The sequence below is a fragment of the Bradyrhizobium sp. CIR18 genome, from assembly GCF_014198295.1.
GTDB lineage: Bacteria > Pseudomonadota > Alphaproteobacteria > Rhizobiales > Xanthobacteraceae > Bradyrhizobium.
Map to the genome: position 1 here is coordinate 209,311 of NZ_JACIHF010000004.1, position 57,671 is coordinate 266,981.

Below are 57,671 nucleotides of genomic sequence, written 5' to 3' on the forward strand. Positions count from 1 at the left end.
GCGCCGGTCGGCGCCGGCGTCTTCGACTATACCGAGGGCGTCTTCCCGACCAACGTCTATCAGAATGCAAACTACTTCCGCGACGTCGTGTTCGCCCCGTCCAACATCATCGCGCTCCTCAACACGTCGACGATCTATGCCAGTGAAGCGGCCGGCACGGCCACCGTCACCGTCACACGCTCCGGCGACCTCTCGTCGCAAAACACCGTCGAGTACACGACGAACGAAATCGGCACCGGCGGAAGCGCGACGGCAGGATCGGACTTCATCCAGCCCACCTTCAACGGTCGGGCGAACACCGGCCAGATCGTCTTCGCACCGGGCGAGAGCACGAAGAGCTTCACCATCCCGATCGTCAACGATCAACTGATCGAAGGCAACGAAACGTTCGCCATCGGCCTTCAAAATCCCGGCTCCGGCTCCCTCGGGGCTCCACGCACTGTGCTCGTAACCATCGTCGACGACGACTCACCCGCCTCGATCGCTATGGCGGACGTCGTGGTGAGTGTCGCGGAGAGCAGCCCGACGGCGACGATCACGCTGCTCCGCAGCGGCAACGTCAGTCAGGCAGCCACGGCCGGCTTCACGACGAGCAGCGGCAGCGCACTTGCAGGATCCGACTACACGACCACATCCGGCACGGTGACCTTTGCTGCCGGCCAGGTGAGCCAGACCATCTCGGTGCCGATCATCAATGATGCGACGCCGGAGAACGACGAGACCTTCACCATCACCTTGAGCAATCCGACGGGCGCCACGCTTGGCGCTCAGGCGACAACGACCGTGAAGATCCTGGACAACGACAACCCCGCTCTCGGCAATCTCGTGGGCGAGACGGCCGTCTCGGGGCTGAACCAGCCTGCGGCGATGGACTGGACTCCCGACGGCCGCTACATGTTGGTCGCGCAGAAGGACGGCGTGGTGCGGGTGGTGGACAACGGCACATTGCGATCGACTCCGCTCATCGACCTTTCGAGCGAGATCAATGATTTCGGTGATCGCGGGCTGCTGGGGATCGCGGTGAACCCGAATTTCGCAACCAACCACTATGTCTACCTGCTCTACACCTACGATCCGCCCGAGACGGCGGGCCAGAGCGGCCTTGCGGCCGCCGATCAGGGCGGCAACCGACCTTGTCGTCTGGTGAGGGTCACTGTCGACTCCAGCACGATGATCGCCGATCCGGCCAGCGAAGTGGTGCTGGTCGGCAAGAACAGCACCTGGGCCTACACCAGCCGTCCCGACGCGAACAGCGGCGGTGATCCCAGCATCGTTCCTTCCGGGATCGTCAACGGCACCACGATCACGGCTCCCGCCAGCCAGATCGAGACAGGAGCGCAGGACAACGATCCCGACAGAGCCGGCATCCAGAACCAGAACATCCGCGACTATCTTGCGACCGACAGCGATTCGCATTCGATCGGCGCCGTTCATTTCGGCCCCGACGGGTACCTCTACATGACGGTCGGGGATGGCACATCGTACAACTTCGTCGATCCCCGCGCAGTGCGGGTCCAGGACATCCATAACCTCTCGGGCAAGCTCTTGCGCATCGATCCTGTCACGGGCGAGGGAGCGCCGGGCAATCCGTATTATCAGGCCGGCGATCCAAACAGCAATCAGTCGAAAGTGTTCTACTACGGCGTCCGCAACGCGTACCGCTTCAGCTTCGATCCCGTCACGAATCTGCCTGTGCTCGGAGACGTGGGCTGGAACAACTGGGAAGAGCTCAATACGGGGCCCGCGGGCTCGAATTTCGGATGGCCCTACTTTGAAGGTCCGAACAAAACCGCCAGCTACCAGAACCTCTCGCAGGCGATCACCTTTTACAACAATGGTAACCGCAACAATTTGTCCGACCCGCCTGCCGTGTTCCCGATCCTGCCTCTGAGCCACGGGGCACCGGACAACTTCCACGTGATCACCGCGGGAGATTTCTACAATCAGAACACGATGTTCTTCGACGACGTCTACAATGGAACGATCTTCGCCGCGACGCTCGATGCGAACCGGCAGGTCGCAAGCGTCCAGTTGGTGGACAACGTGCAAGGCATTGTGGACATGCAGAAGGGGCCCGACGGCTGGCTCTATGGTGCCGATATATATGACGGCACGATCCGGCGTTGGGTGGACCCCTCGGCCGCCGGCAACGTGGGCCTCGCGGCGTCATGACGACGAGTGCGCCGGGAGCCCCACTTGTGAGACTTGTATAGGTCAGTGGGGCACGCCAGAGCCGATGCCCTCACCGCACTTGCATGCTTTGAGACAGTCGTCCCGCCGGTGCAGTTCCGCATGATTCCGGCCACATGACAGGAGTCATGCTCCCGGACGGCCAATCGTCGTCCACAGTCGGCTGTCGCTCGGCATCTGCATGCGGACCCAACGATACGGCACCCGCGACCAGAGCTTAATCTCGGGCACGAGGTTATCGAGGATCAGGTCGCCGCTCCTGGCGCGCACCACCAGCACAAGGTGATGGTCCCCAGAGCTGGTGACTACTTCGCTCAATAGCAGGACCCGCGCGGGCCAGCCGCGTTGCAGCAGTTCGTGACGCTTGCTCACTGCGTAGTCGTTGCAATCACCACGATCGGGGTTAACGATCCACTCCTCACCTGCAAGGCCGAGTTCATTAGGCTGCGGAGCAATGGCGCGGTTCACGGTGCGATTGACTGCTTTCAGCTCCGCCCACCGTTCCTTTGTCAGCCGGGTCGGCCCGCCGCGGAATGAGCGCCGCGGGCGACACTCGGCCTGATAGCGCAGACAAAACACCGTATAAGTGAGGGGCGGAAGGGTCGGGCGTCCCTGCTCGATATGCGCAAGGGCCGCTTGCGAAGCCCCTGGCGCGGTCAACAATGCCGCGCCCGCCCACTGAACGCTCCCGATCATGACTGCCAAGGCTGTCGCAATGATCGGTCCCGAGGTTGGTTGCATCTGCCGATCCCCCTGCGAACGCCGAACTAAGGCCAGGATCCTCACCGCACAGCGCGGCCGCCCCGTCGTGGGAAACGCGTCGATTATATTATTTAATCCTATTTCAATTTAAATAGACGTTCAATGCTTTAATAGCAATTAAATAGACATGGGAAGGTCGCAGCAGGTATCCGCGGTTCGTGCCCCAGGAAGAATGGGGAAGCACGAGTGGGGCGAGAAGTCCTGATCGGCTGGGTCGTCCGATCGAAAGGCTCATGAAGCGCGCACCGTGCGTCTCGCGGATACGGAGCTGCAGCAAAAGCTCAACGTCAAATTACAATAAATCTGTTGATTTAATTATTCACTGAGGCAAGTCTTCAAAATGGACTTTCCCGGACAGGATTGCATATGCCAGATGAGTTGCTCGTCATTCTGGGGGCCGAAGCTATAATCCTTGCCTTCGTGACCGCGATGACACTGTACGCCAGGCGAATGGACGTACTGAGCGGACGTTCGTTCGAGCGATCCTTGGTCTCGCCCACGGGCAACAGGCATCCGTCACGGTCGATGCGTCGAAAGCCGCGCGATTTACTGAGGTTGATCAGGCGGTGGGGTGACTTCACCACGTTCGCTGCGCTAAATATCCTGCGGCGGCCTGACATCACCAGAACGCAGCGGCGGGGCTTTCAAATCAGACCGCAGACTCCGTCCCGGCGCGTGATGCGCTTTCGTCGGCCGGGCACGCCCGCCGCCGCTGCGTCCGGCCGCCCAGCCGCGCTTTCAGGGGCAGGTCGCAACGCCGGCGACCAGGGATAGGGCGCCGGCGCCGAATGCATGCGGTCGAGCGCTGCTTACTTCCGCGACGCCTCAGCGCTCCTTGAATGCACGCTCCGCCTGATCGTGCAGCGGCTTGAGCAGATAGGACAGCGCGGTCCGACCAGCTGTCTTGATGAAGACCTCGACCGGCATTCCTGGCAGCAGCTTGGCCGAACCGAGCTTCGCCAGCTCTTCCGGCTTCAACAGGACGCGACCGGTGTAGTAACTCGTGCCGGCACGCTGATCCTGCGTGATGTCTGCCGAGACCATGCTCACTTCGCCGTCGATCTCGGGCGTGGTCTTCTGGTTGAACGCTGCAAAGCGCATCGTCGCTGTCTGCCCCACATAGACCTGGTCGATATCCTTCGGTGCGATCTTGACCTCGACGGCAAGCGAATCCGCGTCAGGCACGATCAGCATGATTTGCTCGCCGGGTGAGATGATGCCGCCGACCGTGTGGACGCTGAGCTCGTGGACGCGGCCGGATTGTGGCGCCCTGATATCGATCCGATGCAGTTGATCGACCGCCGCAGTCTTGCGCTCGCCCAGTTCGGAGAGTTTTGAGCGCGTTTCGATGAGGTCCTTGCCGACTTCCGTCCGCAGGTCCTGGTCGATCTGAATGCTCTGGAGGCCGATTTCGGAGATCTTGCCTTTCGATTGCGCAATCATGCCGGCCAACTGGCTGCGCTCGCCTTCGATGCGTGCGGAGTCGCGCTCGAGGGAATTGAGCCGCGTGATCGGCACCAGATTCTTCTGCCAGAGGCTGCGCACGCCCTCGAGCTCCTGGCGGATGAACTCGACTTCCTTCTGCTTGGCCTCGGTCTGCCCCGTATAGCCCTTGATCTCGTTCTCCAGCTGCGCGCTTCTCTCCTGCAACTGCGCTTTTTGGCCGCTCCTTGCCTGACGGCGGAGGTCGAACAGCTTCCGCTCCGCAGCGATTGCACGGCTCGCCTCGGAGTTGTTCTCCTTGGCTCGGTCGAGCAACACCTTGGGAAACACGACCTGCTCGGCACCATCGCGCTCGGCCTCGAGACGAGACTGGCGCGCGAGCAGCTCATCGATGCTGTTCGTGACGATCGTCGCATTGGCGAGCGTCTGAGTCTCGTCGAGGCGGATCAAAACGTCGCCTGCATTGACCCGATCGCCCTGGCGCACGCGCAACTCACCCACGATCCCACCCGTGGAGTGCTGAACCTTCTTGACGCTCGAATCCACCACGACCACGCCCTGGGCGATCACCGCGCCCGACAATTGGCTCGTTGTCGCCCAACCGCCGATCCCAAATGTCACCAGACCGAACATGATCATACCGACGATCATATAACGCTGGATGGATTGCAATGCCGGCGCCACCACCTGGCCGTTCATCGGTTGCCTCCTTGAGCTTCCGCGACCACCTTGAGCGGCACGGGATTTCGCAAGACCTTCTTGAGGACCTCCTCCCTCTTGCCGAAGGACTGAACCCTGCCTTCCCCGAGGCACAAGACATGATCGACGCCTTCAAGCGCCTTCGGACGATGGGCAACCACGACGACGATCCCGCCGCGACGGCGCACGTTCAGGATCGCCTCGGTCAGCGCCTCCTCGCCCTCGGCGTCGAGATTGGACGAGGGCTCATCGAGCACCACCAGGAACGGCTTGCCGTAGAAGGCGCGTGCGAGCCCGATGCGCTGCCGCTGCCCCGCCGACAGTGCCAATCCCCCCTCGCCGATCTTCGTGCCGTAGCCATCCGGAAACGAAAGGATGAGATCGTGCGCGCCCGCGGCATGCGCGGCCTCCAGAACAGCGGCGGCGGTCGCCTGCGGATCGAAACGCGCAATATTCATCGCGATGCTGCCGTCGAACAATTCCACGTCCTGAGGCAGGTACCCGATGTGCTTGCCGAGGGCGTCAGAAGACCAGTGATCGAGTGCGGCGTTGTCCAGCCGTATCCGGCCTCGAATGCCCGGCCATACCCCAACCAGCGCACGTGCCAGCGTCGATTTGCCGGATCCGCTCGGACCAATGATTCCAACCGCCTGCCCGCACCGCAACTGGAACGACACGTCATTGACGGTGGGCTGCTCCGAGTTCGGAGCGCCGATATAGAGATGCTCGACGGTGAGAGTTTCAACAGGAGGAGGCAATGCCAGCCGCTCCTCCTCGCCGGGCAGAAGTTTCAGCAAAGCATCGAGCCGCCCCCCGGATTGCCGGGCAGCAACGAACCCTTTCCAGTTCGCAATGGCCATTTCGACAGGCGCCAACGCCCGCGCCGTGAGGATTGATCCGGCAATGATGATCCCGGCCGTCGATTCCTGGTTGATGACGAGGACTGCGCCGACGGCGAGAACCAGCGATTGCAAGATCGCTCGAAAGAGCTTGGAGACGCCTCCGAGCCCGTTAGCGACGTCGCTGGCCCGCTCATGTGCAGCGAGGTACTTCGCATTGACATCCCGCCAACGCAACGCCGCCTGCTGCCGCATGCCCATGGCCTGCAGAACCTCGGCATTTCGCCGTCCCTCGAGCGCCAGTGCCGCTCGCGAGACTGCGAGACGCGAGGACGCCTTTGCCGGCCCGCGCGTCCGGGTTTCCGTGAGCATGGTAATGCCGATCAACACCAACGCGCCGGCCAGCGCAGTGACGCCAATCCAGAAGTGAAAGAGGAAGCAAACGCCGAGATAGATCGGCATCCAGGGTAGATCGAAGAGCGCAGTCGGCCCGCCGCTCGACAGAAAGCTGCGGACCTGATCCAGATCCCGCACCGGCTGCAGGCCGTCGCCATCGGCCCTGGTCTTCAAAGGCAGACGAACAAGCGCGTCGAATATGCGAACGCCGAGCCTTTCATCCAAATACCGCCCGACCCGCGCGCTGATCCTGCTTCTGACGAAGTCGAGCCCCCCCTGAAACACGTAGAGGACCGTGGCCAGAACCATCAAGGCGACCAGCGTCGGTATGCTGCGTCCGGGCAGCACGCGGTCGTAGACTTGCAGCATGAAAAACGAGCCGGTGAGCATGAGGAGATTGCTCATTCCGCTGAAGGCCGCGAGAGCCCAGAAAATACGGCGGCAAGACCGCAGGAAAGCCGACATCTCCGACTGCGGTTCCTCATAGGGCTCCGCCGGTCCGGACCGACCAGCGAACATCCGTTGCCGCAGGGCCTCGACTGGCCGCCTCGCCAAGCCGATCAGTCGCGTGGGCCGCAGTTCGGCGTCATCCGCCCACTGTCGTCCGGACGCCCAGAGCTCTGATATGTGAAGAAGTGGAATCCGAATGAGATTCGCGGGCGGGGGGAATACCCCCCGCCGTCCAAAGTCAATCATGGTAGTCGCCCTTGAACCATGCCTTTGACGGAAGATCCCCCAAGAGATCCCCAAGGCAGTTGTTGAGTACTACTCGGTGTGGATGCCCACACCTTACGCGAAGTGGAAGTCCTGGCTGGTCAACGAACCGACCTTCATGTTCTTCAGCGTGAGCGTGTCGTCCCCCGTCGCGATGACGACGTCGCCGCCTGATTGGGTCGCGTGGGAGAGAACACTGGCAAAACTGTCGAACACGCTCTTACTGAACTCGATCGTGTCGTGAGCAGGTCCGCTGGCAACGAAGCCCTTGATGACATCGTTGCCGAAATTCGCGGCAAACGAGAAAGTGTCGGCCTTGCTGGTGCCAACGAACACGTCATTGCCTGAAGTGCTCGTCTGTGTATTGCTGGTCGTTGAGCTCGAAGTAGCAATGGTCTGCGTGGTGCTCGTGGACGACGTAGCCAGGCTCGAAGTACCGACCTGCCCATCACCGTTGAGATCCTGATGGAAGCTTGTCTCAAGCGACTTGAGGCCAGAGTCCGTACCCGACACCGAGCCGCCCGAGGTGGAGCCGGTCAGGGTGCTGACATGGGAGACGTAGTTGCCGTCATTGTCGGTGTTCCACGCCGTGTATTGACCGGTGCTCGCCTCTTTCCAGGCAACCTGATAGCCCGTCGCCGTCTTCTCCGCACCAATGGGAGTCCAGGTGCCATCTGACCCGCTCACGAAATCGGCACCGCCATCCTTCAGCGAAGGGCCCGTTCCGCTGCTGCCGTTGAGGTAGAATTTGCCGCCACTCTCAACGAGACTTGTCACACCAGCCGACTCGACGACCTTGCCAGTTGTCTGCGCTGGCGACGTCGGTGCGGTTGCTGTGGAAGTACCGATCTGACCGTCACCGTTCAGATCCTGATGGAAGGTGGCCTCCAGCGATTTCAGGCCGGAGTCCGTACCCGACACGGAGCCCCCCCACGTTGACCCGGTCAGGCTGTCGACATGGGAAACGTAGTTGCCGTTGTTGTCGGTGTTCCACGCCGTGTACTGACCGGTGCTGGCCTCCTTCCAGACAACCTCATAGCCCGTCGCAGTCTTTTCCGCACCAATCGGTGCCCAGGTGCCATCCGACCCCTTCACAAACGCCACACCGTCATCCTTCAGCGTGGGGCCCGATCCGGTGCTGCCGTTGAGGTAAAATCTGCCGCTGCTCTCAACGAGAGTTGTCGAGCCGGCCGACTCGACGACCGTACCGGCAGTTGGCGACGTGGGCGCGGTCGGCGACGACGGTGACGTCGGGGCCGAGTTGCTGATGCTCGCCGCGAACGCGGTGGACGCCGTGCCGGTGTTGCCTGCCGCGTCCGTTGCCTTGGCGGTGAGGCTGTGCGAACCGGCTGCTAGGGCAGCGCTGGTGTAGCCCCACGCGCCACTGCTGTCGGCCGTGACGGTCCCGATCTGGGTCGTGCCGTCGAATACCTTGACGACGCTGCTCGCTTCCGCCGTGCCCGACAACACCACCTGATTGGCACTGTTCACCGTATGGCTGGCCATGGTCGGCGCGGTCGGCGCTTTGGTATCGACGGTGATTGCCAACGCAGACGACGCCGCGCTGGTCTGACCCGATGTGGTAGTCGCCGTTGCGGTCAGCGTGTGCTTGGCGTCAGTCAGGACCTTCGTGATGTAGTCCCAATTGCCGCTCGAATCCGCGGTCGTCGAACCAATCTGGGTCGTACCATCGTAGAACTTGACCGTGCTGCCGGCAGCAGCGGACCCCTTGAGCTCGATCGTGTTGTCGTTGGTGATCTTGTCGCCAGCGGTGCCGCTATCGGTCGAGAACGACGCGATGACGGGAGCGGATGGTACAGTCGGGGCAGACGGGGCTGTTGAGCCCGAGCCGCTGTTCGCAGACGTGTTGAGCGTCGCGACAAGGGTCCCGCTGTCATCGACGTTGCCGGTGTAAACCGGGGAGTTGCCGGTGAATGCCGTCGGGCCCCAATAACCCCCGCCCATATGATTGTTCGTGACGACCACTCCCGTGACCGATCCGCCGTTGAACTGGGCCGAGCTGTAGATGTTGTAGCCACCACCGTACAGCAGGTTGTTGTCGACAGTGACGTCCGAGACGGGCCCGAAGTAGTTGTCGATCATGATCGCAGCCGTTTGGGTATGGTCATTGATGACCGTGTTATGGCTGATCGTGATGTTGGAGTTATTCCCGTCGATCGAGATACCGTCGTAGTGCGGAGATCCCGACGCGATCATATCGTGGATATAGTTGTCCTTGATGAGGGTATTCCCTCCATCCACTCCGATCCCGTTCTCGACGTTGTAGATGTTGTTGGCGATGAACGTCCCTTGACCCATGATTCCATAGTCGCCGTCGTTGCCCGAGCCGACGCCATTGATCTCATTGTGCTGGATCACCGCCCCGGTCACACCCGTCGCAACCCTCACGGCGTAGAACGCGTCGGTCGTAACCTTGCAGTTCTCCAACGTGACGTTCGGAGCGTTGATGAAGACCGATCCATGGATGTCGAGGCCGCTGATCACGGCGCCCGCTGTGTTGATTACGAGATCCCCGTAGTAAGGAGTGAGGGTCACGCCCGCCGACACTCCAGTGTTCGTAGCATCAGGCCACGCAGTCGTCGTTGCCAAGATAAATTTCTCCTTCGCAGTTAAATCGAACGTGGGCGCATCATCCCCAAAGGCGCGCCACGGGCCGTGTCATGCTCCATCGGCGGGGGCTTTTTTGGGACAAGACGGCGGCGCGACTAGGGTCATTTTTTGGGTCCAACGCTCGACTTAATTCAGCGGGATTAAAAAAAACCGAAGCAACTCCGCCATATAAGCTGCACCAGATTGCGAGTGTTCGCGCGTTGCCACAAGAGCACACTGCGAACTTTTTCACTTCAATCTTCGTCAGCGCCGGCAGAGAGGGTCGTGCTCATCCACCAGCACGGGGCGCTCGGCATTTTCCAATTTAATTGGCGATATATAATCCCTGCCTTCAGCAAAGGATTACTGGCAAGACGCTCCTGGCCACACCTCACGAGAGATGTGGCGTTCGAAGGAGCCGCTTGGAGGGCCTGATGTTGAATCGCGCGCGGAGTTATCCCGCAATCGACCGCCGCTCACGCCAGGCTCGCTGCGTTGTTGCCAAAGCTACGCTGAAGATGCCCTTTCCGGCAGGCAAAGAGCCCAGGCGGCCCCGTGTTTTTACGGCCCGGACGAACTGGAGGGATGGCCGTGGTCTGGACGGTGGAATGCCAATGGGCCACAATATTCTCGTGCATCGAGATGGAGCGTTATCGGACCGCTGATTGCCCTCGTTTTCTTCGTTCAGATCGGAAGTGATCCATGCACTATTTCCGGAAGTCTGTTTACAGAATACTTGATCTGGTTTTGGCGCCGTTCATCCTGCTTTTTGCTCCGCTTGCAATCCTCGTGAGTCGCCTTCGTGATCGAGCCCCCTTGTCGAGGTCTGTCTGCGACAGATTTCAGTTCGCCATCGTGCGGCATCACTACTACGAGCCCATCGTTTTTCCGGCAGACCTGAAGCGCGATCTCGATCTGCCGAGGCAAATAGCCGGACTGAACCTGAACGAAGCGGCACAGCTCGCTCTGATCGCGCAATTCAACTACCGGGACGAACTACTCGCAATTCCGGTCCATCAAAAAGGCCCGGGCGAATTTGGCTACCACAACGGCTCCTTCGAGCCTGGAGATGCCGAATTTCTTTATAATATGATCCGTTACTTCCGACCCAAACGCATCATCGAGGTCGGCAGTGGAAATTCGACCCTCATGGCCCGCCTCGCGATAGCGGCGAACAGGAAGGACGATCCACGATATCATTGTGAGCAGATCTGCATTGAGCCGTTTGAGCAGCCGTGGCTCGAATCGACTGGCGTGACGGTTTTGAGAAAAAAGGTCGAGTGCTGTCCCGACAGCCTGTTCGAGACGCTGGACGAGAATGACATTCTCTTTATCGACTCATCCCACATGATCCGGCCGCAGGGTGACGTGCTGCACGAATACCTGCACGTGCTCGGCCTGCTTCGCCCCAATGTGATCATCCATGTCCACGACGTCTTCACGCCGCACGACTATCCCGCTCAATGGATACTTCGCGACCGCTGGCTGTGGAATGAACAGTATCTACTCGAGGCGTTCCTGAGCTTCAACCCGCATTTCGAGATCATTGGCGCGGTCAATTGGCTCGCCCGTTCCCACAGAGACAGGCTGAACGACGCATGTCCGGTTCTGATGCGCGAACCCTCGCGCCAGCCCGGTTCGTTCTGGTTCCGGCGGGTGGCATAGGCAGGAGGCCCGAAGCCAAGCACTGATTACCTCGGGCCGGCACGGCGGCCTGTCGCGTCATCGACATTTTCTCGCCAGACCGGGACGTTCTTCACAATCGAGCTATAGCCCCACTTGCCTCTGCCCATCCGGTTGTTCGTAAAAGAAACCCCGTCGACCGCCCCGCCATTGAATTGCGCCGAGCTGTAGACCGTGTAACCGCCGCCTATCAGCAGGTTGCCGTCGACTTCAATATTCGAGATCGGTCCGAAATAATTGTCGATCATGACCGCCGAGGTCTGCGTGTGCGCATTGATGACCGTGTTGTGCCTGATGACCACGTTGGAATTGCCACCATCGATCGAGATGCCATCGTAATGCGGAGAACCGGACGCAAGGAGATCGTGAATGTAGTTATCCTGGATGAGCGTATCGGACCCGGACACGCCAATTCCGTTCTCGACATTATAGATGTTGTTTCCGACAAACGTACCCTGGCCAACGATGCCGTACGAACCATCGTTGCCGGAGCCGACGCCGTTGATCTCGCAATTCCGGATCACCGTGCCCGTTACACCCGGCTCGATTCTCACGATGTAAAACGACGCGGAAGTCACTCGGGAGTCCGTCAACGTCACGTTCGGCGCCTTGATGTAGACGCGGCCTGCAATGTCGAGGCCTGAGAAGGTCGCGCCGGCCTGATCCGCCACGACGTCGCCAGACGGCGTCAGCTTCGCGTCCGGCCGCACTCCCGTATTCGTTTCGTTGGGCCACTCGGACCTGTCGCGCTCGGCCGCGCGTGCAGCAACTCCACCGGCTTCGAGGCTCGCTACCGCAAGCAATAGAAGCGCCTGAACAAGGATCGGCTGCCGCATCTGGAGGCGCCCCCGGCTTCGCTATTGGACCATCCGCTCCTTCGGCTGGCCCATCTCACCCTTCAGTCCCGCGACAAGTCCTTCGACCGCTGCGCGACTGTTGCTTGGCGCGCCCTGCAGCAAGAACCTGAATGCGTACATGAGCGAAACCGCAACTCTCAGAGGCAGCGACCACGGAAAATGCCGTCGCACGAAGCGAACGCAATTGCGGTGCTGGAGATAGACGGAGAGCACCGAAGCTCTGCCCGATCCCGTCGTCGTACCTCGCTTGTGAATGACGATCGAATCGGCCGCATAACCGAGCCCCAAGTGCCTTGCGCGAAGCCCCCAATCCATGTCCTCGTAAAACAGAAAATAGCTTTCATCCATGAGGCCGATCCGCTCGATGCACCAACGGGTCACGTACATCGATGCCCCCGAAGGGCTATCCATCGCGTCTTCAACGGCGGCGATGTTGCAGGACATGTCAATAAGCTCTCCCAGGCCTATGGCAACGTCTCTCGCCGCCAGCCTCTGCCAGGAAAGCCCGCCGCGAAATCTCACGTGATCTGCGTCGAGGCTGTCCAGAATGGTGCTGCCCACCATCGCCTTTCGGCCGGATTGTGCCCGTTCGTGCAGCGCCGCCAAGGCAGATTCGGTCGGCTGAGTATCGGGATTCAGGATCCAGATGGCGCACCAGGTGGGTATCGCAGAGAGGGGACGCAACCACGCGTTAATCCCGCCGGCATAGCCCAAATTGTCGTAGGCGCACCCCACCCAGACATTTGACGATCTTCCGCGCAGAGACAGGCGCTGAACGTTCGTAAACCGGCTGGTGTTGTCATCTAGGGCGATTCCAAACGATTGGCCCCGCCGGCAGGGCCCTTCTTCGCTGATCAGGGCGCTTACAAGGTGGTGATAGGCATCACGACCGCCATTCTCGCAAATGAAGATGTCGAAAGTGGGCGACGTGGTCGCACGCGACAATGCCAACAGGCAATCAACGACGTCCTCCGAGTTCCGGTAACCGACGATGAGCACCGCGACCTCGGAAACGAGGCTCTCCGCCAGCCCATACGAAGCATCGGTTTCGCCAACCTTCAAAGCGGTCGCCATGGGAACTTTCGCTGCACGATTTAATAAATTATCTACATTCCCTATATTTAAATGACCGATATTGCAATCACATTTATTTGGTTTAATATGAGCGATTAATAGCCGCTCCATGCGCTTGGGCAAGGTCGTATCGTCATGAACTTGAAGCCTTTTGCCCGTTTCGCATATGCGAACATCCCCGGCGTTGCCGCGGCGCGATTCGCATTCAAGGACGCGGCGGCCTCCTACCTCGCAAAACCCGAGTACAGGGGCGCGACTTGGACTTCCAGCGCCAATGGCCTGATCGTCGACATCGGGGCCAATCGCGGACAAAGCATCCAGGCGTTCAAGAGGTTCAGGCCGCAATCGAGCATCGTGGCCTTTGAGCCCGAACCGCTCTCGGCCGAGCGGCTCAAACTCCGTTTCTCCGGAGATCGGTCCGTCTCGATCTTCCCCTGCGCTCTCGGAGCCAAGCCGGGCACCATTACGTTCTTCGTCCCCTCTTACGGTCGGTGGGCTTGCGATGGCATGGCCGCGACCTCCCGGGAGGCGGCGACCGAGTGGCTGAACGATGGCGGCCGCATGTACCGTTTCGATCAGTCCAAGTTGAGCGTGGAGGAACACAGGATCGAGTGCCACACGCTCGATTCCTTTGCAATGTCGCCCTCCCTGATCAAGGTGCACGCTCAGGGCGCCGAGCTGGAGATCTTGCGAGGGTCGGAGCACACGCTGAGACGGCACAAGCCGGCACTGATGTGCGCCTTCGCATCGGACGAGATCTCGGAATTCGTTTCCGACATCGGTTATCGGCCGTACGTCTTTCAGAATGGACATTTCATGAGCGGACTGGCGCCGCGTTCGGTCACGTTCACTTGGTACTTGACTGACGACAACAGCCGCCGCGTTCAAATCGAAGCGGGATCACCGGGCAAGGCGGTTCTCTCATGAGCGTCACGGTTGCGGGCGGCGAATTCGGCCTGACAAGTACGGCTTTGCCGCAAGCCGCTGAGCGGTGCAGCAAGCTGCCGGCCTGGCTGCTGCTGATGGGGCTCATTCTGCCGGCGGCGCAAGTCCAGCTTTATCTCGCCGATGCGAAACTCACGGTCGGGCGGATCGGCATCCTGCTGCTCATAATACCTGCAGCGGCAAGACTGCTCAGGACCGGTCGTCACATCCTCGCCTCGGACTATCTTGCATGTGCCGTCGCAGCCTGGATGTTCGCAGCCGCCACCTACACCAGCGGGTCGAGTGCGATCTCATCGACCGCCGCCGAGAGCCTCGAGTTTCTGGGCGGCTACATCGTCGCCCGCGGATTTTTCTTCGGGCCGGCGGCAATTCAAAGCTTCATTCAACCCTTTAAGATCGTGACTGCCTACATCGTCCTGCTGGCCCTTTTCGATAATCTTTCTGGCCGGCTCATTGTTCAGCAGATGTTTTCTGCCGCCTTCGGCAGCTATGCGCCGCTCTCGCCCGACTACAGGCTGTATTGGGTAAGAGCCGCCTCGACGTTCGACCACCCAATTCTGTTGGGCACCTATTGCACCGTCGCTTGCGCCATCCTGCTGTTTTCGGAGCAACGGCCACTGTCGAGGATGCTTTGGGGAGGTTTGTGCGTTTTCGGTTGCCTGCTGTCGTTGTCCTCCGCGCCGTTGTTGTCGTGTCTCCTCGTCCTGATGCTTTACCTCTATGATACGGCACTGAAGCAAACTTCTGGACGATGGCGCGCGCTGCAAGTGTGTCTGGCTACGATCGTTCTCGTTATCCTGGCCGTGGCCAATCACCCGCTAGGCTGGATCATCTCCCACCTCACCTTCGATCCGGTTTCGGGTTACTTTCGGATGCTGATCTGGGACGCAGCGACACAGAAGATCATGTATTCTCCCTTCACCGGATACGCATTCGCCCTGCTCAATCACGACATTCTCGATACCACGATCGACTCGGTGTGGCTGGTGTTCGCGCTACGGTTCGGACTTCCTATGATTTTCCTGCTCATCCTGACGAACATTGCGAGCATTCTACCGGTAAAAAAGCGCTTCAAGGGCGTCATGGAGGATCCCAGCGCGTCGGGCCTGCGCATCGCATTCACCGTCGCAGTCGTCATGCTCATGTTTACCGGGCTGACGGTCCACTACTGGAACTACCTCTGGATCTTCTGGGGAGTATGCATCGGCATCAGGGCATCGCTGCGGGAGTCCGCGATGTATCCGGTCTAGCCCGATCCAGCGGTGGAACACGCCGTCGGGCCGAAACGCGGCTTGCAGCGTGGCAGCCCGTGAGGCTCGGAGCCGATTACAACATCTTCAGCCGCTCGATAGCAGGTCGCAGCAATTGCCACCCGCGCGATCCCAACTGCCGTTTGCTGGCGAGAAGCCACCAACGACGCGATCTCGTGACCGCCGGGTCCAGCTTTGCCGCTATCGCCGAAAGGCGCTCCGATAACCCAACGTCTCCGTCATTGAAAGCTCGGCTCGCACAACTGATCGTGTCGAGCGCCAGATGGCTTGTCAACCAGGACCTGAGATCGTCGACGTCCGGAAGCACGCCAGCGCAGCTATCCAGGAAATGCTCCAACGCCAGCTTGCGTTGAACGAAATCCTGCTCGGCCGAATATCCGCCTGACATGTTGGTTGAATGTCGCCGGTACACGGCCTGGATCGCATCGATGAAGCCGACGGGTCCATGCGCGGCGAACCGCAGCCACATCTCCATATCGCCGCTGTGCGTCAAATCCGGTAAATATCCCCCCACCTTCTTCTGCAGGCTGGTTCGCACCATCACGCTTGGCGCCAGGACTATGTTTCTGCACCCCCCCAATTTGATGAAATCGCGGCCGGCCAGTATCTTCGTACCAGGTCCAAGTTCCGGCGGCAGCGGCACAACCTCCTCGTGCTCCTGGCAAAGCGCGACTGCGCCTCCAAACGTGAGGCCGACGGAGGGATTCTCATCCATCAACCTCGCAGCCCTCTCGATCGCACCGGGCATCAGGTAATCGTCTGCAGAGAGCAGAATCATGTAGTCCGCAGTGGCCCAGTCGATCCCCTCGTTGAAGGTGGCGATGTGGCCGTGATTGACAGAATGCCTGCGAAACTCGACCCGAGGATCTGCACGAACCAGTTCCTGCGCAACCTGGGCTGTATTGTCCGTCGAGGCATCATCAATAATCAGCAGCCGCAACTCGGGTCCGCACTGCCTCAATATGCTGTCGGCGCATTCTCTAAGGAAATGCCCATACTGATAACAGGGTATGATCGCATCAATGGAACTCACGACGCATCCATTCCTGCCAAAGGCCTCCGGAACGCGCCTTCCATGATTTTTGAGCCCGCATTCCCAATATTGGTTGCCCACAATCCAGACCGGCTGTTCATCAAATCACCAGGCGACTTACGTGATCGTACATCCTGAATACGGCCGCAAGAATAATGCCACCTGTTTAATTGGATTTTTATCCCGCCGCAATATGTGTTTAATATTTAATTTGCACGCTGTATATCGGTATCAGGAAATCGAGACCGACGGCATTTGAACTCATGACGGGTTTCAGGCAGAACGACCTTTCCTTGCGAGGGCGTGCGACGCTTTGGGCACAACGAAACTCTTGGCGCCTGCCGCGAAGCGTGCGACGTATCGGGAAGAAACTGTTCATTGGCAGCCGGTTGGCGTCCGGAGACGACAGTCTCGTTGACGACTGGTCGAAGCCGCTCATGCCATATGATGCCATGGTCGCGCCGCATGCCCCGGCGGCGCCCGCCTCTATTCCGACCAGCAGCGTGTCGAATCTGGACGATTTTCTCGTGTCGCCGGGAAGTGTCCATTGCCTCATCGTCACTCCGGTGCTCGACGCCGGCGGGCTAGATGAATTTGTCGCCTTTCTTGCGCGACGCCTCCCCCATTTCGGGCTTCGTGTGACGGTTATGTGCGCACATTCATCGTCGGCGCCCGTCGGACAATTGTTCACGATCTTGCAGAGGGAAGGCACGGCGGTTGTTGCCGCCTCGCCAGGCGACGCTTGTCTCTGGATGAAAACGAACCGTCCTGACGTTATCAGCGCGCACGATCCGCCGGGTTGGCTCTTGAAGGCGGCCAAAGATGCCCGCGTTCCGGTCGTGGAGACGCTCCACGGCATTCCGACCCCCATAAGCACCAATTGGATGGAGGAGCGTCAGAGATCGGAACTCGTCACCTGCTTTGTCGCGGTAAGCGAGCTCGTGCGGCGTCAGTACCTGTCGGGCAATCCGGCCTATTCCGCTCGTGCGGTCATCACCATCCCCAATGCATTCAACCAGACACATCGCCCGTCGGTGAACCGGTCGAAGGCCCGGGCCTGGCTGGGCCTCAATGACGAGTTTCTCTTTCTCTCGCTCGGTCGTCACACGGTCCAGAAGAATGCATACGGCTTGGTGCGGGCATTCTCAGAAGTCGCAGAAGATGATCACAAGGTCCATCTGCTGATCGCCGGCCGCCTGGACGATGCTGTGTACACGCGTCAAGTCCGTACGCTTCGCGACAAGATGCCTTGCAAGGACCGGATCCACCTGCGGCATTCGTTTCCAGATCCATCCATCCTGCTGGCCGCCGCCGATTGCTTTGTTCTGAACTCATTTTTTGAGGGATGGTCATTGGCCTCCATGGAAGCGCTAAGCGCGGGATTACCTACAATCGTGAGTGATGTCGGCGGCGCGCGTGAGCAGATCGGTCTGGACGGTAGCCGAGGCTTCGTTGTGGCGAACCCGGTTGGCGATCCCGAAAGCGCAAATTGGCATAGTTCGAGCCTTATGCGATTTCGGCCGCAGAAGAATATGGATGAACTCGTCTCCGCCATGAAGTCAGTCGTCGCTCATCGCGACTATTGGTCCAGGGTGCGCGAACAACTGTCGGCAGATTCAAAAGGCCGCTTTGATCCCGTCATATGCTCCAAACGGCATGCCGAGGTCCTGCTTGGGGCGATTTCACGTTCTATGCTCGAAGGTGAATTTGCGGATTGTCCCGCTCGTAGTTGACGCGCCCGAGTGCGCCTCTTCGGGAATTGGAGCGGTCCGCCTGACGGCTATCGCTGCTAGCTGATCAGCCGGTTCTTCTTCCAGTTGATTTTCGGCTGCGCGGTCGATGCAGTGGTGAGCTCACCCGCCATAATATATTGCTTTGCCAGGTGATGGGTCAGGCCGCCGAAGGTAAGTCTGTCCAACATCTTCGATCTTGGACCCTCAATGCCCGTGACCAGACCATCCTTAACGACCAGGCCCGAATCGTTCAGAAGCCTGACGGCGGTGCCTTCGACAAAGAACTTCAAATGGGTGCGGTCAAGAATCCCCGAATCTGTGTATTCAAATCGACGCTGGAAGAGCAGCGGAAGCGTCACGCTCAGATGCGCGATGTTCGGAACAGAAACGATTACGCGCCCACCATCCATGAGAAGGTTTCTGGTGATGGCCTGAAGAGTTCGCGTTGGATCCGGAACATGTTCAAGGATATCAAGCAACAAGATCAGGTCAAACTTGCTACCGACTCGTAATATCAAATCGTCGATGTCTCCGATCATCGCGACATCGGCGTTCAGTTTGAGGTCGGCTTCAAGTTCTTGATTGAGCTCGACTCCGAATGTCGTGGCAGCAGAGTAGATCGACTTGAGCCAGGCAAGAGTGAAGCCTGCGCCAGGTCCCACTTCGAGGATCCGGGAGGCGCGGCTGGGCAGTAACGACCGTATCTCGCGGCGAGAGCGGATGTAGTAGCTTTGCGCAGCCGTGTCCTGCGCAGCACCGGCGCGTCCCTGCATGTCGTCGATCTGGATTCTTCTGGCAGCCTCCAAGCTCATTGAACGACGCTCCTTCTGGAAACCTCCATTTGCTCAATGCCGTGATCCTTGCGAAGGAACGGCCTTAGCGATTCACGCCTGGTGGCGGTCGCAACAAGGTCGGGTGCAAGCACAGAAGACAGGAATTTCAACCTCAGACCGGCGCGATGCGGAGCGCGCCTCTCAATCTTCTCGATCGCCAAACCGGCTTGCGCACACCACCTCTGAATTTTACCGCTCGTCGTGTCGTGGATCCCCACAGCATCGAAGCTCCCCCAGCGTCGAAAGACGCTGCTGGATTTCGCGCATTCCCAGGCATACCGAAGAGAGGGGCGGTTTGGCGCGCAAATGATCACTCGCCCGTCCGGAGCCAGGAGATCGGCAAACAGCTTGAGGAGATGCGCCGGATCACGAATGAATTGCAAGACATCAACGAACAGCAGTCGGTCAAACCGCTCCGCTGCAATTTTTGATCTCGCCGTTATGACGTCCCCTAACACCACCTCAGCCCCAAGCTGGGCCAAGCCGCTACCCACAACGGGGTCGAGGGGAATAGTCACCACTCGGTTTCCTCTCTCCAGCAATCGGCGTTCGTTTGCAGCCGAGCAGGACCCGATCGACAATACGGCCGCGCTTTGCGGTACAGCGGACAACACCTCGTCCCTGGCCGGCTCGTAGTAGTCTTTCGAATACATGCCGTGCCAGAGCCTGGTCTCGGCGCTGAATAGCGGAACGGCATCGTTTCCCTCACGCGCGATCTGCATCAGGACGGATAGTTGTGCGTCCAATTGCCGGCGATCGACGCCGAGCCGGTTGATATATTTATTCGGTAAATGGTGCGCCGAGAAATCGTCGATATGGGAAATTGGTATCAGCTTCCGGAAGCCACACTGGGTGAATGGATCGGTTGCAGCGGTGCAAGGCAGGTCGTACTTGCCTTCGTGAGGCCCGACCAAAAAGCCGCCGGACGCAATTGCTCTGGCAAGCTGCTGCCGGGTGAGCATATAGCTGGCAGCATGCTCGTTGGTAAAATGGGCAAGATGGTAATTTCCCCTGGTCTTGACCGACGTACAATCCCAGTGGAAGGAACCGTGGGCCTGCGGATAATTCAATTCGCTGTTCGACGCTCTCTCGACGAGCATCCATCCGGCAACCTCACCCTCATTCAACACTGAGGTCACTTCGAGAAACGCTCGAATATTTCTTTCAGTGATCAGGATATCGTCTTCGGAATAAATGAACATATCATACTGATCAGCCCGCGCTGCAAACAACTCTTTGTGCGCGAAGGGAAGCGACCAGGGATTCTTGTTGGGAAGGCCAACGACACACTCGATGTCTGCAGCCGGCTTCTTGTCGATGTTGGAGATGATGACGATATCCACGTCGAACGACATGGACCGGTATTCCTTGATCACTCGATCCAGGTGGGCATTATTGGCAGTCCCATAGCTCGCGATCACGACCAAAAGTCGCAATGCCTTTTGGTCGGCGATCCCCGGGATCATCGTTCCAACTCTGCCCGCACCGCAGCACTCACCCTCGAGGTCTCCTCGGCGCTCATCTGTGCATAGATGGGCAGCAAGATCGACCGATCCTGGGCGAGCTCGGATTGACGCAGATCCTGTGTCTGGACAAGGGCCGAATAAGGCTGCTCACGATGGGCGCACATGATACCGCGGCGGGTCGCGATGCCCTTATCGAGGAGATGTTGCATAACGATGCGCTGGTCGAGGCGGTCTGGAAGACGTACGCAATAGCTCTGCCAGTTGGATCTGGCCCACGCTGGTTCAGTCGGTAACCGCAACCCTTCCAAATTGCCGAGCTGTTCGGCATAATTTGCGGCGACGGCTCGCCGGCGCGCAATCAGTTCCGGGAGCCGCTCGAGCTGTTTGCGCCCAATGGCGGCCTGCATGTCCGTCATTCGGTAGTTGTAGCCCACAACGACGTATTCCTCGAAGATCACGGACGACGAATTGTGCCGCACCGTGTCGGGAACGCTCATGCCGTGCTGGCGCAGGAGCTTGAATTTGCGATCAAGCTCGGCATTCGCGGTGGTGAGCATTCCCCCCTCACCCGTCGTGATCACCTTTCGCGGATGGAAGGAGAAGCAGGCAATGTCGCCATGCGGCCTGCCGATCGACTCCCATTCCCCGTTCATCCGGATCTGCGATCCGGCAGCACAGGCCGCGTCCTCGATCACGGCGATCCCGTGGCGGCGCGCTATGGCCAGAAGAGCGGCCATATCGCACGGCATGCCCATCTGATGGACGACGATGATCGCACGCGTGCGCTCGGTGATAGCTTCGGCCAACCGGGCACAATCAAGATTATATGTCTCCGGCTCGATATCGACGAAAACCGGAGTGGCTCCCTGATGTCGGATGACGTTTGCGGTCGCGATGAAGGAATGGCTGACCGTGATCACCTCGTCGCCGATGCCGATGTCCAGCGCCGCCAAGGCGAGCTGGAGCGCGGTCGTGCAATTCGAGACGGCACAGGCGTGCGGTGCGCCGACAAGTGCAGCGAACTCGCGCTCGAATGCGGCCACCTGCGGACCTTGCGATACCCAGCCCGACAGCACGACTGCGCGCGCCGCGTCAGCCTCTTCGTCCGCTAGCAGCGGCAAAGCGATCGGAATCACGATGCTGCCGCCTGCCGCTGGTGGTCCGAAGCAAGCTCGCGTTCGGATCGCCACCATTTCACGAGGTCGGCGAGCCCCTGCTCCAACGAAACCGTGGTGCGGAAACCCAGCAGACGCTCCGCCTTGCCCGTCGATGCCAGTCGGCGCGGCACCGGATTGACCGAGCGCTCCGGCGCGAATTCAGGCGTCAGGCCCCGGCGTCCCATCACGGACGCAAGCGCCGTAGCCAGCTCCGTCAGGCTAGTTTCGGTGCCGCTTCCAACGTTAAAGACCTCATCGGTGATCTTTGACCTGGCCGCAAGGATGTTGGCGCGCGCGATGTCGCGGACGTGAACGAAATCCATAGACTGACGGCCGTCACCAAAGATAACGGGAGGCAATCCGGCCTCCAGCCGCTCCATCCAGCGGATCAAGACCTCGGTGTACCGTCCGTGGATGTCCATCCGGCTGCCGTAGACGTTGAAATACCGGAACGCCACATAGTCGAGGCCGCATACATCGTTGAAGGCCCGCAGAAGGCCTTCGTTAAACGCCTTGGCGGCTCCATAGAGAGTTCGGTTGTTGTACGGATTCTGCCGCTCCGTCGTCGGAAATTCCTCGGCCATGCCATATACCGATGCCGAAGACGCCGCGATGATCTTCTGAATGTCGTGCTTGATGCACAGCTCCAGCAGGTCGTAGGTGGCGTCGACCATAACCTCCTTGGCGAGGCGTGGTTCGGCCGCACAATGAGTGATGCGAAGTGCAGCCTGGTGGAAGACGATATCGGCCGCCTTGACCAATGCTTCCATCAGCTTGCGATCGCGTATGTCGCCGTGAACCAATCTCACCGGTCCGCGCCCGAGCGCGCGCCGAAGATTTTCCGGTCGGCCTCTGACCATGTTGTCGAGAGCAACAATTTCAATGCAGCCCTCGTCGCAGAGCAGATCAACGATGTGGGACCCGATGAAGCCTGCGCCGCCGGTGACCAGAATGCGCTTTCCCTTGAGATCGATCAAGACGCTCTCCTGTTGTGGGACCATGTCATGACGCTTTGTGGATGCTCCGCTCGGGCGCCAACCGCTTCACTGGGCCGCAGCATCGCTGCGTTCCTCAATGTGGCGACAACTTCGGCCGCCTGTTCCGGCAGCAGCTCCGGATAAATGGGAAGAGAGAGGAAGTCGTTCGCCAGCATCTCGGTTACGGGGAGATCACCGGGACGGTAGCCGAGTTCTGCGTAGGCTCTTTGCAGATGCACCGGAACGGGATAGTGAATCCCGGCGCCTATTCCGGCATCACGCAACAGCGACAGTGCGTGATCGCGCTCCTCCAATCTGACCGCATAGACGTGATACACGTGACGGGCGTGCCCTGGCGGCTGGGGACGCGCGAATGGGAGCTCAGACAGCAGTGCATTGTATTGCTCAGCCGCCGACCGGCGCGCTTCCGTCCAGCTCTCAATGTAGTCCAGCTTGACGTTCAATATCGCGCTCTGAATTTCGTCCATACGATAGTTATATCCGGGGATGGCGTGGTCGTACTTCGCCTCCTGCCCCCAATCTCGCAGCAGTGACACGCGGTGCGCGAATTCAGGCCTATGAGTTACGACGGCTCCACCCTCGCCGAACGCCCCCAGATTCTTGCCAGGGTAAAAGCTGAAGCATCCTAGATCGCCAATCGAGCCTGCTCGGCGTCCCTGGTATTCGGCGCCATGCGCCTGCGCGGCGTCCTCGATGACGACCAGGCCGTGACGACGCGCGATGGCCATGATCGGATCCATGTCGGCCATCAACCCGTGGAGGTGAACCGGCAGGATCGCCTTGGTTCGTGGTGTTATCGCAGCTTCAATCAAGCCGGGATCCATCGTCCACGTTACAGGGTCAACGTCGACAAACACCGGCTTGGCACCGCTGTAGATAATGGCCGCGGTCGTCGCGACGAACGTCATGGATACGGTGATGACCTCGTCACCGGGTCCGACACCCGCCGTAAGCAAGGCAAGGTGAAGCGCCGAAGTGCCGGTGTTCACCGCGCGGCAATGGGCAGTCCGGCAATAACCCGCAAAGCGTCCCTCGAAGGCGGTCACCTCCGGCCCGAGCACAAAGTGCCCGCTCCCGATGACCCTAGCCACCGCGGCGTCGATTTCCGGCTTGATCTGGCGATATTGGGCTTTCAGATCCAGGAAGGGTATCAAGATTCAAGACCTTGGTTGGACCAAACATTATAATAAAACATTAACTCTCATAATCGCATTAAATCAAGCATTAAATTGTAGCGCATATATATCGCGCTTTAAAATGGTTTATGGATCAGCTCTGCAGAGCGACGATCGCGCAGGAGCGTGTTTCCAGCTGCGGGCAGGACCCGAGCGGGCACTCCTGCGACGATGGCGCCGGGCGGAACATCCTTAGTGACCACCGCACCGGCACCTACGGAGGCGCCCTCTCCGATCGTCACACCGCACAGGATGGTGGCGTTCGAGCCGATCGAAGCTCCCCGACCGACCCGGGTGCGCTGCAGCGTCCAGTCCGAAGCCTGCTGAGGACGACCGTCCGCGGTTGTTGCCTTCGGATATTTGTCGTTCGTGAACATCACGCCATGACCGACGAACACCTCATCCTCGATCGTGACGCCCTCGCAAATGAAGCTGTGCGACGATATCTTGCAACGCGCACCTATCTCTGCCCCCGCCTGGATCTCGACGAAAGTTCCGATTCTGCTCTCGTCGCCGACGGTGCAGCCATACAGGTTGACCAGGTCTGGATGCAGGATGCGGACATCGCGACCAAGCTGGGTATCCTTTATTGGCATGTTTGTTTCCCTGTCTCTACAATCCAGCAAAACCACTACAGTACCGAGCGTGACGGGCGCAGCTTGGGCGCCATCTCGACGAGACCCGTCGCAGCTTGACGAAGGTGCTGCAGCAGAGGATGCCCTGTTACGATCAATCCCCACCACCAGCAGAAGGCGGCGACCACAAACGCCGATATAAGGCCTACAACGAAATTGAGAATTCCTGCCTCGATCAACAGCGCGCAGGCGCCTACGCCGGCGGCGGTCGCCATCGTGACGACACCGCTCTTGAGAACGGCACGGCCAAACTCGCTTGGCCGCAGCGCAAGATGCCGACTGAGATAGTATATCGCCACTACCGCCTGGAACGGCAACGTCAGCAATGCGCACGCTGCGACCGCCTCCACGCCCAAAAAGGATGCGCCCAAAAGGGCAAGGAGCGACGGTGGCAACGAGATGAAGGACGAGACAAGCGCGTCGCGCACGCGTCCAACCGCCAGGAACACGGGATATGTCAGGCACGCAGCGAATAGCGCCAGATTTGCAAGGCAGAGAATCCGCACCAACGGCACGACCTCCAACCAGGCTCCGCCAAGCCAGATCAAGACGATCGGCTTTGCCATGATCGCTACGAAGGTGAGAAATGGCCACTGCACCGCGGAAAGCAGTTGGACCGCGTCCAGATACACGCCCTTTAGATCTGCCCCGGCTGCACGCCTCGACACGATCGCCGGCATGATGATGGGGTTCAGCACCTGCGTGACGAGCCTGTCGAATACCTGAGTCAGGTTAATCGCCCGACTATAGAGACCCACAGCCGTAAAATCGAGAATCTTCGCGAGAAAGAGCTGGGGTGCGAGGTTGTAGAAGATATTGATGACGCTGACACCGCTGGAATAGAGACCGAATCTGAGGACCTCGCGGTATTCGGACAGCGAAGGGCGCAACACGCCGAAATCCCGGTACGAACTCAGCAGCAAGGCCGTAAGAACCATGCTCCCTGCCACACCACCCCAGATCGGAGCCATGTAGCTGAAGTTCAGGAATGCCAGCCCGATCGAAACCAGCGCGACCGTCATGTTGCTTGCAAGATTGCAGATCGCGAGCGTCCCAAACTGCATGTCACGACGAAACAGGGCAGCCAACGTTCCTGAGACCGGTAGAAGGAGAAGGTTCAGCGCAGAAACCTGGATACCTTGCCTTAGGCTGTCCTGCCCAAAGAGTTGCGATACGACGTCGGCCCCAGCTGACAGGATTAGCGCAACTGCCAGCGAGATGATACAGGTGATAGTAAACGCCGTGCGAATGGTCCCGCGCGACAACTCATGCTTCTGAATCAGATAGTTTGCCCCTCCAAACTCCTGAAAGGCGGCGGCGATCACGGCGGTAAGTGCATTGACGACCGCAAAGACCCCGAACTCGCCCGGCGTCAGCAGACGCGACAGAACTGCGGTCGAGACAAGGAACAGCACAAGGGCGGCATAGCGGTCCACCCCGGAAAACAGGACTGAACGATGCACTGAATTCATCGAGACTCCGTCCCGGGGCTGATCTGGCCAACAGCCACGGCCAAGCCGCCCATCAAGCCGTCGCCCGGGCCCGCTCCGGTAGCATCCGCGGCAGTTGCCTTATCGGGATTGGTTTGCCCTGCTTCGCGATTGATCGAGAAGCTGCCTCGAGCACCTCGATCACCCGCAGCCCGGACATGCCGCTGGAGATCGGCCGCGTCCCGGCGCGCACACAGTCGATAAAGTGCTCGACCTCCGTTTGCAGTGCCTCCTTAGGCGAGATATGCGGAGCCCACATGTCACCAGCGCGATATCCAATCCGGAATTGATGGGCACTCTCGGGAGGCCTGTCGAGCGTAATTCCCTTGTCATAGACCTTGATCTTTTCGGTCGGTTCGAGATCGTCATAGACGATCATCTTCTTGCTGCCGCCAATGAAAGTCTGGCGGACTTTGACAGGCGAGAGCCAGTTGACGCTGACATGGGCCACACATGCGTTGGCAAAGAACAATGTGATATGCGCCATGTTTTCCGGCGAACCGACGACATGGCACGATCCCGTTGCCGATACCGCAATCGGCTCCTCATCGAAGATGTGATGAATGATCGAGATGTCATGCACTGCCAGATCCCAGATCACATTTACGTCTTTCTGGAACAATCCGAGGCTCGAGCGTGTGCTATCGTAGTAGTAGACGTCTCCGAGCTCGCTCTTCAGCAACAGCTCACGAATCTTCTGAACCGCCGGGGTATAGAGAAAGGTATGATCGACCATCAAAATCAGTCCGCGCCGATCCGCCTCGTCGATCAGGCGCATCACCTGCTCTGAACTCGGCGCAAGGGGCTTTTCGACCAACACGTGCTTGCCAGCTCTCAACGCCGCCATTGCCAGCTCGTAATGCGTGTGCACCGGCGTGGCGATGGCGATTGCATCGATCGAGGCGTCCTTCAGCAGGTCGTCATATCGCGCGGTGGTCGCGACCCCCGGGTACTGCTGCATGATGGCGGCAAGCCTGCCTGGATCAAGGTCGCTCACGCTGACGACGCGGGCGGCGGGATTGATCGAGAAATTGCGAACGAGATTGGGCCCCCAATAGCCGTATCCCACGACCCCGATTCCCAGCTGACTATCTCGCATACTGACCTCGATCCATTCGGGGAGACTACGATTCTGCACGTTAGGTTCGCGCCGGCATATCCTGCCATATGCCTCGCGTATCGATGACGTCGAGGTGCCGGCGCTCCGCCAACGGCACCATTTTGAATTCGTCATGATCGACGAGAAGAACCGCAATTTCGCAGCTCCGGAGGGCCTCATCGATGGTCACGAACGCGACGCGATAATCGGCCAACTGAGACGGCAGACGGCGCAGATTCGGTTCGACGACCTTGATCCGTTCGCCGTATTTGGCCGCGAGATGCGTGGCAATCTCCAAGGCGGGGCTTTCACGCACGTCGTCGACGTTCGCCTTGAACGTCAATCCGCAACAGGCAACGTTCGCATAGGGATGATCGTCGATCAGCGCCTCAGCGTTCTCGATGATCTTCCGGGTCTTGGCGTTATTCACCTCGCGGCTTGTTCGCATCACTCGCGCGAGATCGGGCGCAGAGTCGATGATGAACCAGGGGTCGACCGCAATGCAGTGCCCGCCCACGCCCGGCCCCGGCCGCAGTACGTTTACGCGAGGGTGACGGTTGGCGATATCGATCACCTCCCAGACGTTGATATCGAACCTGTCGCAGATCAGCGAGAGTTCGTTGGCAAACGCTATGTTGGTGTCGCGGAAGGCGTTTTCCGTCAGCTTGACCAACTCGGCCGCGCGCGCCGTAGTGCCGACGCAGGCGCCGCGAACAAACATCTTGTAGAAGCGTTGGGCACGCCGCGTGCAAGTTGGCGTAATCCCGCCGATACACCTGTCATTGTTGATAAGCTCGGTCAAGATCCGCCCTGGCAACACGCGTTCGGGACAGTATGCGACGTAGATCGCTCCATCCTCCCGGCCGTTGACGCCAATGTGCAGCTCCGGCCTGCGTTCAACGATGCGCTTTGCGATGGCTTCGGTTGTCCCGATCGGCGATGTCGATTCAAGAGTGACAAGATTGCCTGGCGCGAGAAGGTCCACGATGTTGTCGACCGCGGCGTGAACGCTTGCCAGGTCTGGACGGTTATCGTGGTCGATCGGGGTCGGCACCGCGATGATGAACACGTCTGCCGGCTGCGGCTTCCTCGACGTCGTGAGCGCACCGCTCGACACGACCTTGGAGACGAGACCGTCCAGATCGGGCTCGGCGATGTGAATTTTGCCGGATGCAACGGTGTCGACGATGCGTTCGTTTGTATCGATGCCGACCACCTGCAGCCCACGGCTCGCAATCAACGCCGCGGTCGGCAGCCCGATATAGCCAAGCCCAATGACGTTTATCTTTTGGAATTCAGGCATCGAGAAGCACCTTCACGATACGCTCGCTCGCGTGCCCGTCACCGAACGGATTGTGCGAACGCGCCATGGCAGCATAAGTCTCGTCATCGTCGAGCAGGCGAAACGTCTCGCCAACGATCCTGTCGTAGTTGGCGCCAACCAGGCGCGCCGTTCCGGCTTCCACGCCTTCGGGACGCTCGGTCGTATCGCGCATTACCAGGACCGGCTTCCCGAAAGTGGGGGCCTCCTCCTGGACGCCGCCTGAATCTGTCAGGACCAGATACGACATCGAGAGCAGGCTGACGAAATCCGTGTATTCCTGAGGAGAAATGAGGACGACCCGCGGGTGATCCGACAACCGAGACGCAAACAGGTCGCGGACATTCGGATTCGGGTGCACAGGGAGCACCACGGCGACATCTTCCCGCTGCAGGATGGTCTCAAGCGCGTTCACGATGTTGGTGACGCCGCCACCGAAATTCTCCCTGCGATGGCAAGTCACCAGGATGATGCGCCGATTGCCGTGACGCTTCTTGATGCCGTCCCAGCGACACGCCAGTCCCGGATCGGACTCGACCATGGCTTTCGCGAGGATGAGAGCGTCCACCACTGTGTTTCCGGTCACGTGAATGCGGTCATCAGCCACGTTTTCAGAACGCAACGCGCGGGCCGCGCGCTCCGTCGGGGCAAAATGTTGATCGGCGATCGAGCCGACGATCTTGCGGTTCACCTCCTCGGGCCACGGAGCGAAGATGTCGCCGCTGCGCAGTCCGGCCTCGATGTGCGAGACCGGTATACGGTGATAATAGGATGCCAGTGCACCCGTCATGGCAGTCGCCGTATCGCCCTGGACAATCACCCTGGTGGGCTTCACCTTTTCGAGGAGCTCGCCGATTTGTCCGAGCAGCCGGGCGGTCAGATGATCCAGCGTCTGGTTTGTCGTCATGACGTTGAGATCAAAATCCGGGACCACGTTGGCCAATTTGAGGACCTGATCAAGCAGCTGCCGGTGCTGTGCGGTCGCACATATCGTTACGGCGATGTCCTTGCGATTCTCAGCCTTGAGTCGGTTGATGACCGGAAACAGCTTGATTGCTTCCGGCCGGGTTCCCAGAAGGATGAAAAAATGCTTGCCCACGCTTCAACCCCCGATCCGGCTCGGACCAGGGGGAACGGCGCCGGGCGCACCGAGCGGGTGCCGAAGCGCCTGCCTGAAGAGCGCTTGCGCCAGCACGCCCGCAAACAGCGCGTTCGTCTTGGCGTATCGCCACCACATCCGCCCGGGCTCCTGATAGATGCGGTACAGCCACTCGAGGCCGAGCTTCTGAAGCCGTACTGGCGCGCGCCGAACGGTACCTGCCAGAACATCGAATGCACCACCCACACCCATGATAAAAGGCACGCCGAGATCATCGCGGTGAGCGGCGAGAAAGCGCTCCTTCCGGGGCGTCGGCATGCCGATGAAGAGGCAATCGGCCGCGCTGGACTGGATGTCTCGTACGACGTCTTTCTCCTGCTCGCGCTTGAAGTAGCCGTCGTGCCAGCCCGCAAAGACAAGCGAGGGATGCCTCTCGCGCGCGCTCTGCATCGCCTGGTGCAGCACGCCGGGGGTCGCTCCCAGGAAATAAGGCTTGAAGCCTTCATGCGCGCATACCGCGAGCAACTCGGCGAGGAGATCCACGCCCGCGACGCGCGACGTGGCCGGAAGTCCCAGCGCTCGAGCGCCCCAAACGATCCCCATGCCGTCGAGGCCGACGACATCGCTGTTGGCGACATCGGCCGCGAGCACGGCATCAGACCTCATATTGACGAATTTGGCGACGTTCAGCGCCACATGTTGCAGCCTTCGCCGGCTGTGCATAGCCCCGCGCGCCAGATCGACGGTTTCTGCCATTGTCAGCAGGTCAACGGGACATCCCAGAAATGAGGCGCGCATTGGAACCTACCTCCCAGAAAAAAATACGGTCTGTTTAAGTTTGCATTTAAGATTATTATCTAGATAATACGCACCGGATATTTAATAGCAAGGTTTAAATAGGATAGAATTTGGCGCCTGACAGCGGAATATCAGGGCCTACACGCAAGAGGCGGGCAGCAGATCCAAAGTCAATTAAATAGAGGATTTAACTAATGATTTCGGTCATTATTCCGCATCTCAACCAGCCTGACGCGCTGGAATCCTGCTTGCGAAGCCTGGACGCGCAGACCCTGCCTCGGCACGCGTTCGAGATCATCGTGGTGGACAACGGCTCGGCAACGCCCCCAACAGACATCGTTGGCGGCCATCCTCGTGTACGGCTGCAGCACGAACCGCATCCGGGTCCCGGTCCGGCGCGAAATGCGGGTGTCGCTGCGGCCAACGGCGAGATCCTCGCTTTCATCGATGCCGATTGCAGGGCCCATCCGGATTGGTTGAGCAGCGTGATGAAATGGTTCAACTTGTCGCCGGCTGGCACAGTTCTCGGGGGCGACGTTCGCATTTGGCACCCGGAAAATGCCGAGCTCGACGCCATTGCGGCATACGAGAGCGTCTTCGCTTATCGCTTCAAGCTCTATATCGAGCGCCACGGTTATTCCGGCACCGGCAATATGGCGGTGTTTCGCCGCGATTTCGATCGCGTCGGCCCTTTTGCCGGCATTGAGATCGCCGAAGACATGGAGTGGGGAGAGCGTGCGCTGCGCGCGGGACTTCGATTTCGATACACTCCCGAGATGATCGTCTTCCATCCCGCCCGGAGCTCCCTTCGGGAGCTCTACGCCAAATGGGATCGACACATCGCGCACTATCGCAACATGGCGGAAGGCAAGCCTGTTTGGCAATTGCGCTGGCTCGCGCAGGCGTTGCTGGTCTTCGCATCTCTCGCGCCAAACGCTGTGACTGTGCTGACCAGCGACCGCCTCCATGGTAGCGGCGTCCGCCTCAAAGCTATTGCCGTATTGTGTGCCGTCCGGGCGCACCGCGCCATGACGATGATCTCGCACCTGCGGGGCCGGCGAGCAGTCGCTTGGAATCGTTAGTGCGAAGGCAATTCTGTCAGGCGCCGCCGAAGGCACAGTTGTTGGTCAGCCCCGGCAAGTCGGTGCGCCGGCCGAATGACCACAGAATCCAGCCGAGCTCGTAGCTACGGCACTCAAGCCGAACTTCCACGTCAGTGCCGTCGATCAGTCGCTGCCCGTTTCCGAGCCAGGCGTTCTTGACTGCGCGCAATGCGCGCGGCGCCTTCGTTGTCAATTCGCCTTTGCGAACCTGCGAGCGGAGGGTCAGGCTCAGTTCAGGCACGAGCATGGCCCGGCCCAGCTGGTTCTGGCCAAGTACCCAGTTGAATCCCTTGACCAGGGCGTCCCGCGATCCCTTCTGCCCAAAGCGCTCCGCCCATTCCAGCAGCGCCGGGGCCATTCCATACTGATGAACCGAATAGACCTCATAGAAATCAAGGACGCGGCCGCTCATCGCGTCGAAAAACCAGGGCCATTCACCTTGTGGGCCTTGAAGCGCTATCAGATTGCGCACGCAAGTATCGGCCATGACAAGCGCGGACGCGTCTCCGGCGAATTCGCCATATTGATAGCAGGCGATCGAGAGATAGGTTTGCGTCGCAAATGACGAGAAGCGGCGGCGAAACCCGGACGGTGCATCGAAGAACAATCCCGATTCGCTGTGGAAGCGTTCCTTCAGGAAACGAAAAAGCGGCCCGGCGTAGCGCCACCACTCGTTCTCGCCTGCCCTCGCCTGAGCCACGACTCCCGTGAGCAGCATGCCAATATCCTGCGCACGAAAGTTCTTCCACCTGGACTCATCGGCGAGAATGGCTGTCAGCTCGCGTTTGACAGGCTCGGGCGTTTCGAGGCCGAGCTCGGCGGCGCTCCACAGCGCCATACCGAAGGCGTACTTGCGCACCGGAAGCCTCGTGAGTAGCGAAGCGTTGCGGCTGAATATTTCGGGCAGATCTAGACCACTCGGAATTCCAGCGACGCGCGACATCCCAAGTAAGACATTGAGCGTATAGAATACGTCGCTGTTCGGTACCGACTCGTTTGGCGAAGGACGTCCATCGAGATGGAAAATGTGCGACCACCGGCGATGTTCAGGTAACCAACAGCGTTCCAGCCCATTGAGCGCATAGTTCACCAGCGGTGAATTGTGCGAGAGCTTACTCGAAGCCGTGGGCACCAGGAGCTTCACCCCAAAATTTGGACTAATGATCATGGTCATTTACCATCCCTAGCCGGGTCAATATTCCCGGATGCTCTCATCCAATCCGCGCAGCAATGGATAGAGGAAATAGGAAATCACGGTGCGCTTGCCGACTTTCAGTTCGGCCGTCACCGCCATCCCCGGAATCAGTTGAATACGCTCAGGAGGAAGCCGAAGGTGCGTGTCCGACAAATCGACCAGTACGCGGTAATAGGGAGCTGGCGCACGGCGCGCACCTTCGGCCTTCGTATCCGGCGAGAACGTGTCCTGACTGATGACGCGGACTTCTCCCGTCGCAGTTCCATACTTCTGAAAAGGAAACGCTTCGAACTTGATCCGAACCGCTTGTCCAAGCGCCACCTGACCGATATCCCGCCCCTCGACGTTGACCTCCGCCTGAAGAGGCACGTCACGCGGAACCAGGACAAACAGCGTTTCCGCTTCGCGAACCACCGAGCCGACTGTCCGGTTCGCGATATCCAGCACTACGGCATCTGCCGGCGCCTGCAGGACGATCAACTGTCGACGAAGCTCGGCCTTCTTCAATTCCTCTGCTGCGCCGTTACGCTTCGGCACCGTCTCCACCAATTCCTGATAAGTGGTACGACGAAACTCCTCGGCGAAGACCTTCTGGTCGGCGCGGGCCTTGTCCAGCCGATGCGTCGTGTCGGCGATACTGCCACGAACACGCGCCAAATTGCTCTCGACCTCGAGCCGTGCATCGCGAGACAATAGGAAGTTCAGCCTTGATCCGACTTCCTTGTCCATCAGTGTGGTGCGCATGGCTTCAATTGAACGCATCGTGTCGAGACGCTGAAGGAGAACCGCCTCTTCGTTCTGTGCTGTCTTGAGATTGGCTTGAGCGGAAGCGATCTGCGCGTCGTAATTCTGGATCTGCGCTTCGTAAGCGGCCCTCCTCTGCAAGAACAACTTGCCCTGCAGGATCTGGTCGGCGTTCGCGAGCTCCTTGACGGCGTACTCGGCTCCATTCAATTCGGCGCCCAGCCGATCGATCGAGGCATCGAAACCGGCCACTCTGCCGCGCAATTGATCGAAATCCGCTTGCGAGAACGTCGGATCGAGGGTCGCCAGAACGTCGCCACGGTTGACGCGGTCACCGGCCTTGACATGGATCTCGCGTATGACCGACGTTTCCAGCGGCTGCACAACCAGGTTGGGACGTGTCGTCGTCAATTTTCCCTGCGCCGTGACGATCATCTCCACTTGCGAAACGGATGCCCAAGTGATCGCGAAGACGATCAGCGCAAGTATGCCGTAGAGGGTGAGACGCGCGAGCCGCGGCGGCGCTTGCTGCTCGACCTCGGTGGCATCGGACTGGAATTCGGCGATGACTGGCGCTCGCCTCGGCGATGACCTGAATAGCTTTCGCCGTCGCTCGACCGGTCTGGCCGGGACCAGGCCGATCGGCTTCGAATCTGCGCGTGATGGCCTCGTCTCCTTCATGCAATCTGCTTCATCTGTTGGTTCCACAAGTGTCTGTAGATGGTGCATTTCGACAGGAGATGGTCGTGGCGATCCACGTCGACGATTCGGCCGCGGTCCATCACCAGGATCTGACTTGCCTCGGTCAGCATCGACAGCCGATGCGAGACGATGATGACGGTACGCCCTGCCGCCAAACGGCGGAGATTGCGCCGGATGATCATTTCGCTTTCGGAGTCGAGGGCACTCGTCGCTTCATCGAAAATCAAGATTCGTGGATTGACAATCAGAGCCCTCGCGATCGCGAGTCGCTGCTTCTGCCCGCCGGACAGGTTCGAGGCGTCTTCCTCGAGCATGGTGTCGAAGCCACGGGGCAACCTCTCGATGAATTCGTCGGCGCCAGCGAGCTGCGCTGCAGCGACGACCTCGGCAAAGGTCGCGTCACGTTTCACGCAGGCGATATTGTCGCGAACCGTCCCGCGAAACAGGAAATTATCCTGCAAGACGATTCCGAGGTTTCGGCGCAGGTGGGCCAGGTCGAGCTCTCTCGAATCATATCCGTCGATACGTAGCAGCCCCTGCTGCACCGGATACATGCCCGAAATCAGCCTTGTGAGCGTCGTCTTGCCGGAGCCGCTTCGGCCCACGATCCCGAAGATCGAGCCTGGCTCGATGGTGAAGGAGACATCGTCAAGCGCCGGCGCTCCCTCGGCTCCGTAGCGGAAAGAGACACTGTCGAACTCGATTTTGCCGGCGAGGTCGGGCCGCAGCCCATCTTTCCGACCGTCACGTTCAGGCTTCTGATTCATGACCTCGCCGAGCATTTTCACGGCAAGCGCCACTTCCTGGTATTCGTGCACCATGGTCACGAGCTGGACCAGTGGTCCGGAGACCCTGCCGGCCAACATGTTGAAAGCGACCAGCGCGCCGATTGTCATTTCTCCGGCGAAGACATCGAGTGCTCCGACAGAGATGATTCCAAGCGTCATGATCTTCTCGAGAAATCCGGTGAGCGCCTGGGCGCCTGCGGAAATCTTCTCGACACCGAATCGCATGGTCACGGACTGCGCACATCGGCTATCCCAAACCCTGCTCTGCGCTGGCTCCATGCCCAGCGTCTTCACCGTGCGCATACCATGGACTGTTTCGACGAGGAGAGCCTGCCGCGCACCTTCCGCCTGGTAGAGATCGTAAAGACGTCGCCGGAAAGGGCCCATGAGCAGGCCGACAACAGCGCCGCTCGCGGCGGTGAAGGCCAGGACCATCAAGGTCAATTTGACACTGTAGAGCGCAAGGACCGGCAGGAAGACGAACAACGAGAGCGCGTCGAGGGTCGTCAAGAATAGTCGCCCGGTCAGAAACTCGCGGATCCGCGCCGCTTGTTGCATGTGCTTGACCAGTACCCCCGCGGCCATGTGCTCGAAGAAGGTGACTGGCAGCCCGAGGAGATGACCGAACGTCTTCGTCGCAACGCGAATGTCGACCCTGTTGGTCGCATACAGCAGCAAGTAGCGCCGCAGAAAGCCGAATATGGCGTCGAAGACGAGCGCTACGCCTGCTCCTGCCGCGAGTACATAAAGAGTGGTGAAGCTCTCGTGAACCAGAACCTTGTCGATGACGAGCTGGAAAAAGATCGGGACGACGAGGCCCAACGCGTAGAGCAGGATGGCGGCAATGGCGACGTCCCTGAACAGTCGCCATTGAAGAAGCAATTCCGGTACGAACCACCGGAGCCCGAAACTCCTCCGACCATCTTGTGTCAACGGCTCGCGCTTGATCAGGATCGTGTCGCCAGCCCACTGGGCACAGAAGCGGTCGCGATCAACAACCAAGACCTCGTGCTTGCGGTCGGCTAGGGGGTCGAAGATGCTGACGACCTCGGCGCCGTCAGCTCGCCGTCCCGCGCCAAGGACAACGATCCAGTTGCCATTGGCGAGCCTCGCCAGCGCCGGATAGGCTTCTCCGAGACGAATCAGCGCACCCCAATCCAGGTCCGTGCTTCTCGCGCGCAAGCCCGCATCCTTCGCCATGCGCAACAGAAGATTCAACGAGATCGGGGCGGCTACCGCGTAGGCACGCTTTAAGCGCTCGACTGGCAGATCTATGCCATGGTGACCGGAGACCTTGGACAGGCATTCCAATGCCGTCTGCATTGACAATCCGGGCGCGGGCGTATCCGCAACCTGGTCTTTCGCGCCGCCAGCGACGTCCATTTCAGCGGAAATTCGAAGAGACATTCAGAGACCGTGTGTTGGGCGCCAGCGCATCATGTATTCCCGACGCACCGTTGTGCGACTGAACTGACGGATTCTTCCGGACCACGCCCGCGTCAACTAGGCCCTGAAGCGCCTTCTGCATCACATCGACCGAATTGGCGAAGGATTCGACCGAAAAAATCAATCGCTGCGAAAACACTCGCTTGGGGGCATTGTTTGCGTCGCGCTCCGTCGGTGAAAGACTGACCAGATCGACACGGACGATGGTGCCGCTGACGGTAATTTCTTCGATTCCATCGGTATAAAGTTCGGCGTGCATCTTTACGTCTCCTATGCTGCCAGCTGCGGCCTGAAAACTACGTCAACGCCATAGCTCGTTGAGTTGTAGGTGTTGGTCGGGAATAGGCTGTCCGTCCCGTACGCAAACACACCGTTGCCGCCGATCGATGACGACGATGGGGCCGTCAGCGGTCCGTTGGTAATCGCGTTTGCGAGCAGGCCCGGATCGGCCGCGTAATTCCCGGAGGTGTGATAGGACGCGACGTAGGTCGTTCCCGGCATGATCGTCACGGGCGTGGCAAAATTGACCTGTTGCCAGCCGTCGGCCGTTTCGCTGGTAAAGGTCGCCGTTGCCAGCAAAGTCCCGGTGCTGCTCCAGAGATCCGCGACGTGGCTGCCCGTGTTGGATGGACCCTTGTAAAAGCGAATGCCGACAATATCGCCCGGGGTGGACGTCTGAAACTTGACGCCAAGTTCCACCGACTTTGGATCATTGGCCGCCACAATGCTGGGCTCATCACTTGCGCTGAACAGGCGCACAGTCGTCGAAGACGCAGCGTTCACATCGAGAGAGACGAGTGCGCTGGCGGTACCACTATGGCCGTCGGAGATGCTGTAGTTGAAGGACGCCGGTCCCGTGTAGCCGGCCGTAGGAGTGAAGATCACGCTGTTGCTTTGGGCGTTGAAGCTGGCGACCCCGTTCGTACCGCCGCTCGCACCCGTGATCGTGAGCGTATTGCCGTCCGGATCGGTGTCGTTGGCAAGCAGTACCGAGGCCGGAATCGCAAAGGGGACGTTCTGCGTGGCGTCCAAGCCGCTGTCGTTCGCAGCGACGGGCGACTGGTTGGCGCCGCCGCTCGAGCTGTTGAACACCACATCGACCCAGTAGTTGCTTGCGCTATAGCTGCTGGTCGGCATCAGATTGCTTGTTCCGTAAGTGTAGAGGCCATTGACGCTCGCAGGAGCCGTGAGCGGACCGTTGGTGCGGGCGGTGGTGAAGTAGCTGGTGGTGGAGGCATAGTGGCCGTTGCTGTGATAGCTTGCGACATAGGTGGCGCCGGCCGTGATGGTTACGGGACTGCTGAACGTGACGGTCTGCCAGCCGCTGCTGCCCTCGTTCGTGAAAGTCGCGGTCGCCAGCAGCGCGCCGGTGCTGCTCCACAACGATCCCGTATGAGTGCCGAGGTCATTTGCACTCTTGAAGTACTTGATGCCGGTAATCGTGCCTGCCACGGAGGATGAGAATTGCACGCCGAGATTGACCTGAGATGTGTCCCCATTGGATCGCAGTGCGGGGGTGTCCGAACTCGAGAACAGGCTCACCGTTGACGGAACTGCCGACACTGCGATATTGAATGTCTCACTGCTCGTGAGATTGCCCAGATCGGCAGCAGAGACCGTAACGCTGAGCGTGCCAACGTTCGCAGACGTCGGCGTGCCGCTAAAGGTACGGGTCTGAGCATTGAACGTGAGCCAGGCGGGAAGGGCCGAAGTTACGGCGTAGGTGAGCGTGTCGCCGACATCGACATCGGTGAAAGTGCCGACGGGCAGCGTCAGAGAGAACACGGAGCCCACGGTCGCAGCCTGGCTTCCGGTCTGGATCGCCAGCACCGGCGCGTCGTTGGCGCCGTGAATGGTGACAGTAAGGGTGGTCGACGATGCGACGCCGGCGGCGTCCCGCATCGTATAGTTGAAGACATCGCTCAGCGTATTGCTCGACTGCCGCAGGGCCTGCACGGCCGCATCGTTCTCGCTCACCGTATAGGTGAAGGCACCTGAGGCACTGAGCAAGAGCGTGCCGTGTGCGCCCGCGAGAGGGGTATTGAATATCCCGTTGGTCGAGCCGAAGCTGAATGCAGTGACGGTCTTGGTGTCGCCGGAATCGGGATCGATATCGTTGGTCAGCACGTTGCCGATGGCGGGCGAACCGCCAGTGCTGTTGTTCGCGCCGCCCTTCTCGGTCGCATCCGCGCCGTCAGCAACCGCGGTTGGCGGCGTATTATTGGCGGCGGTGGAGCCGTTGAAGACAACATCGACCCAATAGTTGGAAGATTTGAAGCTGTTCGTCGGGAACGCGCTTCCGGCTCCGTAAATATAGACTCCGTTGCTGCCGGCCGGTGCCGTCAACTGGCCGTTGGTAAGCGACGTCGCGAAATAGTTCTGGGTACCGGAATAGTTGCCGTTGGTGTGGTAGGACGCGACGTAGGTGGTGCCTGCCGTGATCGCCACAGGGGAGGAGAAGTTGACCTGTTGCCAGCCGCTGGCGGTCTCGCCCGTAAACGTGGCGGTTGCAAGCAGCGTTCCGGTCGAGCTCCAGAGATCCGCAATATGGGAACCGGTATTGAGCGATCCCTTGTAGAAGCGCAGGCCCGTGATCGTCCCGTTCACCGATGCGGTAAACTTGACGCCGACTTCGACCGGGCTGCTATCACCGGAATTGGGAACGCTCGGCGCATCGCTCGTGCCGAACAGGCTCTGCGCGGAGGCCGGATAATTGACCTTGAGCGACACCTGGCCGGACCCGCTTTGGCCGCTCGTGTCCGTGATCGTGTAGCTGAAACTCGCCGCCCCGGCATAGCCGGCGGTGGGTGTGAAGGTCACGGTCTGGTTCTGGGAATTGTAGCTTACGCTTCCATTGGCCGCGTTGCTGACGCTGGTGAGCGAGAAAGCCAATCCGGACGCGTTGGTATCGTTCGCGAGCAGCGTCGATGCCGCAATATTCAGCACGCCATTTTGGCTAACCGTGAAGCCGCTGTCGGCATTCGCTTGCGGCGCGCTGGTTGCGGCGGAGCCGTTGAAGACGACATCGACCCAATAGTTCGAGGATTTGAAGGTATTTGTCGGGAACGTGCTTCCGGATCCGTAGGCATAGACCCCGTTGCTGCCGGCCGGAGCCGTCAACTGGCCGTTGGCAAGCGATGTCGTGAAATAGTTCTGGGTACCGGAATAATTGCCGTTGGTGTGATAGGACGCGACGTAGGTGGTGCCTGCCGTGATCGCGACGGGGGTGGAGAAGTTGACCTGCTGCCAGCCGCTGGCGGTCTCGCCCGTGAACGTGGCGGTTGCAAGCAGGGTTCCGGTCGAGCTCCAGAGATCAGCAATATGGGGACCCGTATTCGACGATCCCTTGTAGAAGCGCAGGCCGGTGATCGTCCCGTTCACGGATGCGGTAAACTTGACGCCGACTTCGATGGGACTGGTATCGCCGCCATTGGGGACGCTCGGCGCATCATTGGTGCCAAATAGGCTCTGCGCCGAGGCCGGATAATTAACCTTGAGCGACACCTGGCCGGTGCCGGTTTGGCCGCTCGTGTCCGTGATCGTGTAGGTGAAACTCCCCGCCCCGGCATAACCAGCGGTGGGCGTGAAGGTCACGGTCTGGTTCTGCGAATTGTAGCTTACGCTTCCGTTGGCCGCGTTACCGACGCTGGAAATCGAGAAAGTCAGCCCGGACGGGTTGGTGTCGTTCGCGAGCAGCGTTGATGCCGCAATGTTCAGCACACCATTCTGGCTGACCGTGAAACCACCGTCGTCACGAGCTTGCGGCGACGTCTGGCCTGAATCGCTGAAGACGACGTCCACCCAGTAATTCGCGGCGTCGATCGAGGACGCGTTGCTGGGGAAAGTCGGGTTACTGCCGTAGGCATAGACGCCGTTGAGGCTGCTACCGGGCGCGGTGAGCGCACCTTTCGTAATGCCGTCATAGTCGATGAAATAGAAGTCCGTCGAGGAATAGTGGCCGGTGTTGGTGTGATAAGAGGCGACATACGTGACGCCCGCTTGAACATTGACAGGCGTCGCGAAATCAACCTGCTGCCAGCCGCTCGCTGTTTCGTTGCTAAAGGTGGCGCTCGCGAGTAGCGTGCCGTTGGTGGTCCAGAGATCGCCGATGTGGGTGCCGGTATTATCAGGCGCCTTGTAGAAGCGAATGCCGGTGATCTTGCCCGACGCGGTAGGGACGAATTTGAGGCCGACTTCAACTGCGCCGGAATCGCCGTTTGAAATCACCGCAGGCGTGTCGGTCGGACTGAAGAGCGACAGGCTGGAAGACGGCGTGACCGTGTAGGTCGTGCCCGTACCAGGTGTTTGCAGGTTCAGGCTGTCGTCGATCGCCCTGGTCTTGAGACTATATGTCCCCTGGGCGCCTGTGATGAACGTATATGACCACGTCACGTTCGCCGCGCCGACGTTGCTGTTGGTTGGATGCCAGGTTGTTCCACCATCCGTGGAGATTTCGACGCCGGCGATCTTTCCCGCCGCGTCAGCAGCCGTACCCGTCACCGTGATCGATTGCCCTTCGACAACGCTGGTAGCCGAGAGATTGCTGATCGCAGAGGTCGGCGCCGTAGTGTCTGTGGACCGGATCGCGGCGACCAGGTTCGCCTGCAGCGTCGCCGGCTGAACCCCCATGTCGGCGAAGAGGTTGACCATCGCCTGCTGGACATTTGGGTCCACTGGAGTCGCAGGTCCGTCGTGGTCACTGGCAAGCGCCCACGGCCAGTTGATTGAACCGGCTGAGAATATCAGTGCGCCACTAACGGGATCTCGATGCAGCACGAGATTGTGGGTCGCCGTGCCTGCTCCGAACGTGTTGCCGTAATCAAGCAGATACTTTCCGTCCACATTGACTGTCGAAGACGAGACACTGACCAACCCCGCCGGACGGAATCCGTTGTCCGGCGCGACGTCCCATTCAACGCCCAATAGGCCGGGTACGAGCGAGGCGGTCTGTCCGGGTGAGGTTTGCGCGACGGCCGTATTGCGCCAGAAGCGCAACTGGGTCATCGAGTACGGTATCGTGATCGTATCGTACCGGAATGCGTTGACCGCAAACAATGTACCGGTCAATTCATTCGAGGGAAGAGGAGCACCAAACCGCGGGTCAGAGTAGTTGCCGGTCGCCTGTCCTGATGGATCAATCAGCGCATTTGCGTGCGTATCCTTGTAGCTGATGAGCGTGCGGTTGGCTGTTCCACTGCCATCGATGCTGGGTGCCAATCTTGTTTTCCAGAAAATTTCGTTGGCTGTGAGAAACGCAAGGTTCACACCAGCGTGCGCTGCGGCCTCTACGTTGGCGCGCTGCGCTTCGGTCCAGTACTCGTCATGCCCCGCGTCCATGAAGACTTTGTGATTGAGCAACAACGAGCCGTTTGTCGCAGCATCGATTCCAGAAATGTAAGAAACATCGTAACCGTTCTGCTCGAGCCAATAGATGGCCGCAATCTCAGCCGTGAACGGAGAGTCTCCCCCCTCGGAGAAGGTTCCAGTGCCGTCACGCGTCACCAGCGGGCGATTGTAACTGACCGCGTAGGCCGATCCGTTGACGCCCGGTCCGTTTCCGAAATAGAGGTTGGCCCCTCCCCAACCGTTGTAGGCTTGCCAGTCCTCATCACTCGTCTGCAGAACGATATCGCTGTGCGACGCGTCGTTCCGTATGATGAACGGGATCTGGAAAATCTCGGTGCCGTTGATGACGTTGGCGATGTAGACGCCCGAGGCCGCATCGGTTGGCACGCTCCAGGAATCGGTTATGCTCCAGTTGCCGGCATCGACGAGACCGGTCGACGGATCACGTAGTGCAGCGGGTTGGACGACCGCGGCTCCGGCCTGATGCTGCAGGCTCGTAACCAGCCGGGCACCATCGCCGCCGTAATAGCCTAGCCGGTAAACATCGACGTGATAGTTCGGGTTGCCCGTCAGATTGTTGATCTTGAATTGGACCGTCCCGCCGACATTGGTGCTGATTGCTGTCGCAAATCCCTGGGTCAGGGTCGAATTGTCGCCCGGCTGGATCTCCCAGACACTTCTCGGCGTGCCTGGCTTCTGGTTTTCCAGTACGGTGGGATTCGTGGGTGGATCGGAGACAATAGTGCCTCCCTGCCCATCGCTCTTGAAATTCCAATTCAGGTCCATCCCCGAAAACAGCAAAGTGGCACTTGCGGCACCGTTGCTGAAATCGACCACGCTGATATTCGAACTGTTGTCGTAGTGGACGGTTGCCGACATCGAGGATGTGAAGGGTAGATCCTTCAGGTCGATGAGGTTCCCCGGCGAAAGCGGCGCGCCCGGGGACGAACCTGCGATCAACCCGTGGAATCTGGCCGACTGATCGAGGACCAGCGTGCCAGCTTCCGTGTCGAACGACACGGTTATGCCGGAGAACGATCCATTCAAGAACTGCCCCGAAACCGAAGCTCCGATCTCCAGGATCGCCTTGTCTGCAATTTCGAAAGATCCCGTGCCTTTGACGTCGCCCTTAAAGTCCCCTGTAGCAATGCGATTACCAAGGAACGCCCCAACTTCGACAGTCCCGTTGTTCAGTACATCGCCTTCGACGACAAAGGGCGACCCGGCACCGATCGAAAGCGTCGCGCCTGCATCAACGACCAGGCTCCCAATATCAACACGGGCAGTGCTGGTGACGACATACGCTCCCGCCGCATCGAGCACCGCGGAGTCAATGATCCCTGGGACGCCGGCGCTCCAGTTCGTAGCGACATTCCAGACCCCGTCGCTCGAATTGGTCCAGTGGGTGGAGCTCGGGGTCGAAACCGATGATGATGTCGGCGGCGTCCGCTCGTTTGCTACAGTTGAGATCGTCGGGACCAAGCCCTGATGGCGGCTCGTCAAAGACGTCGAAGACAGCAGAGCAGACAATCGCGACTGGAAAGATGGGAAGAGACGGGGCAAGGCGCCGCGCGAGTCTGGCAGATCGCCCGAGCGGGGCCCAGACGACGCGCGGGCGAAACCGGCGTCCCCAGCTGGAAGCGGCAGACGCGAATCCTCGCTCGCCGAGGGATCAGCAAACGGTTGGCTCCAGAGGACGGATGGATCGGGGCCATCGAACGCATTCCAGAACGCCGATTCTGGCCAAAAGGCGGGGGAAAGTTCCCCTGGGAAAACGGCCCGGGCTCCCCGACCAAAGACGTTCGCCTTTTGCACAAGCATGGCTAAACCGATTAATTAAACGAGCCTTATCGATTTAATTCTATTTTAAACCGTCCGTCAATTCAATGTGCACATCATTCAGGTGATTTATAATTATCGGCTTGGTACCGCTATTATTGCGAAGCGTGATGCGGCAGCCGAGTGATTTCGTTCAGATATTTGCCATAACCGCTCTTCTCCAGCGGCTGCGCGAGCGCGCGCACCTGATCACGATTGATGAAGCCGAGTCTGAAGGCGACCTCCTCAAGGCAAGCAATCTTCATTCCCTGCCGCTTTTCTAGGGTTTGCACGAACATCCCTGCGTCGACGAGAGACTCGAACGTGCCGGTATCCAGCCAGGCAAACCCCCGTCCCATGCGCTCGACGTGCAGCGCGCTGGCCGAGAGGTAGCGCATCTGAAGATCGGTAATCTCGAGCTCTCCGCGGGGCGATGGCTCGACGCGACGAGCGTAGCGTACAACCCGGTTGTCGAAAAAATAGAGCCCCGTAATTGCCCAGTTCGAAGGCGGTCGGTTGGGTTTCTCCTCGATCGATACAGGGCGGTCCGCCTCATCAAACGCGACCACGCCATATCGTTCTGGGTCTCGCACGTGATAAGCGAAAACCGTGGCGCCTTCCTCACGTCCCGCCGCCTTGGCAAGCAGTTCACTCAGGCCATCCCCGAAGAAGATATTGTCCCCAAGAACCATCGCTACACGATCGTTTCCGATGAAATCGGCACCAACGATGAAGGCGTCCGCGAGACCGGCGGGACGGGCTTGTTCGGCGTAGCTGAGCCGAATGCCCCATTGGCTCCCGTCGCCCAGCAACCGCTCGAACTGACACCGATCGGACGGCGTGGTAATAATCAGAATTTCGCGGATCCCTGCCAACATCAACGTCGACAGGGGATAATAGATCATGGGCTTGTCATAGATCGGGAGCAACTGCTTGCTGACGACGCGCGTGATCGGATAGAGGCGCGTTCCGCTGCCGCCAGCCAGCACGATTCCCTTCAGCATTGGTTTCTCCTTCTCCCGCTAACTGATCGAGACAGGCTTTGAGCGAATGGCGCCAGGGCGCCAGTCGAATCCCGAACACGCGTTCGGCCTTGGATGAGTCGAGGCGCGAGTTTCGAGGCCGACGCGCAGCGGTCGGAAACTCTTCCGTCGTGATCGCCTCGAGCGCCGGAATCCGCTCTCCGCGACGGGAGCGCGCGTCGAAGATCGCCTGCGCAAAGTCGTACCAGTTCGTCTCGCCTCCGCCAGCAAGGTGAAAGATGCCGGCCGTCGCCCTGCGATCGTCCGTTACTGACCGTTCTGCGATCCGAAGCACGGCCTCCGCGAGGTCGAATGCACAGGTCGGATTTCCATGTTGGTCCCGAACAACCCTCACAATGGGCTGGCTCTCACATAGCCGCAGCATCGTTCGAACGAAGTTGCTGCCATAGGGAGAGTAAATCCACGAGCTCCTGATCACGGTCGCGAGCGGGTGCGCGGCCAAAACAGCAGCTTCGCCGGCGAGCTTCGAGGCACCGTAGACATTCAACGGCGCAGGAATGTCACTTTCGTCGTAGGCATCCGGTTTCGCACCGTCGAACACATAGTCGGTCGAGAGATGGATGAGTGGAATGTTCATCTGCCACGCGACATCTGCCAGCGCCGCCGCGCCATCGCGGTTGATGCTGAAGGCTTTCGCTGCTTCGGATTCGGCCTGATCTACCGCGGTGTAGGCTGCCGTATTGATGATCGCAGCCGGCGCGACCGACGCGATGAGCTTGTCGATCCCCTCGCGGTCCTCCAGATCGAGCTCTCGACGCCCGAGGGCCACCACAGGCAGACCGCGCATTGCACCGAGATCAAGAAGACACCTTGCCAGCTGACCATTCCGTCCGGCAATGAGGATGGGGCGATCTGTCATCTTCACCTCAGTTTTGGGCAGCCAGGAGACCCAGACGCGTGCCGTCATAGACACCGCAGCGAGCACGCTCCCACCATGCGCGATTCTTGAGATACCATCCGACGGTTTCGGCCAAGCCCTCTTCAAAGGTTCTCGTCGGTCCCCAGCCAAGTTCGCGATGTGCCTTCGACGCGTCGATCGCATAGCGCGCATCGTGCCCCGGACGATCCGGCACGAACGTAACCAGAGATCGTCTCGCTCCCGCGCCCGGGGACAATCGATCCAGCACGTCGCAAATCTGGGTGACGACCTCCAAGTTGGATCGCTGGCTGTCTCCTCCAAGATTGTACTTCTCGCCCGGTTTCCCATCGTAGAGCAGTCTTATCAAGCCGGTGGCATGATCATCGACGTGAAGCCAGTCGCGAATATTTCTGCCGTCGCCATAGACTGGTAGAGGCTTCCGATCGATCGCATTGAGGATTGTCAGCGGAATGAGCTTTTCCGGGAACTGGTACGGCCCATAATTGTTCGAGCAATTCGATACGATGACCGGCAGACCGTAGGTTCGAAACCACGCGAGCGCGAGGTGATCCGAGGCGGCCTTGCTGGCCGAATACGGCGAACTCGGCCTGTAGGGCGTGTCTTCGCGAAACAAGTCGTCGGGCCCTAATGAACCGTAGACTTCGTCCGTCGATACATGGATGAAGCGGAATTTCTTGCGTCTCAGAAGCGGCAGGTGCTCATAGTAGGTCCTGGCGGCCTCCAACAGCGTGTAGGTGCCAACTATATTGGTGTTGACGAAGGCGTCGGGCCGGGTGATCGAACGGTCGACGTGGCTTTCTGCGGCCAGATGTATGACCGCATCCGGCTCGTAATCGGCGAATGCGAGATCCATAACCTCGCGATCGCAGATGTCGGACTGCAGGAACGCATAAGATTTCCGCGTCTCGATGCTCGCCAGCGCAACTGGGTTGGCTGCGTATGTCAACTTGTCGATGTTGATGACCGCGGCACCAGTCTGCAGCACCAGACGGCGACACACCGCAGAACCGATAAAGCCCGCTCCGCCGGTCACCAGGATACGCATTCTACTCGTCTCCACTACTCAAAAACGAAACCAAGCTGGTTGAACGCAGGAAGGGTTTGGTCCTTTGGTGACACCTGAGCCTGAGAGATCGTCACGGGCCACTTGATCGCTAGCGTCGGATCAGCCCAATAGACGCCGCCGTCGTGGCTCGGGGCATAGACCTGGTCGACCTTGTACAAGACGACGGTCTTGGGTTGCAGCGTACAGAAGCCATGCGCGAACCCCTTCGGAATGAACACCTGCTCACCACTTTCGCTATCCAGCTGGATGGCGATATGCTTGCCGAAGTTGGGCGATGACCGCCGGAGATCGACGGCAATATCGAGAATGGCCCCGTTCAACACCCGTATGAGTTTCGCCTGGGCGAAGGGCGGTCGCTGGAAGTGCAGGCCACGTACCGTGCCGATGCGGTCTGAGCTGGACTGATTGTCCTGCAGGAAGTCGTGGAGGATACCCTTTTCGGCAAAGGCCGATCGCTGGAAGGTCTCACAGAAGTAGCCGCGGCCGTCGGCAAACCGATCTGTTCGAACTACTTTGACATCAGGGATCGCCAAGGATCGCAGTTCCAGCATTAGGTACTCCTGCCGGCCCTCACTTCAGAATCGGGTTTCCATGCGGAGGGCATAATCCCCGATGGAATTAATTCTTTGCCAGGCCAAACCGGCCCCTAACCATCGCATTATTTTTGATAAAAACACTGCATAGACCTTAAGTGACGGAAATACAATACTATTTTCCCACGATTTGGCCCAAAATGACGCGCTCATTGATTTTCGATCTCGTTTCAATTAATAGATGATTCATTTAATTTGGCAAGCAGATTTTTATAAGGTATATAATCCCTCGCCGCTTGGTACGTCCTTCTTGAACGCTGGTCTGCGGGCGGGCGGCCTCAACGTGGCTCAGTCGGATAGGTACGTGATGCTCCAGAACAATCTTCAACACACGGATAAACTACGGCTGGCGGTGAACGGGCTTGCTCAACCCGTCCAGGCAGACAGCGGTGGGATCAACGACGTCATCAATTTCGCGATCGGGCTTCTGCGACGCCAATATCTCGTGATCCTTGTCACTGCTGGACTCATCACTGCGGCCAGCGTGCTCTATCTCCGGCTGGTATCTCCAACCTATACGGCGCAGGTTCAGATCCTGTTAGCCAATCCAAGACCCCAGTTTGTCCAGCAGCAATCGCTCGTCGCCGAGCCGGCATACGATCTCGGTCAGATCGAGACCCAGCTTCAGCTCCTGAGATCAAGGGCAATTGCGGTTGCGGTGATCGATCAGTTGAAACTGACGGACGATCCGGACTTTAAGGCGTCGGGGCCATCTCTACAGTCGCTCTGGCAGCGAATCCGGTCATTTGCCTCGAATGGACCGAAGAAGGAAGCGCCCTCGGATACGCAGGGCGAACCATCGGACGCTATGGTAGACGCATTTCTCGGCCGACTTTCAGCGGGACGTATCGGGTACAGCAACATCATTGAGATCAGTTTCAGTTCGAGCAACGCGGTTCGAGCCGCGGAGATCGTTAACGCCGTAGCCAAGGCCTATGTTGCGGACCAGCTCAACGCAAAGTTCGACGCAAATCGCAGGGCAACAAGCTGGCTGCAGGAGAGGCTGCGCGACCTTGGTGACCAGGCCCTCACTGCACAACGGGCCGTCGACGTCTACAAGGCCCAGAACAATATTGTTTCTCTGGATGGAAAGCCCATCGACGAGCAGCAGATCACGGAGATCAACAATCGATTGGCTGCCGCACGCGCCCAGACCTCTGAAGCCACGGCCAAATTGGCTCGCTATCAAACTCTCCTTACCTCGTCCGATCCGAAAAATCCGGCCTCGATGGCCAATCTGGATGCCGTCGGGGCCGATGCGCTGAACAGTCAGATCATCACGGGGCTGCGCCAGCAGTATCTAGAACTCATGAGACGCGAGGCCGAGTTGTCCGCCAGGGTCGGTCGCGACCACCTGGCAGTCGTCAATGTCCGGAATCGCGCGCGAGAATTTCGTGTCTCCATTTTCGACGAAGTCAGAAGACTTGCCGAAGTCAGCCGAAGCGAGTTCGAACTCGCCAAACAGCGCCAGGAAGAAGTCGAAAAGCAACTGTCCAAGTCCGTTTCGCAGTCTCGTTCAGTCAATTCTGCCGAGTTGACTATCAAGGATCTAGATAGCCGGGCGAAGGGCTTGCGCAGCCTGTACGAGACCTTCTTGCAGCGTTACATGGGCTCCGCACAGCAGGAGACATTTCCTGTCTCAGAAACACGGGTCCTTTTTCCCGCTTCGCCACCGCCCAGCAAGAGCAAGCCAAAGACAAGGCTGGTACTGGCGCTGGGCATCCTTGGCGGTCTTGGAGTGGGCATCGGCTTGGCGCTCCTCAGAGACCTCATGGACCGCGTCTTTCGTACCTCCTCCCAACTGGAAACTGTGTTGGAATTGCCTTGCCTATCTATGGTCCCGTTGTTACCCGCCCGCAAGTCTCCGAAGCCGTCAGTTCGGCTCCTGAAAACCGATGATGATAACCAGCAGCGGATAGTTTCGTCTCCAACCGCAATTCACCGAACCGTGGTCGGGATGCCGCTATCTCGATATACGGAGGCAATTCGTTCTATCAAGCTGGCCATCGACCACAATCCGGCGAAAATCTCCTCCCAGGTCATCGGCATTACCTCGGCCCTGCCGAATGAGGGGAAGACCACGATTGCGGCCTCGCTCGCGCAATTGATCGGGCACACCGGCAAGAGAGCCATCATCGTCGACTGCGACCTCAGGAATCCCTCACTAACAGCTATCTTTGCGCCCAAGGCTGTCAGCGGAATCATCGAAGTTGCAAACGGCACCCGGTCTCTGGCGGACGCCATTTGGCGGGATCCGACAACCAACCTTGCATTCTTGCCCGCCGTGCGGCGGGGACCCCTGCTTCACACCAGCGAAATTCTTTGCGCGGACGCGATAAGCAAGCTGTTCGACCGTTTGCGAGCTGACTATGACTACGTCATCGTCGACCTTCCTCCCCTGACCCCGTTGGTTGATGTCCGAGCCACTTCATCTCTCATCGACTGCTACATTCTGGTTGTTGAATGGGGCCGTACCAAAATAGATGTCGTGCAGCACGCGCTGCACACAGCACCCAACATTCACGAGTCGCTCATTGGGGCAGTGCTCAGCAAAACCGATACCAAGGCAATGGCTCGATATGACGGTCATCGGAGCTACTATTATCATGACAGCCACTACATCCGTTATGGACTTTCCGGCTCTTGAGGCTGTCTCGTAGCGGCCTCCGCGTTCTCCGGCCGGTGGATCGGCGGAGTGGCCGCACCACGATGAGGTTCACATGATTATCCGCCTTGTCATGTTGGCCGAGTTCGTGGCGATTACCGCGGCGCTCGCGATGCCGGAAAGCCTGCAAAGCTGGGTGTTGGCATCCTTCGTACTTGCAACGGCCGCGCTGGTCGTAGCGATCTTTCCATCGTCCACCTCCCTCGGGCTCTCCAAGCTGCTCCGGCCCGGTCTCGTCGCTGTACTCGTGGCTCCGGCGCTCTGGATGGCGTTACAGGCAGTGCCGATGCCCATGGGCACATTCGGCAATCCCATTTGGGCCACTGCATCGGCCGCCCTGAACGAGTCGCTCGCCGAAATAGTCACGGTCGATACCAGGGCGACTATGGTCTCGCTCTCGCAGTATTGTGCAGTGCTCGCCGCGGCCCTCCTCACCGCGGTCATCGCGCTTGATCGATACCGCGCGGCGCAAGTCCTTCATATTCTCCTGTCGATAGCCACGATCGCCACTGCTATGTGGTTCCGTAAGGAAACAACTGGTATTGCCGGGCCCGATGGCTCAACCGTCGCTGTGCTCGGCGTTTTGCTTTCCTGTGCGACGGCAATACGAGCGCTCGATCAGCTACGACGGCACAGTCGGCCCGGAACAATCGCGCCAGCCCCGCTCCCGGCTCTGTTCGCGGCGATCATCGCAATGATCGTCTGCCTGGCCGCGCTGCTCAGCCGGGCCAACTCCACCGCCATCGTTTCTGCCCTCCTCGGATCAGGAATCTTGCTATCGGTATTCGCTATTCGCAGGTGGTTCTTGGGCTTGTGGGGTACCGCCGGCATTTTCGCAACAGCCGCGATATTCTCTATTGCCAGCGTCACGGTCATTCCGTTCAAAACGAACACCGATCTGACGATCGCCTTGTCAACGAGCAGCCAGATCGCGACAGAACGGATGCTGCAAGACGTCGCGCCGGCAGGATCCGGTGCGGGCGCTTCGGCGGTCCTCTTGCCGATTTATCGCGACGTTGGAACCGACGCGACACGAGAAAGACCAACCGCCGCCGCAGCCATTGTCATAGATATGGGCTGGGCCTTCCTTTGCGGCCTCGTAATTATAGCGATGCTCGGCGCCTGTATTCTGGTCAGGCGTTCCCTTTCTCGAGCTTACGATTACGTGTACCCGGCCCTGGGCGCGGGCGCTTCGATAGCGCTAACGATACTAGCCTTTGCCGATCACGGAATTCTGGGTTTGGGCGCGTCGCTTTTGGTCGCTGCGCTTTTTGGACTGGCGTTCGCTCAAAGCCTCCCCGGCGCGGGCCGAGACGCCATATCCGCGGAATGGAAGGCGCCTTCGGAGCGGATGGCCGGTCCGGCCCCGGCGCCGCTTCCAAAGTTCGCGTCGTCATTGAACGCGATTTGGCCCCGCGCTGCCCTGATGCTGCTTGGAATCGCGCTGATCATGCAGGCAGTATGGACGGTCCCTCCGGAGTGGTATCTCGGTGGTCAATCTTCTTTGTCGACAGCCCTATCGACAATGGCGCCATGGCCGTACGGGATCTCGAAACCGGTTTCAGTTGCGGCAGCACGTGAAGACTTATCTCTCCGAGGAGAAGCGAGATCCGGCTGGGATTCGGCACCAGCTGCGGACGAGCAAAAGACAGATTCTCCAGCGGCTTCAAAAGCGTTTGCTCGTGCATTGCGCTCTTCGCCCCTCCGCGGCGACATTTGGCTCTTGCTCGCGGCGGCATCGAAGCACAATTTGGCTGAGTCTAGCACGGCAGCGATGCTCAAGATGTCGTGGTACACCGCGCCCAACGAGTTGGATCTGCTTCCGTTGAGGCTGTCCATCGCACTCGCTACAGATGCAGTGCTACGGGACTTCGAGTTCCGTGACTTGATCAAACGAGACGTCAGCATCGTCGTTACGCATCAGCCTATCGTGAGCCCGGTGCTTGCGGCCGCATACCGGTCGTCTTCGGCCGACGGAAAGGTCTATCTCGAGAGCCTGATTTCGGAGCTGGATCCGTCGTACCTCGACAAGATACACGCGCGGAACTCCCGACAGGGATCTCGATAAACCCTCCGGGCGGCACGGAATGCTAGATAGCCAAGGTTGGTATTTTTTCTTGATAAATTCAGTTAATTAATAATATATTAAATATTAACTCGCTGGTGCCCGAGAAATGAACTTCGTGAACCGACATTTTCCCGATCGAGAGGTTACGGATCGTGTCAGTCCCGGGCCGGCTGTGTCCCGCCAGCACAAATGGCCCCTCCGTTATGACTCGGTTGAATACGTGGCGCTCTGCGCGGATATTGCGACCATTTTGTTTGCGAGCGTCGCTTCCACATTGCTGCATCAGGCTAAAAATGGACAGGCCGCAGGCGACTTGGGCGCTGCAACTGGCCTGGCGCTAGTAAGCGCGGCTTATCTCGTTTGCGTGCTGAAGACCCAGGGCCTTTATCAGCCAGTTGAGCTCCTCGCCCTCCGAAACCAAATACGCGTCGTCTGTATGGCTTGGACGTCGTTGTTGCTCTTCATCTGGGCCGTGTCCGGCTTTGCGGTTCGCCCGGAGTCTTCTCAGCAAGCAGCCCCGCTTTTCGCCGTCTTGGGCCTCGGCTTGCTTATGGCCGAGCGGTGGGGGGTCAAGGCGCTTCTCGGAAGGGGACTCAGCGGCAGAAAGTTCGCCGAGACAAATATTGTTCTGATCAGCGATCAACCACTATCGAAGAACGCGGGGCTGTCTGAAGCGCTCGCCATGCACGGTTATTGCGTCAAGGGACGGTTCAGCTTGCCTCCAATGGGCTTTGGTCCTGTCTGTCGAAGGCGGCTCACCGCCCGCGTGATCGATTACATTCGCAGTTGCCAGCTTGAGCAGGTGGTGGTGGAAGCTAAGCCGGAACGATGGCACGAACTTCGGGCCCTCATTGCCGATTTACGGGTATTGCCGTTCCCAATCATGTTTGTGCCGGTCGGCACACCATCCGAATTGCTTCGACATCATACGCGAAGTCTTGGAAGCGCCGTTTGTGTAGAACTTCAGCCCGGCCCCCTCACACCGCTGGAATGCGCGACGAAGCGGATGATTGATATTATTGGCGCGGGACTCGCGCTGGCGATACTTGCGCCGCTGCTTGCGTTGGCCGCGGTCGCGATCAAACTGGATTCTCCGGGCCCTGTATTCTTTCGGCAGAAGCGCTGTGGCTTCAACGGCCGGACCTTCTTGATCCGCAAGTTCCGGACCATGCATGTGCTCGAGGACGGGCCCGTGATCCTTCAGGCCCACCACGCCGATCGACGTGTCACCCGCGTCGGCAAATGGCTACGGCGGTCAAGCTTCGATGAACTGCCACAGCTGCTAAATGTTCTTGACGGCAGCATGTCGCTGGTGGGTCCGCGTCCCCATGCCTTGGCCCACGACGGGGAATTTGACAAGCTCGTGCGAAACTACGCGTTTCGCCGCAGGGTCAGGCCAGGATTGACTGGATGGGCCCAGATCCACGGCTGCCGCGGTGCAACACCCACAGCGTCCATGATCGAAGCACGTGTACAGTACGATCTCTGGTACATCGACAATTGGAGTCTTCGGCTGGATCTCGCAATCGTGTTGCAAACTCCGATGGAGGTCTTGCGGGGCCGCAACGCCTACTAGGGTTGATCCCCGCCCAAAGCCCCAGACTCCGCAACCCCGCTGGCGCAGCGAGGTTTCACGCCCGCTGCCGGAGCTTCGGAGCCGCTGCCCCTATGCGAAACTCTTCGATCCGACGGCCGGATTTCATGGCAGCAACCAACCACCGCGGCCGCTTGCCACGCCCTGACCAGGTTTCGGAAGTCTGGGGGTTACGATATTTCGGCAGCACGCGCGGATATTTGCGCCTCTGCTTGCCGGTCGGCGAGACGCCCGGCCCACCTGCTTCGGCCAACACAGCCATCCCCCCGCCGAGAACCGCCAGGCGTTTCTCGAGTTCCTGCTTCTCGGCCTTAATCCGATCCGACAAAATGCCGCTAATTTCCTCATGAAGCGACCATAGATCGTCGAGAGACATCGCTTCTAGTTCGAGCTTCTTGGTCGACATGCTAGCATCCTGTAGTTGCGCCCATTTAATATTGTCCCGGCCGGGTAATCAAGAACCAAGTGGTCAGCTTATTCAAAAATATGTGGAACCGAACGGCAGGTTCGTGCTCCACATAACTGCGCCGCCGGTTCTGATCAAGACAAAAAAATGAACTTATCCGCTGAATTTAATAGCGGCCGAAGTAACATTACGCGCCTTGCGTGCACCGACGTCTCGACTCAAGTGAAGAATGAAACGTTGGGTCGGGCGTGGGATCGACCTCCCATGCCGCGCCCTCGAAAAACATATCCGTCACGCGGGCCGCGCTGCTTCGCTCTTACTGAAATGCGACCATGGACCCGCGGCATCCGGGATGCTGAGGGACTGCAATACGCCTGAGGGCGAGCCGTCGCAGCTGGATTTGTGGCTTCAAAGCCTGGCTATCAGTCTATTCAGCCGCGGGCGCGATGAACCGGCTGATGGCCTCCTGAAAGCGCCCAGAGGGCAATCGATAACATCCGACCCCTTTCTCCGGGGCATTAAAAATAACGAAAATAATCCTCGCAATAAATATTAAATAATATATTATTTATTTATCGTCACGCTAATTTGAAAAACCAGCCTTGGATCTATCCCCAGATTTGGCGCTCGGAAACGATACTCGGCGTGGAGATGACAAGATAGTCGGGGCGTGGGTCGAACGGTGACCAGAATCGTATGCGCAGGCAAGATCTCGAAACCATGGATTTTGAGGAACTTTGGCTCCTCCACGAGGAGCTAACAAAGATTCTTGCTGAAAAAATCACGGCCGAAAAGCGCGAGTTGGAGAAGCGCCTGGCGCAACTCAATCAACCGGAACAGGTCGGTGAGCCCGAGAGCGGGGCGGCAGAGATGGGCCTAGGCCAGCCTCCCCGCCGCAAATACCCAAAGGTCGTACCGAAATACTTCAACCCTCTCAAGCCGACCGAGACTTGGTCTGGACGTGGCAAACAGCCGCGCTGGCTGGTCGCCGCACTACAATCAGGGCACACATTGGAGGAGTTCAGGATTCACGAGAACGGTGAAGCCTCCGACCAGAATGCTGGTGGTCAGGGGCATTGATTGCCCTGCCACTGCAAATCCCGCATGCGCGAAATCGTTTGATCCACGGAAGCTGGCAGCCGCTCGGAACGCGGCCAATGGAAAGCGTTCGCTTCGGAGCTGCCGCCTTTACGGAGAAGCTTGTGATTTTAGGCCTTCCCTGCGCGCACCGCGACGGCCGCCTTCAACAGAAACTGCAGGGTTCCCATCCTCGGCAGGGACCACAATCCACGCCGGCGCGCAGTGGGTTGGATGGTGTCATTCGCCATCTTCCGGTAGTTTCCGAGATCCAGCATCATCATTGCGAGGAAGGGCACGCGTGTGGCCGGAAATCGTGCTTGCATCAACTGTCGCATGAACTGCAGACGGGGAATCAGCCGAGAGCGCAACTCTTGCGGAATCTCGACGCCAAGCAACTCAGAAAGAGCGAACAGCTGAGTTTCAACCGCGTTCTTCATCAATTCGCCTGACACAAGAGAGGCAAGCTCTTTCCAATCCAGGCCCTCAGCAGAATTGCTCATATCGCGCAATTCCACAAGGTGCCGCAGATCGAGATCGCCCAGCCAATAACCGTAGTCTTGAAATTGATCATGGATGATCAACATGAGCGCCCGGTAGGTGGGCGCGGGGATATACACGCGTCCGCGCCCCAGCGGCGCCGGCACACAATGGTTCAGCGGGTGCCCGAAGCTCTGGTAGAGGTACGCAGGACCTGGAGCTGCCCGCTGCAGGTCGATGGTCCCGACATCCTGCGAGCGATTTAGCTCGACATGCCATCTAGGGCTTTCAGGAGGGGTCTCATAGTCTACATCGTAGCCAATTGCGCATAGGGCGGAGACCGCCAATCTGGCGTCGTCCGGCATAACCATAATATCCAGGTCAGACATTAGCCGAACGCCTCGTCGCTCCTCGGGCGCGGTCACCAGTGTCGATGCCCCCTTGAGCATGATTGGCGTAATTCCCAGGTCGTTCATCGCAATGACGGCTTCTTCGAGTTGAGCGACGAGCCGATTGTTCCGCAGCACGTTCCGGCGGTGGATCTGGCGAATATATCCGCAGACGTCCTCCGAAAGGATCGGTGCAAATTTGTCGACAAAATCGATGAGCGCCGGCGTCGTCAGTGTCTGATTTGCGAGCGCGATTACGGACGTCCACTCGACATCGACAGGTGGCATGCCTCGCAGGCAATTGCAGAGGCTCGTCAGCGCCGCGCTATGCCTTGCCATTGCATAGATCCATAAGCACGCGCCGAGCCTCCGCGGCCTCGCAATAGGTGAGTTGAAGCGAGCGCGCGCCCGCGATGATCCGCTTCAAGGCGAAAAAGCCGGCCTGCGAAAGTCTTCCGTCAGCAGCAAACGCGTTATCGATGAGCCGCTTCATCGAATCCAGTCGATCTATCGCGGTTAGTTCGGCCGGACCGCTCGCGACACGGTTCAAGAAGATAATCCAGCTTGCGGAAAAGCTCTGGCGGTACGCATCCGCAATGGGTACGTATCGCACCAGAACGCCGTCGGAGCGGCAATGCGTCGCATCGTACCGGCCGCCATGTAGTCGCGAGAGCAAATCCCACGATCCCTCCTTGAGGGTGAGTGCAAACGGGATGCCGCAGATCGCTCCGTCCGCGCCAACCAGCGCAACGTCATCGCCGGCGTACCGAAGTCCGGCATCCACCAACTGCAATGAGAGGGTAGACTTTCCAGCTCCCGGTTGGCCGCACAACAACAGGCCCATACCGTCCTTCACAAGAGAAGCGGCATGAAGGGAGAAGGTCCAGCGATCGCTTCGAATAAGCCGCTCGGTGATGTGAGCTTTGATCGTTGGGGCCAGAGCCTCGACTTGACATCTGGAGATGCTGGAATCCTCTCCGCGCAAGATCACTTGCTCGTCCAGCATCATTGCCTCGATCGCAATGTCGTCATCGCCGCCGGCGCTCTGGTCTGAAACACAAAACAGCGAGCGCAGCCGCCCCAACAGGTCCCGATTTGCAGCTCGGACCCCTATTCGGTGCCGGCCCAGTACCGCTGAGAAGGCACAATCGGTCCGCATTTGCCAGTCGACCTCGAGCAACGCTCGATCGATCCAGGCATCTACGACCTGTCGCGTGAACTGGCGCGCCGTGTGCTCGTCAACGCCTAGCGTCCCAAGCCCCTTACAGGCGTCTTCCAGAGAGGCGCCTTGCGCCAGCTTACACCAGATGAATGCCCCTATTCGGTCCAGTTCAAAGATCTTCTGCCCTGCTCCGCTGAAGAGCACTGATCGACCGTCCAGCAGTGCGAACACTGCGTCCGAAGCCGGTCTCAACACCATCTCTGCCGACGATCTTTCCAGCACGGCTCCAACCAATGTGAAGACATCTGCCTCGCTGTACCGACGAAGCGACGACAGCGCCTGGGATGCTATCGTCGCGGCCTCGGCAGCCCACGAAGTCAATCCGAACCATCCGCGGCGCAGCAATTCCCGTCTGCCGGGCACAAGTGACCCAATCGGCCTCGTTTCGAAGCGACAATCCGGTCCGTCATGCCACAGCTGGCCGCCCTACCCCCTCCCTCCGGAGAAATGTTCAACACCTGCTCTCAAAGAAAGTGCGCTCGCGCTCAACCGATGAGCATCCAGGAGGTACCGATAGGCTTCGCGATCGGCACTGCGTTCTCGCAGAATGCGCTCCTTCTCGCCAATGCCTATCAAATCCGCGCGCATCTGGGCCAACTGCGGCGCATCGGGGGCGAAATCGTACTCGCTAAGAGTTAAATCCCACATTGTCTCCTCCAGCCGAACGAAACCTGGACGAGCTTAGCTTACGTGATCGGCAGCAATTAACAACGATATTTACAACAG

The 57,671-nt window shown here is 59.2% G+C and carries 41 protein-coding genes; 10 read left to right on the top strand and 31 right to left on the bottom strand.

Going from position 1 to position 57,671, the window contains the following annotated elements:
- Positions 1–87: 87 nt before the first annotated feature.
- Positions 88–2,172 (top strand): Calx-beta domain-containing protein, encoded by a 2,085-nt coding sequence (locus tag GGD65_RS16830; protein WP_210286304.1) that lies wholly within the window; start codon positions 88–90, stop codon positions 2,170–2,172.
- Between the two features lie 144 nt (positions 2,173–2,316).
- Here the strand turns inward: GGD65_RS16830 and GGD65_RS16835 are convergent, their stop codons facing one another.
- The 4 genes from GGD65_RS16835 to GGD65_RS16850 all read right to left on the bottom strand — a co-directional run bounded on the left by GGD65_RS16835 (position 2,317) and on the right by GGD65_RS16850 (position 9,653).
- Positions 2,317–2,931, bottom strand: coding sequence for a transglutaminase-like cysteine peptidase (locus GGD65_RS16835; RefSeq protein ID WP_183235962.1), 615 nt, complete (start codon positions 2,929–2,931; stop codon positions 2,317–2,319).
- Positions 2,932–3,777: 846 nt separating this feature from the next.
- A complete protein-coding gene (locus GGD65_RS16840; RefSeq protein ID WP_183235963.1) occupies positions 3,778–5,094 on the bottom strand; it encodes an HlyD family type I secretion periplasmic adaptor subunit in 1,317 nt (438 codons plus the stop codon).
- Positions 5,091–6,848, bottom strand: coding sequence for a type I secretion system permease/ATPase (locus GGD65_RS16845; RefSeq protein WP_179731453.1), 1,758 nt, complete (start codon positions 6,846–6,848; stop codon positions 5,091–5,093). Before GGD65_RS16845 ends, GGD65_RS16840 begins: the two co-directional genes overlap by 4 nt.
- 270 nt (positions 6,849–7,118) lie before the next feature.
- Entirely contained in the window at positions 7,119–9,653 is a 2,535-nt protein-coding gene (locus tag GGD65_RS16850) for an Ig-like domain-containing protein (protein ID WP_246783306.1), read from the bottom strand.
- A 702-nt stretch (positions 9,654–10,355) separates the two neighbouring features.
- On the opposite strand from GGD65_RS16850, the gene GGD65_RS16855 reads away from it, so the two are divergent.
- The gene (locus GGD65_RS16855; protein WP_038948887.1) at positions 10,356–11,318 is read left to right on the top strand and encodes a class I SAM-dependent methyltransferase; all 963 of its coding nucleotides are present in this window, start codon (positions 10,356–10,358) and stop codon (positions 11,316–11,318) included.
- Between the two features lie 26 nt (positions 11,319–11,344).
- Here GGD65_RS16855 and GGD65_RS16860 read toward each other — a convergent pair whose 3' ends face one another.
- Positions 11,345–12,172, bottom strand: a complete 828-nt coding sequence (locus GGD65_RS16860) for a right-handed parallel beta-helix repeat-containing protein (protein ID WP_179731084.1) — start codon at positions 12,170–12,172, stop codon at positions 11,345–11,347.
- A gap of 21 nt (positions 12,173–12,193) precedes the next feature.
- Positions 12,194–13,390 (bottom strand): glycosyltransferase family 2 protein, encoded by a 1,197-nt coding sequence (locus GGD65_RS16865; protein WP_183235964.1) that lies wholly within the window; start codon positions 13,388–13,390, stop codon positions 12,194–12,196.
- Between the two features lie 18 nt (positions 13,391–13,408).
- Here GGD65_RS16865 and GGD65_RS16870 point away from each other — a divergent pair, with 18 nt between their 5' ends.
- Positions 13,409–14,194, top strand: a complete 786-nt coding sequence (locus GGD65_RS16870) for an FkbM family methyltransferase (RefSeq protein ID WP_179731088.1) — start codon at positions 13,409–13,411, stop codon at positions 14,192–14,194.
- The gene (locus tag GGD65_RS16875) at positions 14,191–15,462 is read left to right on the top strand and encodes a hypothetical protein (protein ID WP_179731089.1); all 1,272 of its coding nucleotides are present in this window, start codon (positions 14,191–14,193) and stop codon (positions 15,460–15,462) included. The genes GGD65_RS16870 and GGD65_RS16875 overlap by 4 nt, the downstream gene beginning before the upstream one ends.
- 76 nt (positions 15,463–15,538) lie before the next feature.
- Here the strand turns inward: GGD65_RS16875 and GGD65_RS16880 are convergent, their stop codons facing one another.
- A complete protein-coding gene (locus tag GGD65_RS16880; RefSeq protein WP_183235965.1) occupies positions 15,539–16,516 on the bottom strand; it encodes a glycosyltransferase in 978 nt (325 codons plus the stop codon).
- Between the two features lie 437 nt (positions 16,517–16,953).
- On the opposite strand from GGD65_RS16880, the gene GGD65_RS16885 reads away from it, so the two are divergent.
- Complete coding sequence (locus GGD65_RS16885; protein WP_246783307.1) at positions 16,954–18,249, top strand: glycosyltransferase family 4 protein; 1,296 nt, start codon at positions 16,954–16,956, stop codon at positions 18,247–18,249.
- 56 nt (positions 18,250–18,305) lie between these two features.
- On the opposite strand, the gene GGD65_RS16890 is transcribed toward GGD65_RS16885, so the two are convergent.
- The 11 genes from GGD65_RS16890 to GGD65_RS16940 all read right to left on the bottom strand — a co-directional run bounded on the left by GGD65_RS16890 (position 18,306) and on the right by GGD65_RS16940 (position 30,320).
- The gene (locus GGD65_RS16890) at positions 18,306–19,061 is read right to left on the bottom strand and encodes a bifunctional 2-polyprenyl-6-hydroxyphenol methylase/3-demethylubiquinol 3-O-methyltransferase UbiG (RefSeq protein ID WP_246783308.1); all 756 of its coding nucleotides are present in this window, start codon (positions 19,059–19,061) and stop codon (positions 18,306–18,308) included.
- Entirely contained in the window at positions 19,058–20,548 is a 1,491-nt protein-coding gene (locus GGD65_RS16895; RefSeq protein WP_179731095.1) for a bifunctional 2-polyprenyl-6-hydroxyphenol methylase/3-demethylubiquinol 3-O-methyltransferase UbiG, read from the bottom strand. The genes GGD65_RS16890 and GGD65_RS16895 overlap by 4 nt, the downstream gene beginning before the upstream one ends.
- Complete coding sequence (locus GGD65_RS16900; RefSeq protein ID WP_210286305.1) at positions 20,545–21,741, bottom strand: DegT/DnrJ/EryC1/StrS aminotransferase family protein; 1,197 nt, start codon at positions 21,739–21,741, stop codon at positions 20,545–20,547. The genes GGD65_RS16895 and GGD65_RS16900 overlap by 4 nt, the downstream gene beginning before the upstream one ends.
- On the bottom strand, positions 21,681–22,682 hold the full coding sequence (locus tag GGD65_RS16905; protein WP_246783309.1) for an NAD-dependent epimerase/dehydratase family protein: 1,002 nt from the start codon (positions 22,680–22,682) through the stop codon (positions 21,681–21,683). The genes GGD65_RS16900 and GGD65_RS16905 overlap by 61 nt, the downstream gene beginning before the upstream one ends.
- Entirely contained in the window at positions 22,679–23,857 is a 1,179-nt protein-coding gene (locus GGD65_RS16910; RefSeq protein WP_183235968.1) for a DegT/DnrJ/EryC1/StrS aminotransferase family protein, read from the bottom strand. The genes GGD65_RS16905 and GGD65_RS16910 overlap by 4 nt, the downstream gene beginning before the upstream one ends.
- A gap of 98 nt (positions 23,858–23,955) precedes the next feature.
- The gene (locus GGD65_RS16915; RefSeq protein ID WP_183235969.1) at positions 23,956–24,474 is read right to left on the bottom strand and encodes an acyltransferase; all 519 of its coding nucleotides are present in this window, start codon (positions 24,472–24,474) and stop codon (positions 23,956–23,958) included.
- 35 nt (positions 24,475–24,509) lie between these two features.
- Positions 24,510–25,985: an oligosaccharide flippase family protein gene (locus tag GGD65_RS16920; protein WP_183235970.1), complete on the bottom strand. Its 1,476-nt coding sequence runs from the start codon at positions 25,983–25,985 to the stop codon at positions 24,510–24,512.
- Positions 25,986–26,037: 52 nt separating this feature from the next.
- Positions 26,038–27,102, bottom strand: a complete 1,065-nt coding sequence (locus tag GGD65_RS16925) for a Gfo/Idh/MocA family protein (protein ID WP_183235971.1) — start codon at positions 27,100–27,102, stop codon at positions 26,038–26,040.
- Positions 27,103–27,142: 40 nt separating this feature from the next.
- Positions 27,143–28,405: a UDP-N-acetyl-D-mannosamine dehydrogenase gene (gene wecC / locus GGD65_RS16930; protein WP_183235972.1), complete on the bottom strand. Its 1,263-nt coding sequence runs from the start codon at positions 28,403–28,405 to the stop codon at positions 27,143–27,145.
- Positions 28,398–29,522, bottom strand: coding sequence for a non-hydrolyzing UDP-N-acetylglucosamine 2-epimerase (wecB, locus tag GGD65_RS16935; RefSeq protein ID WP_183235973.1), 1,125 nt, complete (start codon positions 29,520–29,522; stop codon positions 28,398–28,400). The genes wecC and wecB overlap by 8 nt, the downstream gene beginning before the upstream one ends.
- 3 nt (positions 29,523–29,525) lie before the next feature.
- Positions 29,526–30,320, bottom strand: a complete 795-nt coding sequence (locus tag GGD65_RS16940; protein WP_183235974.1) for a WecB/TagA/CpsF family glycosyltransferase — start codon at positions 30,318–30,320, stop codon at positions 29,526–29,528.
- Between the two features lie 194 nt (positions 30,321–30,514).
- Here GGD65_RS16940 and GGD65_RS16945 point away from each other — a divergent pair, with 194 nt between their 5' ends.
- On the top strand, positions 30,515–31,402 hold the full coding sequence (locus GGD65_RS16945) for a glycosyltransferase family 2 protein (protein ID WP_183235975.1): 888 nt from the start codon (positions 30,515–30,517) through the stop codon (positions 31,400–31,402).
- A 16-nt stretch (positions 31,403–31,418) separates the two neighbouring features.
- Here GGD65_RS16945 and GGD65_RS16950 read toward each other — a convergent pair whose 3' ends face one another.
- The 9 genes from GGD65_RS16950 to rfbC form a co-directional block, all read right to left on the bottom strand.
- The gene (locus tag GGD65_RS16950; RefSeq protein ID WP_246783310.1) at positions 31,419–32,597 is read right to left on the bottom strand and encodes a hypothetical protein; all 1,179 of its coding nucleotides are present in this window, start codon (positions 32,595–32,597) and stop codon (positions 31,419–31,421) included.
- A gap of 18 nt (positions 32,598–32,615) precedes the next feature.
- A complete protein-coding gene (locus tag GGD65_RS16955) occupies positions 32,616–34,043 on the bottom strand; it encodes an HlyD family type I secretion periplasmic adaptor subunit (protein ID WP_246783311.1) in 1,428 nt (475 codons plus the stop codon).
- Positions 34,040–36,235: a peptidase domain-containing ABC transporter gene (locus GGD65_RS16960; RefSeq protein ID WP_409362744.1), complete on the bottom strand. Its 2,196-nt coding sequence runs from the start codon at positions 36,233–36,235 to the stop codon at positions 34,040–34,042. Before GGD65_RS16960 ends, GGD65_RS16955 begins: the two co-directional genes overlap by 4 nt.
- Position 36,236: 1 nt before the next feature.
- The gene (locus GGD65_RS16965; RefSeq protein WP_038948915.1) at positions 36,237–36,557 is read right to left on the bottom strand and encodes a hypothetical protein; all 321 of its coding nucleotides are present in this window, start codon (positions 36,555–36,557) and stop codon (positions 36,237–36,239) included.
- 11 nt (positions 36,558–36,568) lie between these two features.
- The gene (locus tag GGD65_RS16970; protein ID WP_409362746.1) at positions 36,569–42,430 is read right to left on the bottom strand and encodes a DUF4082 domain-containing protein; all 5,862 of its coding nucleotides are present in this window, start codon (positions 42,428–42,430) and stop codon (positions 36,569–36,571) included.
- Positions 42,431–43,578: 1,148 nt separating this feature from the next.
- Positions 43,579–44,466, bottom strand: coding sequence for a glucose-1-phosphate thymidylyltransferase RfbA (gene rfbA, locus GGD65_RS16975; protein WP_183235976.1), 888 nt, complete (start codon positions 44,464–44,466; stop codon positions 43,579–43,581).
- Positions 44,375–45,364 carry a dTDP-4-dehydrorhamnose reductase gene (gene rfbD / locus GGD65_RS16980; RefSeq protein ID WP_183235977.1) on the bottom strand — a complete coding sequence of 330 codons (990 nt, stop codon included), beginning with the start codon at positions 45,362–45,364 and terminating at the stop codon, positions 44,375–44,377. Before rfbD ends, rfbA begins: the two co-directional genes overlap by 92 nt.
- Before the next feature lie 7 nt (positions 45,365–45,371).
- Positions 45,372–46,430 (bottom strand): dTDP-glucose 4,6-dehydratase, encoded by a 1,059-nt coding sequence (rfbB, locus tag GGD65_RS16985; RefSeq protein ID WP_183235978.1) that lies wholly within the window; start codon positions 46,428–46,430, stop codon positions 45,372–45,374.
- Between the two features lie 14 nt (positions 46,431–46,444).
- A complete protein-coding gene (rfbC, locus tag GGD65_RS16990) occupies positions 46,445–47,002 on the bottom strand; it encodes a dTDP-4-dehydrorhamnose 3,5-epimerase (protein ID WP_018316118.1) in 558 nt (185 codons plus the stop codon).
- Between the two features lie 349 nt (positions 47,003–47,351).
- Between rfbC and GGD65_RS16995 the strand changes: the two genes are divergently transcribed.
- From GGD65_RS16995 to GGD65_RS17005, 3 genes are all read left to right on the top strand, one after another.
- Complete coding sequence (locus GGD65_RS16995; RefSeq protein ID WP_183236130.1) at positions 47,352–49,691, top strand: AAA family ATPase; 2,340 nt, start codon at positions 47,352–47,354, stop codon at positions 49,689–49,691.
- A 73-nt stretch (positions 49,692–49,764) separates the two neighbouring features.
- Positions 49,765–51,777 carry a hypothetical protein gene (locus GGD65_RS17000; protein WP_183235979.1) on the top strand — a complete coding sequence of 671 codons (2,013 nt, stop codon included), beginning with the start codon at positions 49,765–49,767 and terminating at the stop codon, positions 51,775–51,777.
- 106 nt (positions 51,778–51,883) lie between these two features.
- Positions 51,884–53,353 carry an exopolysaccharide biosynthesis polyprenyl glycosylphosphotransferase gene (locus GGD65_RS17005; RefSeq protein WP_026201608.1) on the top strand — a complete coding sequence of 490 codons (1,470 nt, stop codon included), beginning with the start codon at positions 51,884–51,886 and terminating at the stop codon, positions 53,351–53,353.
- A gap of 55 nt (positions 53,354–53,408) precedes the next feature.
- Here GGD65_RS17005 and GGD65_RS17010 read toward each other — a convergent pair whose 3' ends face one another.
- Complete coding sequence (locus GGD65_RS17010; RefSeq protein ID WP_018316114.1) at positions 53,409–53,777, bottom strand: H-NS family nucleoid-associated regulatory protein; 369 nt, start codon at positions 53,775–53,777, stop codon at positions 53,409–53,411.
- A gap of 696 nt (positions 53,778–54,473) precedes the next feature.
- Between GGD65_RS17010 and GGD65_RS17015 the strand changes: the two genes are divergently transcribed.
- Positions 54,474–54,857: an H-NS family nucleoid-associated regulatory protein gene (locus GGD65_RS17015; protein WP_018316113.1), complete on the top strand. Its 384-nt coding sequence runs from the start codon at positions 54,474–54,476 to the stop codon at positions 54,855–54,857.
- A 128-nt stretch (positions 54,858–54,985) separates the two neighbouring features.
- On the opposite strand, the gene GGD65_RS17020 is transcribed toward GGD65_RS17015, so the two are convergent.
- The 3 genes from GGD65_RS17020 to GGD65_RS17030 all read right to left on the bottom strand — a co-directional run bounded on the left by GGD65_RS17020 (position 54,986) and on the right by GGD65_RS17030 (position 57,593).
- Entirely contained in the window at positions 54,986–56,062 is a 1,077-nt protein-coding gene (locus GGD65_RS17020; protein WP_246783312.1) for a nucleotidyltransferase family protein, read from the bottom strand.
- Positions 56,049–57,290, bottom strand: coding sequence for a serine/threonine protein kinase (locus GGD65_RS17025; RefSeq protein WP_246783313.1), 1,242 nt, complete (start codon positions 57,288–57,290; stop codon positions 56,049–56,051). The genes GGD65_RS17020 and GGD65_RS17025 overlap by 14 nt, the downstream gene beginning before the upstream one ends.
- 81 nt (positions 57,291–57,371) lie before the next feature.
- On the bottom strand, positions 57,372–57,593 hold the full coding sequence (locus tag GGD65_RS17030; protein WP_245283133.1) for a hypothetical protein: 222 nt from the start codon (positions 57,591–57,593) through the stop codon (positions 57,372–57,374).
- Positions 57,594–57,671 lie beyond the last annotated feature (78 nt).

Excerpts from the sequence above, each read along its gene's own strand:
- GGD65_RS16835 (WP_183235962.1), bottom strand. The coding sequence starts at position 2,931 with ATGCAACCAACCTCGGGACCGATCATTGCGACAGCCTTGGCAGTCATG.
- GGD65_RS16840 (WP_183235963.1), bottom strand. The coding sequence starts at position 5,094 with ATGAACGGCCAGGTGGTGGCGCCGGCATTGCAATCCATCCAGCGTTAT.
- GGD65_RS16845 (WP_179731453.1), bottom strand. The coding sequence starts at position 6,848 with ATGTTCGCTGGTCGGTCCGGACCGGCGGAGCCCTATGAGGAACCGCAG.
- GGD65_RS16855 (WP_038948887.1), top strand. The coding sequence starts at position 10,356 with ATGCACTATTTCCGGAAGTCTGTTTACAGAATACTTGATCTGGTTTTG.
- GGD65_RS16860 (WP_179731084.1), bottom strand. The coding sequence starts at position 12,172 with ATGCGGCAGCCGATCCTTGTTCAGGCGCTTCTATTGCTTGCGGTAGCG.
- GGD65_RS16875 (WP_179731089.1), top strand. The coding sequence starts at position 14,191 with ATGAGCGTCACGGTTGCGGGCGGCGAATTCGGCCTGACAAGTACGGCT.
- GGD65_RS16885 (WP_246783307.1), top strand. The coding sequence starts at position 16,954 with ATGCCATATGATGCCATGGTCGCGCCGCATGCCCCGGCGGCGCCCGCC.
- GGD65_RS16890 (WP_246783308.1), bottom strand. The coding sequence starts at position 19,061 with ATGAGCTTGGAGGCTGCCAGAAGAATCCAGATCGACGACATGCAGGGA.
- GGD65_RS16895 (WP_179731095.1), bottom strand. The coding sequence starts at position 20,548 with ATGATCCCGGGGATCGCCGACCAAAAGGCATTGCGACTTTTGGTCGTG.
- GGD65_RS16900 (WP_210286305.1), bottom strand. The coding sequence starts at position 21,741 with ATGGTGGCGATCCGAACGCGAGCTTGCTTCGGACCACCAGCGGCAGGC.
- GGD65_RS16915 (WP_183235969.1), bottom strand. The coding sequence starts at position 24,474 with ATGCCAATAAAGGATACCCAGCTTGGTCGCGATGTCCGCATCCTGCAT.
- GGD65_RS16920 (WP_183235970.1), bottom strand. The coding sequence starts at position 25,985 with ATGAATTCAGTGCATCGTTCAGTCCTGTTTTCCGGGGTGGACCGCTAT.
- GGD65_RS16925 (WP_183235971.1), bottom strand. The coding sequence starts at position 27,102 with ATGCGAGATAGTCAGCTGGGAATCGGGGTCGTGGGATACGGCTATTGG.
- wecC (WP_183235972.1), bottom strand. The coding sequence starts at position 28,405 with ATGCCTGAATTCCAAAAGATAAACGTCATTGGGCTTGGCTATATCGGG.
- GGD65_RS16940 (WP_183235974.1), bottom strand. The coding sequence starts at position 30,320 with ATGCGCGCCTCATTTCTGGGATGTCCCGTTGACCTGCTGACAATGGCA.
- GGD65_RS16945 (WP_183235975.1), top strand. The coding sequence starts at position 30,515 with ATGATTTCGGTCATTATTCCGCATCTCAACCAGCCTGACGCGCTGGAA.
- GGD65_RS16950 (WP_246783310.1), bottom strand. The coding sequence starts at position 32,597 with ATGACCATGATCATTAGTCCAAATTTTGGGGTGAAGCTCCTGGTGCCC.
- GGD65_RS16955 (WP_246783311.1), bottom strand. The coding sequence starts at position 34,043 with ATGAAGGAGACGAGGCCATCACGCGCAGATTCGAAGCCGATCGGCCTG.
- GGD65_RS16960 (WP_409362744.1), bottom strand. The coding sequence starts at position 36,235 with ATGGACGTCGCTGGCGGCGCGAAAGACCAGGTTGCGGATACGCCCGCG.
- GGD65_RS16965 (WP_038948915.1), bottom strand. The coding sequence starts at position 36,557 with ATGCACGCCGAACTTTATACCGATGGAATCGAAGAAATTACCGTCAGC.
- GGD65_RS16970 (WP_409362746.1), bottom strand. The coding sequence starts at position 42,430 with ATGGACCTGAATTGGAATTTCAAGAGCGATGGGCAGGGAGGCACTATT.
- rfbA (WP_183235976.1), bottom strand. The coding sequence starts at position 44,466 with ATGCTGAAGGGAATCGTGCTGGCTGGCGGCAGCGGAACGCGCCTCTAT.
- rfbD (WP_183235977.1), bottom strand. The coding sequence starts at position 45,364 with ATGACAGATCGCCCCATCCTCATTGCCGGACGGAATGGTCAGCTGGCA.
- rfbB (WP_183235978.1), bottom strand. The coding sequence starts at position 46,430 with ATGCGTATCCTGGTGACCGGCGGAGCGGGCTTTATCGGTTCTGCGGTG.
- rfbC (WP_018316118.1), bottom strand. The coding sequence starts at position 47,002 with ATGCTGGAACTGCGATCCTTGGCGATCCCTGATGTCAAAGTAGTTCGA.
- GGD65_RS16995 (WP_183236130.1), top strand. The coding sequence starts at position 47,352 with ATGCTCCAGAACAATCTTCAACACACGGATAAACTACGGCTGGCGGTG.
- GGD65_RS17000 (WP_183235979.1), top strand. The coding sequence starts at position 49,765 with ATGATTATCCGCCTTGTCATGTTGGCCGAGTTCGTGGCGATTACCGCG.
- GGD65_RS17005 (WP_026201608.1), top strand. The coding sequence starts at position 51,884 with ATGAACTTCGTGAACCGACATTTTCCCGATCGAGAGGTTACGGATCGT.
- GGD65_RS17010 (WP_018316114.1), bottom strand. The coding sequence starts at position 53,777 with ATGTCGACCAAGAAGCTCGAACTAGAAGCGATGTCTCTCGACGATCTA.
- GGD65_RS17015 (WP_018316113.1), top strand. The coding sequence starts at position 54,474 with ATGCGCAGGCAAGATCTCGAAACCATGGATTTTGAGGAACTTTGGCTC.
- GGD65_RS17020 (WP_246783312.1), bottom strand. The coding sequence starts at position 56,062 with ATGGCAAGGCATAGCGCGGCGCTGACGAGCCTCTGCAATTGCCTGCGA.
- GGD65_RS17030 (WP_245283133.1), bottom strand. The coding sequence starts at position 57,593 with ATGTGGGATTTAACTCTTAGCGAGTACGATTTCGCCCCCGATGCGCCG.